Below are 57,671 nucleotides of genomic sequence, written 5' to 3'. Positions count from 1 at the left end.
TTTAAAACATCTGATATGAAAGGAAATTGGATCATTAAATTTCGTCCAATGGCAGTGTTAATGCTGTTGTTTGTGTCCCTTCAAGCTTGGGCACAGGACAAAGGGTTGGATATCAATGTGGATATCGACAAGGGAGATGAAGGTATGTTCTCAAAACCCTGGGTATGGGTAGTCGGTGGGGCGGTCTTTATTTTGCTATTGGTTGCCTTGTTGCGAGGTGGCGGAAAGAAATAAGCATATACGAAAAAAAACAAGGCTTCCAATTTTGGAGGCCTTGTTTATTATGAATTAACTTATAAACAGTTCGTGATTTCCCAACCGAATGATGGGTTGACAATGTCTTCCTTCTGATCGGTATTGCCCTCTTCTGGAATTTCCTGACGGGTTCCATGTGCTAGCTCACCTGAATTTTGAAAAAAGCCCATTGTTCGGGAACTTATGTTTTCCAAGGTGGAACGAAAGTCAAGAGACTTTGCTTTTGAGGCTGTCAAAAGGAATGAGGCCATCAAAATAAAAACATTCAATCCGTTCCCGTGGTTTATTCTTCTCATTGTATTTCTCCTCCATTTAACTCGCTAAACCAAAGATGAAGCAAAGTTCTTCGCCTTGCAAAAGAAGGGTTTGCGGATTTATATAAATGGAGGAGCGATGCCCTGGAATTGCTGTTTGAATTATATAAAATGAATAGAAAGTGGAGCTGGGAAGGCTATTGTTTGCTTTTCTATTTTAATGCCGCAATCGAAACGATCCTGACGCCGTTGAAAGGGAAGTCATCATGGGGTTTTAATCTGGTGCCTACCATCGAAATTATTCCATTGTTCTTGGTTTCAAAGATGGCCTCATCGCCTTTGCTTGGTACCAGCCAGGTGTCCTTTGCTTTTTTATAGATTTGATCGATGGTCATCGCGAGGTCCTGGGGACCATATTTTCCTAAATTATTTTGATCTTCTTCCCATTCCATACCGGCAATAAAATCGGCAGTGAGCATTTCCTCGATTCGCGCTTTGTCCATGTTTATAGAAGTCAGCGCTACTCTGATGTTTTCTTCTGTCCAGCCGGCCGCTGGCCTTGGAACCAAAAACAGATCCATTTTATGCCCGTTTCTTTTTGTCAAAATCCCGTTTTCCACCGTTAGGGTAATCCTAGAAGGCAAAGCTGAAAAGGAACGATCGGTCTCAATTACAAAGGTATATGTGTTGTTGTTTTCTGACCTGAACTCTTCCCATTTTTTTAAGCTCTTCTTATAGGCGGATTCATGTTCAATATTTAAGGACTCACCTTTGCTGCAGGAAAATAGCAGTATCAGTATGGAAAATATGCCGAATAGGTTTTTCATAATAAGGGTTCTGTTGGGGTGAAAATTAAATCTTTTTTATATAACGTTTTTTTTATTAACACTGCTACGCCTTGGCTTAGAATGTTTTGTATCTGGATTTTGGGATAATTTCATTATCTTAAATGGTCTAATGCTTATGAAAAGCTGGAGTGCCCTCCTAATACCTGTACGATGAGAAATCAAGCTAACTTTATGTTAAAAACATCCATTATTTCATTCTTGTTCATCTTTATTGCACAGTATCCTGTGCTTTCCGAAACATATCCAGCTGATTCTGCTAAAGTGAAGATCATATTTGACACGGATATGGGGCCGGACTATGATGATATAGGGGCCATTGCGCTACTCCATGCTTTTGCCAATCAAGGCAAGATAGAAATATTGGCCACGGTTTCTTCGGATGCCCATAAGGACATTCCGGGGACCATCGAAGTTTACAATAAGTATTTTAAACGTGGAGATATTCCCGTGGGACAGACTTATAGCCCCTTGGCTCCCAATTTTACAGCAGCGAACAATTGGAATGAGCAGATCATCAAAAAGTTTGAGCCAGCGCTATTAAATAAGAAATACGAGTCTTCGGTGTCGATTTATAGGAAAGTCTTGGCGGAGCAGCCGGATAATAGCGTCACGATCGTGACCGTGGGCTTCATGACTAACATCAGTGATCTATTGCAATCAAAAGCGGATAAGTATTCCAATCTAACTGGAATAGAGTTGCTGGAGAAAAAAGTAAAGAATTGGGTGGCGATGGCTGGCGGCTTCCCGCAGGGCAGGGAGTTTAATATCCATGAGGATGCAGAGTCGGGGGTATATGCCTTTGATCATTTCCCAAAACCAATATTGTTTACTGGATTTGAAATAGGGGATAAGATCAAAACTGGGGGTAAAATAGCCGAACAGAAGTTGGAGAGCAGTCCTGTTTCCGTTGGTTACCAGATCAATTTGGTGAGTTACGCCAAGGAAGCAGTTAAGGCCAGGAGCTCTTGGGATCAGACAGCTGTCTTGATTGCTGCGGAAAACCCGGAAAAGTACTTTTACCTAAGTGGGCCGGGGACGATGAAGACCGAAAAGGATGGTTCAAATTATTGGGAACCATCAGCCCAGGGGAAGCATAAATTTATTATCCATAAATATCCTTACAAGAAGCTGGAGGAGGTAATCGATAAATTGATGTTGGAACAACCAAAGTAAGCTTTGGCAAAAAGATGCCCAATCCCATTGATCTGGGTGTTTTGATGCTGTAAAGGTGAAATTGCAATCTTCAGCGATATGTACCCTAATGTATTGAACTAAGACAAATTTGATGATTCAACCTCGGGCGATGGATTAATCTGAATATTTGGTCTGACAATAAATAGAAAATTTAAATGTTGAGATTTAAGGAGCGCTAGTGCGACATCCCTTTAACCTTTTTCACGTAGTACATACGAGGATCTATGGCATTGATTGCAAGAATACCTCTTTACGGGCAAGAAAAACAAAAATGTCCTGACCCACCACGGTCTACGTACGCGAGAGTAGAGGTATGCTTCTCCACAATGAGGACATAAAGGGTGAGACTGACTCATAGAAGTCGATTTTAAACTAATAATCTTCATACAATAGTTTCAAATAGTTTTTGTGAATTAAAAAAATTAAACATCATCCCAGAAAAGAATGGTTTAGGGTTTAGTTATCAAATAAACGACCAAACTCTATATTTATTTTGTCTTTTATAGGGAGATAAATTACATGTAACAACATGTTTGGTTGAACCTGTTGGCTTGTAGCTGTTTAACCGGGCGAAAGTTAGCTGTTTGATATTAACGCCCTGTTAAGGAATGTGTAACGTTAAATTAATTGTTCGCTTTAAAATTGAGTATGGTAAGGGGTAAAGTGAGGTGGAAAAGCATGAAAAAACAATTGTTTAACCTTCTAATCCTTGTAATTGCAAATAGTTTTGTGTGATTTTGTTAATTCTTTTTAAAAATAACAAAAATCAATGAAATTTGTTCTGTTAACAATAAAATAATAGATCTGATCAATATGAGAAAGACCCTAATAATCCTAGGATTGTCGTTAATGATGCTGAACATGGGCTTTTCGCAGGAAAAGGGACCTAAAGCTGATGGTTGGATATTTGGTCCTTCGATTGGCTACCAATTCCAAAGCGGCAATTTCTTGAAGGCATCGGCATGGGGATTATTTGCTCCGAACCAGTCCCAGTATATCAAGTTAGATGCTGGGGCAAACTTCACCTGGATGATGGATCAGTCTACCGTAATTCCGGAATTTGGGGTTACTTATTACCTCAACAACGTGGCGGTATGGCCTTTTATCAAGGGGGAAATTACGCCCTATACAGCTACGGCGAAAGCGGGGGTCAGTGTTTTTTCTATATTGGAGCTTTCTGCAGGATATGGGTTTGATATCGGTACCAAGGAAAACTTTAAGCCTATCGATGGTTTTACCTTCGGGGTCGGGCTTAATATTCCGCTCAAGTTCCATTTGTTCTAGGCAATTCTAAACGCTCTTTAATACCGTTTACCCTTTCTCGGTTTTACCTAGTTCCGCCACAGTATTCCTGCCGTCGTTAGGATATCCAATGGAGTCAGTACCGCGTCATTGGGGCTGCCGACGCTCAATTGGCCCGCTCTGACTTTCACGGCCACGATCTGATTGTCTCCAGGAGCCAAATCGATCCCCAAAAACAGACTGTCCTTGCAATCGATTTCGATTGACTTATTTCCATAAACAACCGAGGGAACCTCCAGCTCTTGGGTGGCCGCTGTTTCGGTCTTAAATTGAAATCTACCAGTTGAGTCAGTAGGGGCACCGCCCTAGCTGCCGGAAATAGTCACATCCACATTGGAAATCAGCTGCTTTTTACGGTTGATGACTTTTCCACTGACAATCTGTGCATTGGCGCTCGTACATAAAAAAGAAGAAAAACAATAAGGGGCTGAACTGTTTGGTTTAGAGGAAGGATCGCGAAAATGGGAGTTTGATAGGTTTTCGTACATTTGCTTTCTGATAACATTTGCCATGACCTCCTTTAGAAATCTTCAACAAACTACAGGAAGAATTATTAGCCTAGACGGTACAGACTACCATTTTTTTGGTGGCACTGCCTATCTCGGATTATTGGATAATCCAGGATACATCGAACTTTATAAAAAAGGGATAGACCTGCTTGGGCTCAATAATGGGACTTCCAGGACCAACAACGTCCAACTTGGAATCTACCGAGATGCCGAACTTAATTTGGCTGACCGTTTTGGTTTCGAAGCCGCAGCCCTACTGTCCAGCGGCTATCTTGCAGGTCAGGTTTCAGTGGGAAGTCTTAGCAGAGGGAAGCAGGTGATCTATGCACCGGGCAGCCATCCTGCCCTTTGGCTTGGTGAAACACCTTTGGTGGAAGGAGATTTCGATCAATGGGCGAAGGCTACGGTAGCATTTATCAACAATTCCGAGCAGCAGGATTTTGCAGTCATATCCAATTGTATTGACAATCTGACCCCTCAGCACTTTGATTTTTCCATCTTTAAGGAATTACAAACGGATAAAAACCTGCTCTTGATCCTAGATGATTCCCATGGAATAGGCGTATTGCACAAAAACAAAGTTTCAGCTGACCTGTCGGCCTTGGAAGCAGATAATATTGAAATCGTTGTGCTTGCATCATTGGCGAAAGGTCTTGGAACGGATGCTGGGGTTGTTTTGGGGACAAAGAGCACTGTTGATAAGATCAAAAAGCATCCTATTTTCAATGGAGCCTCACCGACCGCACCTGCGGCGCTCTATGCCCTGTTACATGGTCAGGATATTTATGAAGAGGCATTCGAGAGGATGCAGTCCAATACCAGTTTATTGGCATCGATTACTAGGGAGACCTCATTGAGTCATATTGAAAATTTTCCGGTATTTAGTTCGACCCAGCCGTTACTTTACAGACATTTGTTGCAAAAAAAGATTGTGATCTCCAGTTTTCCCTATCCATTAGCGACAAGTCCCCTGTTAAATCGGGTTGTTGTATCTGCTTTACACTCAGAAGCTGACATTCGTCATATAGGAGAAATAATGTGTTCAGAAAGTTCATTAATACTTTGATAGTCAATAAAATAATTGTAGCTTTGCAAGCCTTTTGAAATGTAAAATTGGGGAGTGTTGTACTAAATCATTGAATGATAGTGGTTTGGATTTTAAAAAATCACAAAAATATTTCCATTACTCATTTTAAAAAGATACTTTTGCATCCCCAAACGGGCTGATAGGCTTAGGGTATAGATTAATTAGAGTAAAAATAGATATGACTAAAGCAGAAATTATTGCAGAGATCTCTAACAAGACTGGTTTAGAGAAGGTTGATGTACAAGAAACCGTTGAAGCATTCTTCAAAGTAGTTAAAAGTGCTATGATTGGCGGTGAGAATGTGTACGTAAGAGGTTTTGGAAGTTTTGTGGTAAAAAAGAGAGCTGAAAAAACAGCACGTAACATTTCTAAAAACACAGCAATTATCATTCCTGAGCACTACGTGCCTAGCTTCAAACCTGCAAAAGTATTTGTAGAGAAAGTAAAGAACGGAAATAAGAAATAATTCATTTTCATGAAAAACACCAAGCAAATCCAGATCATCGTTGTAGCAGCAGTAGTCCTTGTTATCGGATTCCTATTGTTTAAACCTGTGAAGGGCTTGGTAGATGAAGAAGAAAAAAATGCAGCAGCTACAACTTCTCAAGCTGAAGCTGCTGCATCTCAGTTTAACCTGAGTTCTGTATCTGAAGCTGCTAAGCGTGGATTGAACCCAGCTATTGTCAACGAAATCACAGATCTAGAGGCAAAAGCCCATAAAGCAGAAGGTTCCGAAAGAGTGAAACTTTATCAACAACTTGCTGATAAATGGAACGATGTGGAAAAACCTGCTCCTCAAGCCTATATTTATGAGGAAATGGCTAATATTGACCCTAAATTTGAGTACTACTTGAAATCTGGCGACAATTACCGTAAAGGATATACCAATCTTCAAGATACTGTCTTAGCAAGTGCCTTAAACCAGAAAGCTATTGAAGTTTATCAAAAAGCTGTAGATTTAAACGGATCGAGCTTAGATGCAAAAACCGGATTAGGGGCAGCGATGGTTACTGGAACCAACAACCCGATGGCTGGTATTGCTATCTTGAGAGAAGTTGTTCAAGCTGATCCAAAAAACCTGGAGGCTAACAAAACCTTAGGTTTGTTCTCATTACAGTCACGTCAATTCGACCGAGCGATCGATCGTTTCAAAATTGTAATTGAACAAAAACCTGATGCCGAATCATACTTTTATTTGGCAACAGGCTATGAAAATATAGGGATGAAGAACGAAGCTATCGCTGCTTTCCAAAAAAGCAAAGAACTGGCTGCCGATCCTAGTCTCTCCCAGTTCATCGATCGCAGGATTGAAGAACTAAGTAAGTAATTAACAATTTTTTTTAAAATCATTTAAAAACATTAAAGCTATGCCAAGCGGAAAAAAAAGAAAAAGACACAAAATGGCTACTCACAAACGTAAAAAACGTTTAAGAAAAAATAGACACAAGAAAAAATAGTTTTGGGGCGTTAGCCCTATAAATCATGTGATACAATCTATGATCGATTATCCATCATCATAGATTGTTTTTTTTCATTAAACGGTTTTATGTTTAACCGGACAACATTCGTTGTGGAGCGAGTCCACAACTGTCCTTAATTAAGTAGCTGTTGGTAAAGGAATTAATTATCGATTCAGTCCCCGATAAGGGGGTGACTATTGCTTTACTACAGGACAAACAACTAGTTGAACTAAACAGGGAACAAGCTGGCAATCACTATGCCGTGGGTGATATTTACTTAGGGAGAGTAAAGAAAATCATGCCCGGACTGAATGCCGCATTCGTAGATGTAGGCTACGAAAAAGACGCTTTCCTGCATTACCTCGACTTAGGGCCTCAAGTACAGTCCTTGATCAAATTAACAAGGGTAGTAAAGAATGGCAGTTATCAAGAGAAACTGCTCAATAGTTTGAAGCTTGAAAAGGACATTGACAAGGCTGGAAAAATATCTGATGTTTTAAGCCGTAACATGTTATTGCCAGTACAGATAGCCAAAGAACCTATCTCGACTAAAGGACCAAGGTTAAGTTCCGACTTATCCATCGCTGGTCGATTCGTCGTCCTGGTGCCATTTTCAAGTTCGGTTTCCATTTCCAAAAAGATCAAAGGCAGCGCCGAAAGAAATAGACTCAAGAAAATTGTAGAAAGCATTAAACCTACAAATTTCGGTGTCATTATCCGTACGGTATCTGAAGGTAAGGGAGTCGATGAACTCCAAAAGGACCTTCTAGACCTGATCTCTAAATGGGAATTGTTTACCAAACGCCTTAAAACGGCTGAACCCCCTCAGAAAGTACTGGGTGAGTTGGACAGAGCGTCCACCATCCTGCGTGATATCCTCACCGATGAATTTACTCATATCTATGTCAATGATAATGAAATCTACGAGGAAGTAAAATCATATATTCAAGAGATCTCTCCTGACCTGGAAAAAATAGTCAAATTCTATAAAGGAAAAGAACCTATTTTCGACCACTTTGGAGTTGAAAAGCAAATTAAGGCGTCGTTCGGCAAAACTGTAAACCTGCAAGGCGGTGCTTACCTGGTGATTGAACACACCGAAGCCCTCCACGTCATCGACGTCAATAGCGGAAACAGAATTGCCAACAAAGAAAATCAAGAAGATAATGCGCTCCTTGTAAACAAGGAAGCAGCAAAAGAAATTGCCCGTCAGCTTAGGCTGAGGGATATGGGCGGCATCGTGGTAATCGATTTTATCGATATGCACAAAGCCACCAACCGGAAAGAGCTGTATGGTTTCTTGAAGGAATGTATGGCTAGCGACAGAGCCCGTCATACCATTCTCCCTCCTAGTAAATTCGGATTAGTCCAGATCACTAGGCAAAGAGTTAGGCCTGAAATGAGCATTGTGACCAATGAAAAGTGTCCTGCTTGTGACGGAACCGGCGAAATTAGATCCAGTATCGTTTTATTGGATGATATTGAAAACAATTTGAGTTTTATTCTTCAGGAACAGAACGAAGTAGGGGTTACCCTTTGTGTACATCCTTATATCGCTGCCTACATCAAATCTGGTTTTATCTCCAGAAGAATGAATTGGTTTCTAAAATATTGGAAATGGATTAAAGTGAAGGAAATGAGTTCATATCATTTGACCGAATTCCACTTCTTTAACTCCAAAGACGAAGAAATAAAGTTGTAAAAAAAGCTGGTTGCGTAATGCAACCAGCTTTTTTTCTTTATAGCACATTGATCCAATGGATCTTTAAGCCATCTTTTTCCATTTTCCTGAAATAGGTCATCTGCCGCTTGGCAAATCTATGGATCTCCGTCCGTAGCCTTTCCGTGAATTCTTCCAAGGTCAGTTCATCCAATAAATGCAGTGAAGCATACTTATATTCCAATCCAAACCATTGCAACTGCTCATGGCTGATTCCTTGTTCCAACAAACCTTCAACCTCCGCTAACAAACCTTCCTCCATTCTATATTCCAGGCGTTGGTCAATCCGAGCTCTCCTTATTTCCCGATCAGGAGCAAGGCCGAGGATCATAAAATCCTTGACAAGCTGACCTTTCCTTTCTGGTACCGGATGATGTTCCAAGTACAGCAAGATTTCCAATGCACGAACCAATCGTTTATGGCTGTTCCAATCGATGTTGAACTCTTGAGGAATGTTAAATTGGTTGATCCGCTCAATAAGAGCCTCTTTGGAGAGAAGGGAAAGCTCCACTTGCAACTCCTTATCCTTAGGAACCTGGCTGTAGGTCTGTTCTTGTAAGATACTTTGTATATAAGAACCAGTTCCACCGCAAAGAATCGGCAGTTTTCCACGATGTTTTATTTCTAAAAATGCTTTTTGGAAACCTTGCCTGAACAATTCCACATTAAAGTTCTCGTTCGGCTCAACGATATCAATAAGATGGTAGGGGATATCTTGGTATTCGATCAGGTCCTTGCCCGTTCCGATGTCCAATTGCTTATAAACTTGCCTAGAATCGGCAGATATAATCTCAGCACCCATGGCTTGGGCCAGTTTGACCGCGAGTTTGGTCTTTCCGGATGCCGTGGGACCCAAAATGATCAGAAGAAAATCAGGCGAAAGAAACTCTTCCGCCTGATGTATAGATTCAATAAGTTCTTGAATATTGCTTATATCACGAACTTGGTCCATTTTTCGTTACTTGCGTTGCTATCTACAACGGTATCAATAAATGCCATGCCGCGTACCCCATCGTTTACATTTGGAAAATCCAATTGCTCTGGAGTAGGAGTTTTTCCGTCTTTCTTGGCAGCTACAGTAGCCGCAAAATTACGGTAGATATTTGCAAACGATTCCAATAGTCCCTCTGGGTGACCTGCTGGGATCCTGGTGTTATGTGTTGCAAAAGAACTCAAGGTATATGGTGCTGCATAGGCGTTTCCAGTACGGTAATACTGTCTAGGCTGATCCAACATCTTTACGATCAAATTGTTAGGGTCCTCATTTGCCCATTCAAAACCACCTTTTTCACCATAGATACGCATTCTGACTGCATTTTCCTCGCCAGCGCAGATCTGTGAAGCGGTCAACACGCCTTTTGCACCTTCGGTGAAGTGCAACAATACCGAACCATCATCATCCAATTGGCGTCCTTCAACAAATGAAGTCAAATCAGCACAGACCTCCGTGATCCTAAGTCCAGTAACATATTCCGCCAAATGCGCTACGTGCGTACCGATATCGCCCATTGCCAATGATTTACCCGAACGTTTTGGATCTGTACGCCATGCTGCGCCAGCATTTCCTTCACGCTCGGTCAGGCGGCTTAACCAGCCCTGTGGATATTCTACCAATACTTTGCGGATCTTGCCAAAGTGACCATCTTTCACCATTGCCTTAGCCTGTTTTACCATTGGGTATCCAGAATAAGTGTGTGTCAAACATAGCGTACGGCCAGTGCGCTCCACAATAGCCTGCAATTCCAATGCTTCTTCTAGGTTTAAGGTCATCGGTTTTTCAACCACGACATCAAATCCACTTTCCAAAGCTAGTTTAGCTGGCTCAAAGTGCAGGAAGTTCGGTGTTACGATCGTCACGAAGTCCATGCGCTCTCCTTCTGGCAATTGCGACTCCTTCTCGATCATTTCTTGGTACGTCAGGTATACTCTTTCTTCAGGAACAAATAAGTCCTCGCCCGATTGTAAAGAAATCTCTCTATTTATACTGAAAGTACCACATACTAATTCTATTTTGCCATCCATAAAGGCAGCAATTCGGTGTACAGCTCCTATAAAGGCATCGTTTCCACCACCGACCATGCCCATGCGAAGTTTTCGTTTCATAAGGAATAAATTTCGATTGATTAAGCAATAAATATAATAAAATAAAGCTGTTTTTAAACAGCCAATACTAATTTAATGCTTCCTGAATTCTGCGATAGGTAACCATTTGGATGGTTCTCAGTCATTTCCAGCAACTGCTCTTGGCTTTCGATAAGGTATTGCTGCTGGTCCGCAATCCAGAAATTTGCGCCTTCCCGAGATCCCATTTCCTGAAAGCCTATGGTCTTGAGCGAGGAGTCCTGTGACCAGTCCTGATCTACATAGGTCATGATATCACCGGGATGGAAATCTTTGATAAATGCTCGGATCAGTTTTGAAAGTCCCCCGATAATGAGATGGTCAGATTTATGGCAAAAACGTAAAAGTTCGAAAGAGCGATAATCCTCTGATCTGTCTTTCATCCTTCTCCCGCCGCTAAATACGGCGATGGAAACCAATTCGCCCTCATAGAACAGGCCATACCTATATTTCCCAGGCAGGGGCACCTGCAGATGATTTTCTTGTAGGAAAGATAGGCTTTGATTCTTATCCAATCGGGCAGCCACAGTTGCTCGGGCATGCAGTTTTTTTGCCTTTCCTGCCAGTACCTTCAGTCTGTTCTTTATTTTGGTGCCCTCTTGCTCGAGTTGCCCCAAGGAAATCAGGATGTACCTTTTATCAGATACTTCGGGCCTTGCTGTAAACTTTTTATAGATAAAGATGTCAAAAGGAAGGGTGGGACAGATGATATGGGAATAACCGTCCAGCTCTTCTCCATGCACATCAGTATCTAGGTCCTGTTGAATAAAGCTTAATAGGTTGCGGATCGCTGGATTTTCCATCCTGTAAAAATAAGCCAAATCATTCAATATGCGAGCTGTGCTAAATTATTAATACCTTTGTACCGTAAACAATAACAGATGAAATTACCAATAGTAGCGTATGGAGATCCAGTTTTGCGTCAGAGAACGGAAGAGATCGATGAGGATTATCCAGAATTAAAAAAATTGATAGAGAATATGTTTGAGACCATGTATGCCGCAAATGGTGTAGGCATTGCAGCTCCGCAAATTGGTTTACCGATCCGCTTGTTCGTCATTGATGCCAGCCCGTTTGGCGAAGATGATGAAGATGGACCGGGTGATCCAACGGCAAAGGATTTCAAGCGTGTTTTCATCAACCCTATCCTTGTAGAAGAAAGTGGTGATAAATGGGCATTCTCTGAAGGCTGTTTGAGTATTCCACATATCAATGAAGAAGTCTTGAGAAAGAAAGATGTGGTCATCAATTATTTAGATGAAAACTTTGAAGAACAGGAAGAAGAGTTGACAGGTTTGGCTGCGCGTGTGGTTCAACATGAATACGATCATATCGAAGGAAAACTATTTATCGACAAACTTGGTCCATTGAAAAAGGCCATGTTAAAAGGTAAACTAGATTCGATTTCAAAAGGGCAGGTCAAGGTTTCTTACAAGATGTCCTTCCCCCAGATGAAAAAGAAAAGATAAATAGAAAAGCCAGGTTCAAATCTGGCTTTTCTATTTATCGGTTATTTCAAGTCTTCAAAATGATTGAATGCATCGAAGATATCTAGATTAGCCCCCATCAAACACCGCATCAAATATTTTTTTCAAAGAGCTCTTCTCATTACCAAATATAATGGACTGCCCTTCCTTGTCCCAATATTTCACTTTAAAATTGCCATTCCAATCGGGGTTTTCTGCTATAATCCAACTCGGTCTGTTCTGTAGCCAAGACGCATTCCAATAAGGCCTGTAGTCTTCGGCTTCGCCAATAGGCATATGAGAAATCAGTAACCTGCTTCCCGCGTTTGCCTTTTTGCTCAATTGTGAAAGCTCCTGACTGTTGGATGCCTGTCCATCCAAAAGTACAGGTCCATGATCCGTATATCGTAATTCGTGGCTGCTAAAGCTTGGATAAAAGCCTGTTTGGAAGAAAATCCACTGTTGTTGATCAGATAGAGGAAATTCTTCGCCTCCGAAATTTTCTGGATGTTCAGTTTATTTTCATGCTGTACAGGTACTTTGGGAATAATATTTAATTCACTTTCAGTTGCAGCAAAGGATATAAAGCCTCTTTCTTGGTTCCAAGTATAGGAATTGCTAATGTTTTTGGCGGTAGAACAATAATCGCTGACCAAGATCGTATTCCCTGCCTGTTTAGAGATATTCAGGTACTTTACTAATCGGTTGGTCTCGGCCGGATCAGTTGCCTTGTCATCTTCATCGTATCCAAAGAATAGGTCCTCTTGTCCATTGCCATCCATCGCGTTCAGGTAATCTTCAGCCGGCGGACCAGTAGGCTCCTCGTTCTGGGAGACCAACTCGATCCCATTCTGTGGAATAATAAGGAAATTAGCTTTTTCTTGTTTGGCATATTTGCTCAGTCCGATCACAAAATTCCGCATCTCTTGCCTATAGTCCTGATCAGGTTCGGGGCTAAAGCCTTCTTCTTTGGAACAAGCCGTTAACAGGCCTGTGCCCATCATCAATAAAAAAGGGAATTTCGTAAGCTCATAGCTGATCATTTAACCGTGTTTGAATAAAACGGAATAAAGAGACAATTAATGTACCTTAACAAAAATTTAGCTTAACTAAACTGCTTAATTTATCGGCCGCACCGTTGGCAGGGATAGATTGTAACGGACCGAAAGGAACCGGATGCCGAAAACCACAGCGGCGCTGATAAAAGCATTCAAGTTCGCATGTAGTGGAGTAAAGGTAAGCAGCACATAAGTTATGGCACCCGCCAAGCAGGCCGAGGCATAGATCTCCTTTCTCAATATCAATGGCGTGACGTTCATCAGTACATCACGGATCACACCGCCCATACATGCCGAAAACATACCAAACATAACCGCGGCAATCGCACTGCTCTCGTATGCCAAGGACTTTTCAACGCCTACCACGGTGAAGAAACCAATCCCTAAAGCGTCGAACAGGAACAGTGTACGGGCAAAACTGTCCAAGTGCCTATTGAATAGGATGGAAATAAAGACGCCAACAAAGATGGCGATCAAGTAGTTTCCATCTTCTACCCATACCGGCCGGATATTCAGGAATACATCACGCAATGAACCCCCACCAATTGCCGTAACAAAGCCCATGAACGTTGCCCCAAAAATATCGATCCCATATCGGTTTGCCGCCATCGCGCCAGAAATGGCAAATACCATGGTCCCCAATAAATCAATGTAATAAATCAATTCCATTCAATTCAGTTTACATGCTTTTGCAATAATACATAAAATATGAAATTCTCTGAATTAAATAAAAAAAGGCCTCGAGCGAGGCCTAATAAACTAAACAACGAAACAATGATCTGTATATTAAATTTTGGAAAGTCCTTTTTTGGCTTTTAGCTCATTCAATTCTTTCTGGTATTTTTTGTTGATCTCTTTAAATTCTTCTGAATCTTCCAATTCCTTCCACTGCTTGGTTTTCTCTTTCCACTCAGGACTGTTGAAATACTCTTGGATCTTCTTGCCGTCTTCTTGGATCTTTTGCATCTGTGCTTTCCATTCTGGCGATTCGAAATGCTCCTTTAGCTTGGAAGATTCCTTCTCTATATTGGCCATTTGTCTTTTCCAATCCTCGCTCTCAAAGTACTTCGAAACCTTGGCAGACTCTTTTCCTATATTTTCCATTTGCTTTTTCCATTCTGGTGAATTGAAATATTCGTTCACCTTACTGGATTCCTTTTCGATATTGGCCATTTGTTTCTTCCATTCAGGTGAGTTGAAGTGTTCTTTCAGCTTAGCAGATTCTTTCTCTATTTTAGCCATCTGCTGTTTCCACTCCGGACCCTCAAAATAGGCACTTACCTTTTTGCTTTGCTCTTCTATATTCTTTACCTGAGCTTTCCACTCGGGTGAATTATAATATTCTTGGATCTTTTTGCCCTGCGCCTGAACCGATCTGATCGTATTGCGGACATCTACTGGCAATTCATTGGTGTCCGTAATCACATTGCCTTTATAAACAAGCTCAGATTTGACCTTGGCAGGAGTAACCGGTTTTTGTGCCGGTTGCGGCGTCAATGGTTTCACGGTGTCAATGATCAGCTCATTCGAATGATCGGTCCAGTTCCAATCAACTTTTATTTCCTCTGCCTGTGCCTCATTCGTTGGGATAATCAACGCTAAGGTTAGTATCGCTAAACCGCTAAGCAATACTGCCAGTAACTGCGGTCTCACGTTTTTATAATTTGTTTCCATTTTGGTGATTCTTTTAATCCGGTTCAATAAATGATTTTTGTTTCCCGTAGCAGCCAAGGTTAGATGCGGATTCATGCTCATGCGCAATTCTTCCAGTTCAACCAATGCCTGCGCATAGGAAATAGGGGTGGATACATGTTGCACGACCATATCATCGCATGCATGTTCTCTTTCTCTTTCCACTACTTTTGAGAGTGCCCAGATAAAAGGGTTGAAGAAAAGCACGGTTTCAATACCTACCTTGAGCAGGTTGAATAAGTAATCTTGTCGTTTTACATGGGCCAGCTCATGCATGAGAATTGCTTCCACCTGTGCCAGCTCCATTTTGTTGGCGTAGGCAATCGGGAAGAGGATAAACGGTCTCAAATGACCCAGGGTGATCGGCACACTGATCTTATTGGAAAGATAGATCCCTACGGATTGTCTCACCTCCAGTTTTTTCTTGGCTTGGTAATAGAGGTTAGTCCATTTTTCCGGGACGGAATCCAGACCCTTGAATTTTAATCTTTTCAATTGGATCAAGCTATTGGTCAGGAGGACGATTTGGACAATAAATCCAAAAACATAGCCTGCTACTACATAGGGCAATAAGCTTTCTAATTTAAAACCGTCCTGTTGGATGTTGGCCATGATGTTTTTTAGGTCCTCAGGATTCAGGGTTCTTAAGTCGATGAATTGGGTCGCGTTCTGGTAGAAGTAGATAAATGTTGCTATAAAGCTCACAAAAATCGATACTTGTGTGCCTAAGGCAGCATTATGCTTCGCCTTTGCGCTGATGTTGGACTGTGAAAGTGTATATATACTATATATAATATACCAAATTGCAGCTTGCCATATAGAATGCAGAATGCTCCAGCCTAATGCATTGCCAATACTGATTGTTAGATTTTCCATGGCTAGTTTTGTTCAAGTTTCTTTAAAAATGCTTTGATTTCGTCAAGATCTTCTTTGCTGGCCCGTTCATTTCCCAGGGCCTGCATCACCAATCTTGCTGTCGAACCATTGTAAACGGAATCGATCATTCTATCCAACATCTTTTCCTGGATTTCCTCCTGCACCAATTCCGCGGTATACAGATGGGTCTTTGAACTGGTGTCTCGAGTCACCATCCCCTTGTCATGCATGATCTGCATCAATTTGAGGATTGTTGTATAGCCCACATCTTTTTTATCCAAGGTTTCAAATACCTCCCTTACACTGCTCTGTCCCTTTTTCCAAAGGACTTGCAATATTTCCATTTCGCTTTCTGTTGGTTTCATACGATGATTGTTAGTATCTACGAATGTTTTCGTATTCAAATGTACGAAGCGTTTCGTATAATCCAAATATTTTAAGAAATATTTAACATTTAAATATCATAATCCATTGAATATTAGGGTTTAAAATTCATTTTCGCCCGATTTATTCATTCAAAAATGTTAAATTGAAAACATTAATCGACATCCGATTATCTTATTTAATAAATATGAAAGCTATAGTATATCATGAATTTGGGAGCCTGTCTTCCGGCGAGTATAAGGAGCAGTCTGGTCCAGAAATCAAATCAGGCACATTGAAAATTAAAGTAGCCTATGCAGGGATAATCCCATTCGACATCAAGGTCCTTGACAAAACCATTCCTATGCCGCACTTGAAATTTCCATTTATTCCGGGGGCCGAGTTCTCTGGCGAAGTCTTGGAAGTTGCCGAGGATCTGAAGGGATGGAAGCGGGGAGACGTCGTCTGTGGTAACCCGAAGAAATATGGAGGCGCCTTTGCCGAGGAGTTTGTGGTCAAGGCTGATGAAGTCTGTAAAGTGCCGAAAGGAATGGCTATGTCCTTGGCGGCTGCCTGTCCGGTTTCTGCTCTTGCAGCCTGGCATGGATTGTTTGATGCCGGTAAATTGGAAGCCAATCAGAAGGTACTGATCGTAGGGGCCTCCGGAAATGTCGGTTCCTTTGCCGTACAGTTTGCCAAACAGAAAAAAGCCGAGGTCTATGCCGTTGGTTCTTCTCGATATGAATTTAATGTGCTCGATCTAGGAGCTGACCATTATCTTGACTATAAAGCGGATGATTACCTCAAAGGACTTCCTGCTTTTGATCTGGTCCTCGACATGGTGGGCGGTAAAGCCCAGGATCAATTGATACCCTTATTAAAGAAGGGAGGAAGGATCGTTAGCCTCGTGCAAGAACCAAATGAAGATCTGGTCAAGGAATATCAAGTCCAGGCGCACTTGCTCAATTCGGGACCAAACCCAAAAGAGCTTGAAAAGATCCTGGATCAAGTCACTAAGGGTATGATTAAAGTAAAGGGGGTCGAGGAGTATCCGCTCCAAGATGCCGTTCAGGCTTTTGCTGCCATGAGCGATAAGGATAAGAATTCTAAGTGCCTGCTGAAAAACTAAAGGGTATGGAATTTGTTTTTAGGATGATCATCTATTTATAATACATGGCATATAATGAAAGACTAGCCGATTCGGTGCGAGCATACCTGGCACAGCATACTGAACTGAAAGTAGAAGAAAAGGCAATGTTCGGCGGGATAGCCTTTTTGGTAGATGGCAAAATGTGCATCAATGTAGGTGAGGACCAGTTGATGTGCCGTTTTGACCCCAAAAAAACGGAAGAGTACAATAATAAGCGCGGAGTTCAGCCCATGATCATGCGCGGCAGATTGCTTGATGGTTATTGCTATGTGGATCCCGAAGGCTATAAAAGCAAAGAAGATTTCCAGTTTTGGATGAATACCTGCCTAGCTTATAATCCAGAAGCCAAAGTTTCCAAAAAGAAGAGGGCCAAGTAAAACTGCAAACATAATTTATAGGTGCCTCGGAAATGAGGTGTCTTTCTAGGTGGCTGGTTCGGGAAAGCTCCGGAGATGGCAGCTGGAATGCCCACAGCGTGCCCGAGGACGCATAGGAGATGGCATGGTTTGCTTTTCGAGATTTCGGAAGGCGGGTCGAATGGGGTCAGCTGGAAAGGGGGTGGGTGGACCAGGGGTCCGATCCACGATAGGCCCTACGCATTTGAACCAGTATGGAGAGGATCCGAGGATGGGCCAAGATCTGGGCAGGGACCAGGATCTTCGGGATGGGAGGATATTCCAGGACCGTGGTGTACCATTTCCGCCCCTTCTACCCTCCATTGCCCCTTTTTCCTCGCCTCCCTGAAAATTTATCTGGCAATGCTACAGCGAGTTATGCCGCCTGGCGAAAAATACTTTGCCTGCCCCCTTGGAAGTGAAGGTATTTTGTCCCTATCTTTGCACCACTCCGCAAGGGAGGGACGGCCGCAGGGCCACTGACATAAAGATAGGAAAACGGCCAAGGGAAGCGGGAAATCGCGGAACGGACGCCACCGAAAAAGGGCCTCAAAAAATATTTTAAAAAAGATTTTGCGGTTTCGAAAAAGGTTCCTACCTTTGCAGTCCCAACCAAGGGAAACAGCGACGGACGCGATGTCCGGAGCGGAAAAAAATGACAGATTGCGACCTTCCTTTATGGAGGGGACACAACATAGAAAAGCCGAAGCGAGATGCCCAGGCGCGATAAGTTCTTTAAATGATCATGTAGCGCAGCGACCCGTACGAGAGTACGGTAGCTGAACAAGATTTACAAAATCAATTCAGGTATCCCGGAGCGGGAGGAAAACATTTTATTAAGACAACGATTCTATTTATTATAAATAGTCTTGGTCTTACACTTCATTTTACAATGGAGAGTTTGATCCTGGCTCAGGATGAACGCTAGCGGCAGGCCTAATACATGCAAGTCGGACGGGATCCATCGGTAGCTTGCTACCGGTGGTGAGAGTGGCGCACGGGTGCGTAACGCGTGAGCAACCTGCCCATATCAGGGGGATAGCCCGGAGAAATCCGGATTAACACCGCATGACACTGCTTTCCGGCATCGGGAGGTAGTCAAATATTCATAGGATATGGATGGGCTCGCGTGACATTAGCTAGTTGGTGGGGTAACGGCCCACCAAGGCGACGATGTCTAGGGGCTCTGAGAGGAGAATCCCCCACACTGGTACTGAGACACGGACCAGACTCCTACGGGAGGCAGCAGTAAGGAATATTGGTCAATGGGGGCAACCCTGAACCAGCCATGCCGCGTGCAGGACGACTGCCCTATGGGTTGTAAACTGCTTTTGTTAGGGAATAAACCCCGCTACGTGTAGCGGGCTGAATGTACCTAAAGAATAAGGATCGGCTAACTCCGTGCCAGCAGCCGCGGTAATACGGAGGATCCGAGCGTTATCCGGATTTATTGGGTTTAAAGGGTGCGTAGGCGGCACTTTAAGTCAGGGGTGAAAGACGGCAGCTCAACTGTCGCAGTGCCCTTGATACTGAAGTGCTTGAATGCGGTTGAAGACGGCGGAATGAGACAAGTAGCGGTGAAATGCATAGATATGTCTCAGAACACCGATTGCGAAGGCAGCTGTCTAAGCCGTTATTGACGCTGATGCACGAAAGCGTGGGGATCGAACAGGATTAGATACCCTGGTAGTCCACGCCCTAAACGATGATGACTCGATGTTTGCGATATACCGTAAGCGTCCAAGCGAAAGCGTTAAGTCATCCACCTGGGGAGTACGCCCGCAAGGGTGAAACTCAAAGGAATTGACGGGGGCCCGCACAAGCGGAGGAGCATGTGGTTTAATTCGATGATACGCGAGGAACCTTACCCGGGCTTGAAAGTTACTGAAGGGCGCAGAGACGCGCCCGTCCTTCGGGACAGGAAACTAGGTGCTGCATGGCTGTCGTCAGCTCGTGCCGTGAGGTGTTGGGTTAAGTCCCGCAACGAGCGCAACCCCTATGTTTAGTTGCCAGCACGTCAAGGTGGGGACTCTAAACAGACTGCCTGCGCAAGCAGAGAGGAAGGCGGGGACGACGTCAAGTCATCATGGCCCTTACGTCCGGGGCTACACACGTGCTACAATGGATGGTACAGCGGGCAGCTACACAGCAATGTGGTGCCAATCTCGAAAAGCCATTCACAGTTCGGATCGGGGTCTGCAACTCGACCCCGTGAAGTTGGATTCGCTAGTAATCGCGTATCAGCAATGACGCGGTGAATACGTTCCCGGGCCTTGTACACACCGCCCGTCAAGCCATGAAAGCTGGGGGTACCTAAAGCATGTAACCGCAAGGAGCGTGTTAGGGTAAAACCGGTAATTGGGGCTAAGTCGTAACAAGGTAGCCGTACCGGAAGGTGCGGCTGGAATACCTCCTTTCTAGAGCCCGCTCCGGGGGAGCTGCGCCACATACATGATCTATACAGAAAAAAAAGACATTCAGAAGAAAGTGCCCACCCTGTGGGGGAGTATCCAGTATCTAGTATTTAGTATCTAGACACCGATGCTGCCCGACGAACGGTGACACCGAGAGATGAGAGAGATAAGCTAGTCCCGTAGCTCAGTTGGTTAGAGCACTACACTGATAATGTAGGGGTCAGCAGTTCAAATCTGCTCGGGACTACCACACACGGGGGATTAGCTCAGCTGGCTAGAGCACCTGCCTTGCACGCAGGGGGTCAACGGTTCGAATCCGTTATTCTCCACAGATCTGGGTCCAGATGGTATGGCGAACGTTAGCCCGCAAGGGTCTAATTACTAACTACTAAATACTATCTACTAGATACCCGGATAAAGAGTTCTTTGACATATTGGAAGAAAAGAGATTAACAAGAGAAGACAACAGAGGCTCCATACTTTATGTATGGGACCAAAAAGCAACCTACCACTTTGCAAAAGGGGTGGTAGCGTGAAGAAAGTAAACAAGGGCACACGGGGGATGCCTAGGCTCTCAGAGGCGATGAAGGACGTGATAAGCTGCGATAAGCCACGGGGATCGGCAAATGCGACTCGATCCGTGGATTTCCGAATGGGGCAACCCGGCATGTTGAAGACATGCCATCAAATGAAGCGAACGCGCTGAACTGAAACATCTAAGTAGGCGTAGGAGGAGAAAATAACAATGATTTCCCAAGTAGTGGCGAGCGAACGGGAAAGAGCCCAAACCGTCCATGTCAAGGCATGGGCGGGGTTGTAGGACCACGGCATTGTACTGTGCTATGAACTGGAAGCAGGTGGGAAACTGCGCGATAAGGGTGAGAGCCCCGTACAGGCAAAGAATACAGGCATAGTGGTATCCTGAGTACCGCGGGACCGGAGAAATCCTGTGGGAATCCGCCAGCACCATCTGGCAAGGCTAAATACTCCTGAGAGACCGATAGTGGACCAGTACCGTGAGGGAAAGGTGAAAAGAACCCCGAACAGGGGAGTGAAAAGAACCTGAAACCGTGTGCTTACAAGCGGTCGGAGCGGAGCGATTCCGTGACGGCGTGCCTTTTGCATAATGAGCCTACGAGTTACTCTTGTCCGGCAAGGTTAATGGCTTAAGGCCAGGAGCCGAAGCGAAAGCGAGTCTGAACAGGGCGCACAGTCGGACGAGGTAGACGCGAAACCTTGTGATCTACCCTTGGGCAGGTTGAAGGTGCGGTAACACGTACTGGAGGACCGAACCGATAAACGTTGAAAAGTTTCCGGATGACCTGAGGGTAGGGGTGAAAGGCCAATCAAACTGGGAAATAGCTCGTACTCCCCGAAATGTTTTTAGGAACAGCGTCGGCATGGAGTCTAGCAGAGGTAGAGCTACCGATTGGGTGCGGGGGAGTCAAATCCTACCAAATCCAGACGAACTCCGAATGCTGCTAGATATGGCCGGCAGTGAGGCTTTGGGTGCTAAGGTCCAAGGCCGAGAGGGAAAGAACCCAGACCATCAGCTAAGGTCCCCAAATCCGTTCTAAGTTGAACTAACGAGGTCCGGTTGCCCAGACAGCTAGGATGTTGGCTTGGAAGCAGCCATTCATTTAAAGAGTGCGTAACAGCTCACTAGTCGAGCGGCCGGGCGTGGATAATAAACGGGCATCAAGAACGGTACCGAAGCTATGGATTGCAATTTATTGCACTGGTAGGGGAGCATTCCATCGGGGGCGAATCCGCGGGGCGACCCGTGGTGGACCTGATGGAAAAGCAAATGTAGGCATAAGTAACGATAAGGCGGGTGAGAAACCCGCCCACCGAAAGACCAAGGTTTCCTGATCAACGCTAATCGGATCAGGGTCAGTCGGGACCTAAGGCGCATCCGAAAGGAGGCAGCCGATGGCCAACGGGTTAATATTCCCGTACTGTTGATGGCTGCGATGTGGTGACGGAGTAGTGACACTGCCGCGAACTGACGGAATAGTTCGTTGAAGGGCAAAGGTATTGGACCGGTAGGCAAATCCGCCGGTACAGCCGAAGCCCGATAGTACAGCAAACCCTCGGGGGCGCTGATAGCGCAGGTAAGCAGACTTCCAAGAAAACCCGCTAAGCTCCAGGCCATCAAGACCCGTACCGCAAACCGACACAGGTGGTCGAGGAGAGGATCCTAAGGTGCTCGAGTGAATCATGGCTAAGGAACTCGGCAAAATGGCCCTGTAACTTCGGGAGAAGGGGCGCTTCCTCCAGCGATGGAGAAGCCGCAGTGAAAAGGCCCAGGCGACTGTTTAGCAAAAACATATGGCTTTGCGAAATCGAAAGATGAGGTATAAGGCCTGACACCTGCCCGGTGCTGGAAGGTTAAGAGGGGATGTCATCCGCAAGGAGAAGCATTGAATCGAAGCCCCAGTAAACGGCGGCCGTAACTATAACGGTCCTAAGGTAGCGAAATTCCTTGTCGGGTAAGTTCCGACCTGCACGAATGGTGTAACGATCTGGGCGCTGTCTCAGCCATGAGCTCGGTGAAATTGTGGTATCGGTGAAGACGCCGGTTACCCGCAACGGGACGGAAAGACCCCATGAACCTTCACTATAGCTTAACATTGGAATTGGGTACAGGATGTGTAGGATAGGCGGGAGTAATTGAAGCGGTTTCGCCAGGAATCGCGGATACGACCTTGAAATACCGCCCTTTCTGTATCCGGTTTCTAATCCCGCACTGCGGGAGACATTGTTTGGTGGGTAGTTTGACTGGGGTGGTCGCCTCCAAAAAGGTAACGGAGGCTTTCAAAGGTAAGCTCAGTACGCTTGGTAACCGTACGTGGAGTGCAATGGCATAAGCTTGCTTGACTGTGAGACCTACAAGTCGACCAGGGTCGAAAGACGGACATAGTGATCCGGTGGTTCTGTATGGAAGGGCCATCGCTCAAAGGATAAAAGGTACTCTGGGGATAACAGGCTGATCTCCCCCAAGAGCTCATATCGACGGGGAGGTTTGGCACCTCGATGTCGGCTCGTCACATCCTGGGGCTGGAGAAGGTCCCAAGGGTTGGGCTGTTCGCCCATTAAAGTGGCACGCGAGCTGGGTTCAGAACGTCGCGAGACAGTTCGGTCCCTATCTGTTGTGGGCGCTGGAAGTTTGAGTGGATCTGACCTTAGTACGAGAGGACCGGGTTGGACGGACCGCTGGTGAACCTGTTATGCCGCCAGGTGTACGGCAGGGTAGCTACGTCCGGGATAGATAAGCGCTGAAAGCATCTAAGTGCGAAACTAGCCACGAGATGAGACTTCCTCACAAGGGTCGTCGGAGATTACGACGTCGATAGGCCACAGGTGTAAAGGTTGAGAGACCAAAGCCGAGTGGTACTAATAGCCCGAAGCTTTCCAATGCGGATAGACCTGTTGTCCTCTCTCTTTTTCTGATCTTTTCTTCCAATAACATGTCAATGTGCTGTCCCCTAACATGGGGCGTGTACAAAAAGGTATTCAGGTGCCTATATCGGCGGTGTCCACCTCTTCCCATTCCGAACAGAGAAGTTAAGCCCGCCAGAGCCGATGGTATTGCCGTAACAGGTGGGAGAGTAGGTCGGTGCCTAATTTTATACGGGAGCCCGCTGTCAACAGACAGCGGGCTTTCTGTTTTTAGGGGACATTGGGAAAGCGGTAAGGGAGCAGGCAGGTCCGGTGCACGGCAGCGGGCGGATGCGATCCGCCCCTACGGAATGGGGGACTTTCAGGCGGAACGGCGGTCCTGGTCCATCCTCCCATCCCGTCGGGTGAGCGGAGTCGAACTCCCATCCTGGTCCCTTCCCAGATCTTGGCTAATCCTCCCATCCCATCCATCCTGGTTCAAACACCAACCTTCCTTTCCCTCCAACCCCATTCCTAATAATATCAAATCACACATAGTTAAAATCGAATTAGTTCATTTGAAATTTTATTCGCATTTTTATTGTACTATAATTTTAACCAAGTGTGAATTGTGAAATAGGAATCATCTAATATATGCTCTAATACCAGTTAACTTTATTAAAATCTTACTTAAACCTGCGTATTAATATGATCTGGCTTCCATTTTTTGGAACTAATTTCGTTTTTCGCTATTACAATCAATCTATATTTATCATTGGTAATGAAAAGAACATTTAATTTATTTTTTCTCCTTCCATTAATGTTGGGCTTCCCCAATTTTAATGAGAACCCTAAACTACCTCAAACTCAAAACAATTTTTCTTATCAGTACCGTATCCAGAAAGGACAGGATACTTTAAAAACAATGTCTGGTGCGCCATCCGATTTGATCATGACCGAATTTACCGGTCCGGATTTAACGCCTTCGCCTGCTTGTCTTGCCGTAGCTCCTACGGGTGAGGTCTATGTTGGTGTGGATATGATCGGGTCTCTGGGCAAGGATATGGGCAAAGGCTTTATCCGTCGCTTTGTGGATTCAGATAATAACGGCAGCATGGACAAGCATACAGATTTTGCCCGCGTGGATAACCCAAGGGGAATCTTTGTCCTAGGTGACCAAGTATTTGTGCTGCACACAACCTTTGATTCTAAATCAGGGATTGCAACAGGTATGGACCTAGTGGTTTTTGAAGACAAGAATCATGATGGTGTGGCCGATGGTGATCCTAAAGTACTGATCAATGGCTTAAGTAATGCCAAATATATTCAAGAGCGTGGTACGGACCATGCTACCAATGGGATTAGGATGGGAATCGACGGCTGGATCTATATCGCAGTTGGAGATTTTGGATTCCATAATGCTACAGGTGCAGATGGCAAGAAATTGACCAACCTGGGTGGTGGTGTATTGAGGGTTCGCCCTGATGGTACCGAAATGGAACTCTATACCCATGGATTGCGTAATATCTATGATGTGGCAATCGATCCGTATATGAATATCTTCACCAGGGATAACACCAATGATGGTGGCGGATGGGATATCCGTTTTTCGCATCAGATTCAATCTGGTGAGTATGGATACCCTTTATTGTTCCAAAACTTTACCGAAGAGGTCATTCCTGCACTTGCCATGTTAGGTGGTGGATCGGGTACAGGTTCCTTGTACATGGACGAGGATACATGGCCTGAAAAATATAATAAGGTTCCGATGATGGCAGACTGGGGAAGAAACTTCCTATATATGCACCATGTAACGCCAGATGGACCAAGTTTCAAACAGAAAGAAGAAGAATTTATCAAATTGCCTCAAATCACCGATGTGGATGTGGATGGTTCGGGTAGATTATATTTATCAGCTTGGGATGGTGCTGGTTATTCCGGTAATCCCGATAAAGGCTATATCGTTCGCGTGGTACCTCAAGGCTGGTCTTATAAGGCATTTCCTGAAATCAAGAATGCCTCAGTAGCTGATTTAAAGGGGCTGTTGAAATCGGGTAGTTCTACGACTCGATTGTATGCTTCTCAGGAATTAGTTGCTAGAGCTTCAGATGAGGCTGCTGCAGCGGCATTGGAAACTGCTCAAGACAAGAATTTGCCATTGAGTACCCGAGTGGCTGGTATCTATACCTATGCGCAGATCGCTAAGGGCAAAGGGGTTTCGGCTCTATTGGATCTTGGTAAAGAACCAGCTGTACGTGAATTTGCCTACCGTGCCTTGACCGATCGTTTGGCTACAGTTGACCAAGTGCCTACCGATCCATTTGTGGAAGGTCTGAAAGATCCATCAGTGCGCGTTCAAGCGGTTTCGGCTGTTTCATTAGGTAGATTGGGTCGTCCGGAAGTAGCTAATTCATTGCTCCAAGTGGCTGTGCCAGCATCGTTTGTGGCGCCGGCTAAAGGTAAGGAAGGACCACATGATGTCCCTAATTCAGCCTTAATCGTTCCTCATTTGGCAGTAAAGGCATTGGTTCGCCTAAATGCTGTAAATCCTGCCGTTGGCTTTTTGAGTACCGAAAGTCCTGATCTAGCTTTATGGGCTTTGCGCTATATGCATGATCCAAGAGCTGTGGATGGATTGATCGCGGCATATGGAAAGACCAAGGATCAGAAATTGAAAGAAAAGATCTTGGTTACCCTTGCCCGTTTATATAAGAAAGAAGCTGATTATGATGCGTCTTGGTGGTGGGGAACTCGTCCAGATTCACATGGTCCATACTATAAGGCCATTGATTGGGCGTCTTCGCCTGTGATCGAGAAATTCTTGGTTGCTGAAGGAGCAAAAAGTGGTACTGCGAAGAAGCAATATTTTGCTGATCTGAACGAAAAATTCAGGATGGAGATTGCTGCATTTGATGTGGCGGAACCAAAAGCTTTAGCTGAGAAACAGCCAGCTGAGAAAAAAGTCGATTTAGAGAAAATCAAGAACCAAAAAGGACAAGTAGGTAAGACTTCTATTGAGGAAGTAATGATAGCATTGCGTAAAGTAAAAGGAGATCCTACAAAAGGAAAAGCTTTGTTTAATAAGCAAGGTTGCCATGCTTGCCACAGTATCAATAAAGGTGAGGCCATGAAAGGACCGTTTATGGGTCAGATTGGTGGTATCATGAACCGTGAGCAGATCGCAGAATCAATCTTGAGACCAAATGCTTCCATTTCCCAAGGATTCTCCACTGTCCTGGTAACGACTAAGGATAAAAAGAATTTCATGGGATTTGTAACGCAAGAAACGGCAAGCAAGCTGGTGTTGAGGGATATTGCAGGGAATGTAAATACGATCAACAAAAGCAATGTGGCTAGCAGAAAAGAAATGCCTACCTCAATGATGCCGGCAGGTTTGGCCAATTCATTGACAATGGAAGAATTTGCTTCATTGGTGTCATTCCTAGAAAGACAGAAATAGTGGTTTATCAATACTCAATATATAAAAGCTGCGCAAATGCGTGGCTTTTTTGTTGTGTGCCCAGCATGGGCAATTACTGTTGAAAGGAAGTCGAACACGACCTAGCATTGGAATTGTTAGAATATGGCAAGGGTATCATACTTTAGGGGGAACTGAAGGAATCCCTCGGCAAATCTACGGACTGATGAAAAGGAATTACATATAAGGCCGGACGTAGGTTGATTAGGTTACAACACAAACCGAAGGCCTCCATTGCATGAAAAGAGCAGGACCAGTAACCTGCGCAGAGCAAACTATTAGTTTTCAGCCACTACTAATCAAGGAATGTCTGGCAGATATAAAAAGTCAGTGGGAAACGCTTGATGCGCATACGCTCTGAAATATGTATGCTGACTACCAAACCAGCCCTATTCACAGCCAAGAATTCTTACCTGGATTGGTTTGGTCATTAAAGGTTTGGTTGACTACTTTACCATTTCCAAACAAAATCGGACATATAGGAGCTTGAACATAAAGCATCGATTACGTGTGATTCTGTGGAACCTTGGAAAACAACGGACAGCCGATTACGGCAGCTGTTAAGGTTAGGTACCAAAAACCAACTAGCATATCAGCATACCAACACCCGATAGTCCTATAGTCGGCCGGGACAAGCGCTAACCTTCAAATAACCCTAACCAACAGCTATTTTCTGAAGATCGATTATCTAGGTCTTTTGCGTACAATTACTATTGGAGAACCACTCATCAAAAAAAGTTATTTTGCAAACAGCTTTATAAAGAGAGGTACATAAAGTGGTTTGAGAGTCCAGTAAGGGAGTTAATCCCTTATGTCCTACTCTAGATTAATATTTCGCTTGTTGTTTTTTTTATTTTTTTATCAAATTTCCATTGTTTAGTTTGTTTTTTTGTTCCATTAGGCGTTTTTTTTTTAAAACTAATCTAACCGGAAGTTTTTTTTGTGATATTGATGGTTTGTTTTTGGTTTAAATTCTCTTTGGTCCTTATTTGTGATGAATGAATGCTTTTTTTTTGTTTTCACTGTAATATTTGTAATAAAATTTGACAATAACAACTGGTTTGCAATCTGTTGCGTATAAAAAGAAGGAAAATTTGAATTTCTGATTGACAATTATGTCCTAAAACCATGTTTTATTATTTTTTCGTTTAAAAAATTTTAAAATTTAAAATAAAATTTTGTAACATTGATAGATAAATCATTTGATAACAATTAAAATGATATGTTTTAATTGTTTTTGTTTTCAAGTTTTCAATATTAGCATATCTCTGGTCTTAATTTGTGTCATTTTGGTTGAGTATTAAAAGATTTTGTCCTAAAAAAAGACTTAACCCTTAATAAAAACAGATTATGACTAAAATATTTCTATCAATTGCAGCATTATTCACTATAAATTTGGTTTTTTGTCAAGATACCGACGCTCTACAGATAAGCGGATATGCTGATGCATATTGGAAATATGATTTTTCCAGACAAGAGAATATTAAAACCTATTTTGCTAACGATCAGAATTCCATTTCATTGGGGATGATCGGAATCGGACTGAAGAAAGCGCTTGGTAAAGCCTCTTTTGTTGGAGAGGTAGCATTTGGGCCGCGCGGACAATATCTAAGTATTGCAAATGGAGATGGGAACGAAGCGAATTCTTCGAATTCCTTTCATATCCAGAATTTATATGCAAGCTACAGTTTTACCGAGCAGTTCAGTATGACTGCTGGGTTTATGGGGACCTTCGTCGGTTACGAAGTGATTTCGCCGGCCTCCAATTTCCATTATTCGACTTCTTACCTTTTTGGAGCTGGTCCTTTTCAAAATGCGGGAATAAAGGCAAATTATGAGTTTTCTGAAAAGGTATCCGCTATGGTAGGTTTATTTAATGATTGGAATGTGTATAGGGATCTAAACGGGGTATCCCATTTCGGGGCGCAGTTGAATGTTAACCCCACAGAGGGATTATCAGCTTATGTCAACTTCCTTACAGGAAGTTCTGATGGAGGTAAAGAGAGTTACAGCTCAGGAACATTGATAGATCTTGTTGCCATCTATTCGGTCTCTGATAAATTTGACCTTGCATTAAATGCTGCCGATTATTCATTTAGGAAAGGTGGCGGTTATCAGGGAGTTGCCCTGTATCCTAAATATAATGTCACTGAAAATATCGCCGTAGGGATAAGGGGAGAATATTTTAAGGATAAGGATATTGAAGGTGTAACTCGAGGTTCTGTGACTTCGTTTACCTTATCCGGCCAGTTTAGGCATAAGGGATTCACTTTGATACCCGAGCTTCGATTGGATAATGACGATGCCTCAGGATTCTTGAAATCGGACGGAATTAGTCCCAGCAAACAAGCATCACAGGCATCGATTGCCTTTGTATATGCCTTTTAAACACGAATAGGATATAATAAATAATTGATTCCATAAACAAAGAGTCCCAGGCCTTGCGTGGAACTCTCTTGTTGTTTATTCTGTTTTTTCCTTTTGCGCCCTTAACTCCAGGAGTTCTTTTTGCAATGTTTCGATTTGGGCCTGTTGTTCTTGTATGGCTGCAACAAGAAGAGGTATTAGCGCGGTTTTATCAACCTCGGCCACCTTATTAACTTTGCTTGAATTCTTACCCGTACTAGTAATGTACGCGTCCGTTTTGATAATTACTTGGCTATTAGCGCTTAGTTTGGGAGTTAAGAAGCCAAGTTGATTGCCTGTCGGTAATCGATTTCCCAGTCCCCTTGCCTTATTACTGTCGTAATGAAAGCTGATAGGTTCAAGCTGTTTGATTGTGCTTAGACCGTGGGTAACCTTGCTGATATTGGTTTTTAACTCGTCGGGATTGATTTGTTGCGCTTTAACTATGTTTGCTGAAAACAGTGAAGTAAGTGCGAAACCTGATACAATGAATATGATTGATTTCATGATTGTTAAATAATAAAATTTATGGATAAAGACACCTTCAAATTGATGGGTGTCCTAGGGGGATCTGGGAACGGCGGATTTATGTAGGCTCGTTAGGAGGTGGATAGTGGCGAAAATGGGATATAATGGGCAGTCTCTCGGTAGGATTGGGAAACAGGACACTGAGAGCCTGAATTGGGATATGGAAATCCACTTCTTTTAAGGGGAAAAAATCATCCTCAATGTATTTTTTTAAGCATTCATCCTCTTCTGTCGGCTGATCCACAAGTTCAAAATGATCCAACTTTTGATTTTGTTCAAAATAAGAATGCACCCCCAAGAAAATCAAGGAGGTCAGCATTATAAAGCTAATAAATTGTACAAATAATCTATTTTTCATCAGAAGGTGAAAGCATGAGGATCTGATACAAAAATAAGTAAATATTATTAAGATTTGTTAAAAAAAATATGTTAAGTGCTGGTTTGTAGTTTGTTACATGTTCTTTTATTTATGTGTTTTGATTCAAACAAATGTGCTTTCTGATGAAAAAATTCCCAAAATCCGCCCCGGTTTTTGAAAATAGTCATGCAAGAAGTTGAATCCTAGATTTTCTGTACAATATGGGAAAACGTTCTGGATAAATTTCCAGTACTTTGATGGCAGAGGTATTCATGTTCATGCAGTTTACTCCTATTCAATCAAACTCCTGTCGGATGAGCCAAGATATTGGATAGTTATGTTTTGAATTTTTGAGAATTTTGGTGAGAAGGGTATGGATGTCTACATAAATCCATGAATTTCTTGAATTTAATCCTCTTCTTCGTAAAATTCAATCAATGATGAGATATACGTATCATCCCATCCGTCAACTATGTCATCAAATGCCTCGTCGGGAATGTTGCATTGCCTTACCTCTAATGAAGTTCCCCTTTTATGTTCATGGAGCTTAAGGGTCACGATTGAAGGTTCGTTCTGCTCACCGAAATACCATTCCTGGACTATTTTTCCGAACTCTTCCAGTTCCAAGAACTTTCCTTGTATGGCCCCGTCCCACATGGAAAACTCTCCATTAGGCACTGGATCGATTTCTACAAGGTCGCCGGTCCATAATCTGATGGTTATTTCAGTCGTCAATGCTCTGTAAAGTTCCTCAGGTGTAGCAGGTATGATATAATATTTTTTAAATTCTTTCATTCTAAATATTAAAGGAAAAAAATAATTCCTGTAAATTTACATAGATTTATTAGCAATATATGAGTAATATTCTCCCCAATTCCCTAATTAAAAGACTGGGTATAGATCCACTTTTTGACGAAGAAGCCTTTAAAGCAGCCCATGAAAGCGGAGAAAAACTCACCTCCATACGCCTAAATCCAAAAAAACCAACAGAATTAGACTTTGAACTTGCCGACCGGATCCACTGGTGTGAAAATGGGTATTATCTGAATGATCGTCCAAAATTTACCTTAGATCCCTTATTTCACGCGGGCTGTTATTATGTGCAGGAAGCATCATCTATGTTTGTCAGTTATATTTTGAAGGAACTAAAACTTAGGGAAAGGGATATCAAGGCCTTAGATCTATGTGCAGCTCCAGGAGGGAAATCTACCTTGATCAATGATCAGATAAGTCCAAATAGCTTATTGGTATCAAATGAAATCATTAAGAGCAGATCCATAATTCTTCAGGAAAACTTGATGCGCTGGGGATACCCAAATGTCGTGGTGACGAATAATGATCCCACTGCTTTCCGGAGATTGCCTGGGTTTTTTGACCTTTTGGTTGTAGATGCGCCATGTTCGGGTTCAGGGATGTTCCGTAAGGACGAAGATAGTATTGATGCGTGGTCTGAAGCGAACGTAAAGCTTTGCAGTGAAAGGCAACAACGCATCCTGTCGGAAGTAATATCCTGCTTGAGCAGCCATGGATACCTGCTGTATTCCACTTGCTCGTATTCTTCGGAGGAGAATGAGGATATTTTGGATTGGCTGATCGAAGAGTATAATCTAGATAGCATCGAAGTTCCGATTGATCAATCTTGGGGAATAGAAGTTACCAAATCTGAGAGGGCCAAAGCCACAGGTTACCGATTCTATCCGCATAAAACCAAAGGAGAAGGGTTTTTCATAGGGATCCTTCAAGTCAAGAATATTCAGCCTACTTTTTCGACCAAAAAAATGAAACTGGAGAAGTCTCCAATTGCTAAAGACTGCCTGCAAGGTTGGATAGAAAATAACAAGGGGCTTTCCACACTATTGCATAACGATAATGTCCACATATTCCCCCAGGATCTAGAAGCAAGCATAAAGGCCCTGCAGCAGGTATTATACCTGAAAAATGCTGGAACGATGGTCGGGAAATGGCTTGGAAAGGAACTTGTTCCATCCCATGATCTGGCTTTGAGTGTTTACAGAGATAAAAATCTATCTGCTGTGGAACTCACTTTAGCTGATGCCCAGGATTTTTTGAGAAAGGAGCAGTTGGATCTGGAATTATTCACTGGTATGGAAAAAGGCTGGTGTTTGGTCAATTATGAAGGTGTTTCTTTAGGTTGGGTGAAGGTTTTGGGAAACCGGATCAATAACTACTATCCAAGGGAGGTAAGGATAGCGAATCTATAATTTATCGATTCTGGTATTCCAGGATCAAAGTGCAAATGTCCTTTGCCACTTCTTCTTTACTCTTTATATCAAAGGACAAGATCTCTTCTTTTTTATTGATGACCGTTATCTTATTGGTGTCATGAGCAAAACCGGCTCCTTTGTCCTGCATGGAATTGAGCACGATAAAATCCAGATTTTTTCTCTTTAGCTTATCGATCGCATTTTCTAGCTCATTATTGGTTTCTAGGGCAAATCCAACCAGTGTTTGCTGTTCTCTCTTTTTTGCACCCAGAGTAGCTAGTATATCCGTGGTTTTCTGAAGTGAAATGCTGAAATCTTCCGTCTTTTTCTTGATCTTCTGAGCGGCAACTTCCGTTGGGGCATAATCAGCAACGGCAGCACTCATGACGGTAATGTCTGCTTGCTCAAAATAGTTGTTGCATTCATTAAGCATCTCAGCTGCAGACTGTACATTGATCCTTTTTACGCCTTCTGGCGTGCTTAATGCGGTTGGTCCGCTGATTAAGGTTACTTCAGCACCAAGTTTGCTGAGCTCCCTTGCAATGGCATAACCCATTTTTCCACTGGAATGATTGCCAATGAAACGAACAGGATCGATAGCCTCGTAGGTTGGACCTGCGGAGACTAGTGCTTTCTTCCCGGAAAGAGGTTTATTGGATTCGAAATGTTCCTGGATGAACTGGAAGATTTCTTCAGGTTCTGCCAACCGGCCCTCGCCAACAAGTCCGCTTGCCAATTCTCCTTTACCCGGAGGAATGATCACATTCCCGTAGGATTGTAGCAGCTGGATGTTGTTTTTGACAGAAGGGTGGACCCACATATCCAAATCCATTGCTGGAGCCAAGAAAACCTCACTCTTTGCAGAGAGATAGACTGCTTGTAAGAGGTTGTCACAGATCCCTTGGGCACATTTTGCCAAGGTATTGGCTGTGGCCGGAGCAATTAAGATCAGGTCTGCCGATTGGGAAATATGGACATGGTTATTCCATTCCCCTGTTTTTTTGTCGAAATAATCGACGAAAACGGGTTTGTTGGAAAGGGTAGAAAGAGTAAGCGGAGTAATGAATTGAGTCGCTTCCTGGGTCATGATAACCTGAACGGAGGCTTCTGCTTTTCTCAGTAATCTTACCAATGTTGCAATCTTATAAGCGGCGATGCTGCCGCTTATACCAATTACAATATGTTTGTCTCTTAAAGACATGGTAAATATCTTACTCTTGTTCTTTTGTAGGGTTTCTGAAGTATACTTTCTCGTGCAAGAACTCGTCTATAGCTACTAAAGTTGGTTTTGGCAATCTTTCGTAGTGCTTAGAGATTTCAATTTGCTCACGATTTTCGAACACTTCCTCTAAGTTGTCATTGCTGCTAGCAAATTCTGACAACTTTTGGTTTAACTCCTCTTTCATATCTACAGCGATCTGATTAGCACGCTTGCTGATGACAACGATAGATTCGTATAAGTTATCAGTAGTTTGGTCTAACTCTCTTAAATCGCGAGTTACTGTTGAATTTGGAACTGTATTTTTATTCTGGTTCATATATAAATAAAAATGGATGTACTAAAGATTATTGTTGATTGTTGTTCTCGTTTTCGATTGGAATACCATTCGGGGTGGAAATCCCTAGATCTTCCTCACGTTGTTTTCTTAGCTTTTCGTCATTAGCCATGATTTTCAAGGCAGAAGCAATCTTTCTGTCTGCACTTCCGCGAAGGCCATTCAACTCATTGCTGTATTTGCTTTCTGGGTAATGCTCAATAAAACTGTCGTAGTAATCAATCATCTGATTGAACCTTTCTTCTTGACGGTGTGGGTAAGAATTATCGGCGAATAAGTATTGCGATTTTACTAATAGATATTCGATGTCTTCCGCATGCTTCGTGTCTGGATATACTTTCAATACATTCTCCAAAGCGATTACTGCTGCACGGTAATCATCTGGCAAGCCCATGTTGTAGTACAACTTGGCGTTGTCAAATGCTTTTTTCTCTAATTTATCACGAAGGTTTTGGATCAGATCTCCTGCTTCTTTTGACCTTTCGGACTCCGGGTACAAATTCACGAACAATTGAAGTTGATCAATTGCCTTACGGGTATTGTCTTGGTCTAAATTTGAACGTGGAGAATCCAGGTAATAACAATAGGCAGACATAAACCTACACTCCTCAGCTCTAGGGCTGTTGGGATAATTATCTGCAAAGTTTTTAAAGTGAAATCTTGCTGAGATATAATCTTTCAATCGATAAGCAGCAAAGGCAGTATAATAGTTTAGATCCTCGGCATCTGCTGTACCGCGGTACTTTGCCAACAGATCTTGAAATAAGGTTAAGGCCTTGGAGTACTTCTCTTTTTCGTAGTACTTTACAGCCTCCTGATACTTCATTTGTACGTTATTGCTTGCGCGTAGTTTTTCGAATTTACTCTTACAACTACCCAAGCCCAATAAAAGAAACAAGCCGACAATTAGGCTAAATACATGATTCTTTAAAAACATCCCACAAAGATACGTGAATTAATACTAATTTTCAATTATTTAATGATACGCGAAAATACTTGATTTCAATTAGCTAATCCTTGGATAAACTTGGTTTTAACAAACTTTAACTTAAAGCCGCTGATTTTGCTGATATTGAACGTATTGAGGCTAATTTCGGGGTTTTTTCTTAAGTCAAATGAATGTTGAATTAGTATCAGCTATGTCACAAATGAATAAAATAATAACTATATTTACGTTTAATATATTTTATCAGGATTTAAAATGACCTTATTTGAGAGAGTAGAGCAAGCATTGGATTCCATCAGACCTTATTTACAGACTGATGGAGGTAACGTTTCTATTGAGGAAATTACGCCGGACAACGTTGTGAAGCTTAAACTGTTGGGGACTTGCGCAAATTGCTCGATGAGTATCATGACTTTTAAAGCAGGTTTAGAACAAGCGATTAAAAAGGCTGTTCCGGAGATTGTAGCCGTCGAAGCAATCAATATTACGGATATGGATGATCCCAATGCGATAAACCCCAACCAATTGTAATGAAAATATTAGATACTGTTAACACTATTTAACAGCATCTTACGTGTGATTTTCCCTAGTTTTGTTGCTAAATGAAATTCCTACAAAAATATATCTTGCTTGCTATACTATCGGCATTTGTTTTGAGCCTCCAAGCTCAGAACAAAAAAATAGTACAGGTTTCTGGGTATATTTTAGCCGAGGGGACTGATATCGCCGTTCCTTTTGTGACAATACGAAATGAAAGTTATGGTAATGATGGCTATTCGGCAAATCATGAAGGGTACTTCTCCTTTGTAGGGCATACCGGTGATGAGATCGTGTTTTCTTCCATCGGATATCGCTCTGTGCGAATTACCATTCCTGATGTGGATGGGGATAAATATACCGCCAAAATTGAATTGACCCCTACCGTAGAGGAACTGCCGATGGTAACCGTTGGTCCTCCATTGCCTTGGGCAAGTATCGAAGAATTTAATATGGAGTTTCTGGCCCTTGATATCAGTGGTGATGATGTAATGACCGCCAAAAGGAACCTTTCTCCTCAAGCTTTGGCTTCCCTTTCCAAGATTGTGCCAAGGAGTGCTGAAGAAATCCAGACCTATAATAACTTTCAAAGGCATATCAATATGTCCAATAAAGCCATTAACCAAAATATGGCTAATCCGCTGTTGAATCCATTCGCTTGGGGTCAATTGATCAACCAGATCAAGCGTGGAGATTATAGTAGACAGCGTCTGAAATACTAAATTCTAATTGGATTCTAAAGCGCCGCGCTTATTGATACCTCTAATGTTTAGCCGAGAAGCCATATAGGATACTAGGGTTGAAACCGCCATCACCGTAATAAAGATCAACACCAAATCCATATAACGGATGTCTACAGGGTAGGCGTCAAATAATGATCCCTCGCTGGTGCTTACAAATCCGAAATGGTCTTGTAGCAAACAAAACATTAATCCCAAGAATGCGCCCGTAACGCTCCCTATCAATGCAATGAGGATACCTTGGTAATAGAAGATGTTCTGGATGAGGTTATTGCTAGCGCCTAAGCTATTTAATACCACCATGTCCTGTTTCTTGTCGATCACCAACATGGTCAGGGATCCGATGATATTGAATATAGCGATTATGCCTATGATCGTGACGATAAAGAACACGATCCATTTTTCGGACCTTACGGTTTTGTAAAGGGTAGGGTTCTGCTGTTCCCTGTTTTTTACTTGAAAATCCTTTCCCAATAATGCCTGGATTTCTTTTTGTAAGCTCGTGGAGTTGTCGTTTTTGCCATATAGTTCGATCGCTGATATGCCTTCATGCTCATTCAAGAGATCTTTTGCAAAGTCTATGGGTACAATGATCAGATCCTCGAAACCTGGTTGGTACCCTAGGATTGCATTTGGTTTAATTGCCCTCGTTCTGATATCCTCTAGAGGGTTGATGTTATTCGGTGAAGCTTTTTTGTCGGGAATATTGAGAAAAATCTGGTTTTCACCACCTTGTAATGGAACTTGGAGGTTTGCCTGTACTGTAGTGCCCAAGATGGCATAGTTGGCACTGTCTTCCTTCACTTCTAGCTTTCCCTCCAAAAGCATGTCTTCATTGGCGATTTGATGGAGGCTATTAGGTTCAATGCCCTTTAAACGACCGATGAACTGTTGCTGGTTATATTCTGCGAGGACCTTGTCCTCTAATACTTCGCTATATGAGGATATTTCTGGCAATTCGCGAAGTTTTTTAAAGGCCTCGCTATTTGTGGAGAACACCTTTCCTGAAGCTGGTTCTATTCTGTATTCTGGTGAAAAAGTACTGTATTGTGAAAGGATAAAACGTTCCAATCCATTGTAAAAGGATAAAACTATCACCAAAGCAGCCGTGCTGACCAATACCCCGATCATGCTGATCGATGAAATAATGTTGATCGCATTTACCGACTTTTTCGAAAAAAGATACCGTTTTGCAAAGAATATTGGGAGCTTCATTTTTTTAGGCCCTGATAAATGGATTCGACTTTTTTTCTTCTCCTACAGTGGTGCTTGGTCCATGACCAGGATATACGACCGTTTCCTCCGGCAGTGTATATATTCTGCTGGCTATACTGTTCAAAAGTTGCTGATGGTTGCCTCCAGGAAGATCAGTGCGACCGATGCTGTTCTTGAAAAGGACATCTCCTCCGATCAAGAAGTTATGTTCTTTACTGTATAAACAAAGATGCGCCGGTGAATGACCGGGGGCTAAGATCAATGATAATTCCTCATCGCCAATTTTTATGGTATCATCCTCCTGTAAAAATGTTTCAGGGATGGGTGAGGGATCGTATCGGATCCCCATTTGCGGAGCATAGTTTTGAACCTGTATCACCAAGGGAAGCTCGCCTTCATGGAATTGGGGGATTAGGTCATAGGTCTCCGAAACAAACTTGTTCCCTAGCACATGATCGATATGGCCATGGGTGTTGATAAGGTGGAGGGGTTTTAGGCCATTGTTTTCAATATAATCTTTCAGATGGTTTTCTTCTTGATAATTGTGCATTCCGGGATCTATTATGATACAGTTTTTGGCCTCATCATAGATTAAATAGGTATTTTCCTGGTATGGATTGAATACAAAAGTCTTGATATGTAGCATGTCCAAAAATAGGAAATATTTCTAAGCAATTGGGCTTTTCCTATTGATTCCAGATTTCCCAGTTTTTTTCTGCTTGCAAGACCAGCATTTCATAACCATTTTTGATGGCGGCCCCTCTTTCTTTCCCTTTTTTTAAGAATAAAGTTTCTTCAGGATTGTAAATAAGGTCATACAATAAATGATCACTTGAAATTGCTCCGTATGGAAGTGCAGGACATTCACCCGTCTTGGGGAACGTCCCCAATGGGGTGCAATTAATTAATAGTGGAGAGTTTTGAACTAACTCTTCCGAAAGGTCATCGTAGGAAAGGTTGTATTGGGTCTTGGTCCTACTTACGATCCTATATTCGATGCCAAGTTTTTTCAAAGAATAAGCAACAGCTTTAGTAGCTCCTCCATTACCGAATATTAATGCTCTGTTATGGTTGGGTTTCAATAGAGGTTCTAATGATTTTTCAAATCCGTGGGCATCCGTGTTGAAGCCTGTTAGTTTTATGCCGTCACTTTCGTGACGGATTTGAATGCAATTCACGGCACCAATTTCTCTTGCCTCCACTGAAAGGTCTGTCAAATAACGCATCACCTCCTGTTTATAGGGAATGGTGACATTTACGCCGTAAAACTCCGGGTTATCTTGGTAAAGGCTTGGGAATTCCTGGATAGTTGATAGAGGGTATAGATCATAATCAATATTTTCTATACCCTCGATTCTGAATTTTTCTAAATAATATTTTTTGGAAAATGAATGGCCGAGTGGATAGCCTATTAACCCTAATTGCTTCATCGTCCTTCTGTATATTTTTTGATAATATCTACGATTACTTGGTTCCCCTGTAATTGTGGCAGGTATTCAAATAAAATGTAATGTTTCTCTGGATCAACGTTTAATGCGAGTTCCAAGAAACTTAATGCTTCTGTATATTTTCCTGCGGCGAACATATAAGCTACCATTCTGTAATATAATGTTGCCTCATCCGGGCTACATTTGATCGCTTCTGAAATGACCTCAATAGCCTCGTCGAGCCTGGTTTGCTCAAACAGTAAAGAGGAATAATCCAACCAAGCTTCTGCATCGGTTGGGTTTAACTCCACAACTTTTGAATAAGCCTCTATAGATTGATCAAATTGTTTCAATTTATAGCGAGCGTCAGCAATCGCAAACCAATAATCTGGATTCTCATCGTCGATCTCTAACGCTTTCTTATAAAAATGCAGTGATTCGAAATATCGTTCTTCAAAATCCAGTGTAACCCCAATACCAAACCAGGCATCACTTTGATTGCCGTCAAGTTTTACAGCCTTCTTGTAATATTGGCGTGCTTCATCCATCTGTTCTAACTTTTCATAGCATTCTCCAATTGCACAGTAAGTATCCGCATTTGGAGTTTCGTGCTCGAAGGTCTGTTTATAGACATCAATGGCTTCCGAATACCTGTCTAGGTTTACCAAGGCGTTACCTTTATTGAAATAAGCCGATGAAAAATTCTCATTGATCAAGATGGCATAATCATAAGCATCAATCGCAGCTCCAAAATCACCTAACTTGTGGTAAGCGTTACCTAGATTGTACCAAGCAGCATAGGAATATGGATCCGTATCGATATATTGGTTGTAGAACTGAATACTTTCTTGTTGTTGTTCCAATACATCATAGCAAAATGCTATTTCGTAGAGCGCATCCTGATTGTCTTTATTTGCTTGTAATGATTTTTTTAAATATGCAATGGCTTTTTCATAAGCCCCTTGAAGTTGGTATAGGCCCGCGATTTGATAATAGACCTCATCTTTAGCATCGCTAAGTTTCAAAGCCTTGAAGAAGTTTTCTTCGGCCAGGTGATGTTCCTGAAGGGCAGATAGGATTGTCCCTTTTATCAAATAGATGTCACCTTCGGACGGTTCCAGTAATTCCGCTTTACTTAATGCCTCCAATGCAGGTTCATACTGTAGAGTGGAAGCGAGAAGCTGAGCTTTCTTGATTATGAACGAGGTTTCGAAAGGGTGTTGGGCAGATGCAAATTCTATTACTTGTAAAGCTTTTATTGGATCATTGTTGGTGATGTAATAGTCGATAATGCTTTCAAAGGCTTTTGCGTCAAAAAAGTACTGGTCTTCATTTCGAAGCATTTCCTCATAACGATCCACTGAAAATTTTTGTTCTTCCGGGGTTCCAAATTCAAAATCTTCTTCCATTATTCTCCTCCTTAAAATTTATTCGTACTCTCCAATTCCTAAATGAAAATACTATTTTTTGAACATTAGAATATGTAATTGTTTTCAACATATTCACATTTTAGACTGGGTTGGTCTGCAAATGTAAAGTTAATTAAGTAATTATATTGTAAATACTGTGTATAACAACAAAAAAGCCAGCTAAACAGCTGGCTTTTGTTATTTCAAATTGTTATTTCTAACAATTATTTTTTGATCTCAACACGACGGTTTTGAACACGACCTTCTTCAGTATCGTTTGAAGCAACTGGGTTAGCTTCACCGTATCCTGTAGCGTTGATGCTTGATGCAGATACTCCAGCGTTAACTAAGTATTGTTTTACTGCATTAGCACGGTCTTTTGATAAGTTCATGTTGTAAGCTTCTGTACCTTCAGCAGATGCATAACCATCTAATGAAACAGAACCGTTACTGTCTTTCAATTCTTTAGCTAATTTATCTAAAGTAGAGTAAGATTCAGTTTTCAATACTGAGCTATCAAATTCGAATTGAATTGGAGCAAAGTATCCTGAAGTAGTTCCGTCAGTTAATTGCTGAGGCTCAGGGAATTTGATTGGACATCCAGAACCATCAACTACTGTACCAGCAGGAGTTCCTGGACATTTGTCAAATTTGTCAGATACGCCGTCACCATCAGAGTCTTTGCTTAATTGATCAACTGTACCTTCTAAAGTAGATACGCGTTGTTTCAATGCTTCAACTTCGTTACGTAATGAAGGGTCTTTCAACTCATCATATAATGTAGCAACAGGGTTAGTGAACGTTAAGCTTTCTTTATCACGAGAACCTAAAGTGAACTCTAAGCCACCATATACGTTAGAGAATTTTTGTTTTCCGTCGTAACGAACCGGTCCGTATAATAAGTTATCATCAGTGAAGTTCATTGTGTAACCTAAGTTCAAGGCAACAACTTCAGATAACTTGAATTTAACACCAACACCAACTGGGATATATCCAGTTAAACGGTTGTCACGGTCTCCAGTAGCCTCACGGTCACCGAAAATTTCCTGACCCCATTTACCTTCGTTGTTGTAAACTTCAGTACCAGTGAAATCGTTGTTAGCGAATTGAACTGGGTTATGAGCCATAACACCTAAACCAACTTTAGCGTAGAAGTTAACAGCGTTTTCTCTTCTCATGAAGTCGATAGTACCTAATTGGAATACACCATTTAAGCTAGCTGCCCAGTTAACTGAAGTCTCAGCAGATCTTGCGCCGTTAGAAGTTTCTGGAGCTGTTACTAAATCATGGTTGTAAGTTTTGATACGACCACGGTTACCTTCTAATTCTAAACCGAATAGGTGAGAGAATTGCTTACGGATAGTCAAACCATAGTATTCACCAACTTTGTTTTGGAAATATCCAACGCGTTGTCCGAAACCGTTTTGGCCACCTAAAATAGTGTTTGGAGTAGTGATACCACCTTGAACACCAATTGACCAAGTTCTGTATTGTGATCTACCACCAAATACAGTTGGGGTTTGTGCTTGTGCAGTTTCAGCGAAACCTAAAGCGGCTACTAAAGAAGCTGCAACAGCTGTTTTTTTAATTGTAGAATAGTTCATACTCTTTTTTTTAAGGTTATTAAAATTTTTAATTGTTTCTAATTGTAAAAATCAATTTAACATAACTTAACAATAACGGTGCCAAAAAATGTTAAATTGCAAAAAGCCCTTTTTCCATGAAATCCATAGGTCCTTTTGCCGCGTAAAAATACTTATTAACATTAAATAACACAAATTTTTTATCAAAACTTTATTAATTGTCAATAAATATGAGCACAATACCTTTGGTCTGTATGATTTTTACTACAAGATATAATGAATTATAGCAAGGGTTAACCCGCCTAACAGTGCACTGACAGGGATAGTTAATATCCAGGCCCATAATAAACTGATGGTTACTCCCCAACGAACGGCTGAAACTCTTTTTACTATACCCACCCCGATTATCGAACCAGTGATTGTATGGGTCGTTGAAACCGGAATACCAAAATGTTCTGTAATACCTAAGGTTATTGCACCTGCTGTTTCAGCACTTACACCTTCTAAAGGAGTCACTTTTGTAATTTTTGTACCCATTGTCTTTACGATTTTCCATCCTCCACTCATCGTTCCTGCTGCGATCGCAAAATAACAGGCTAATGGAACCCACTCAGGCATTTCTTCAAAACTTCCGATTACACCCTGAGCGATTAGGGCGGTTGCAATAATGCCCATGACCTTTTGCGCATCGTTACCACCATGAGCAAAACTCAATCCTGCCGATGAGACCAATTGCAGGATTTTGAACCATTTCTCGGCAACTGCAGGTCTAGCTTTTTTACAGACATTGATAATGATCAAAGTAATGATGATCGATATTGTCATACCTACCAATGGTGCCAATACAATAAAGGAAACAATTTTCAATGTTGCACTTAAATTGATAGCTTCCATTGGGTTTGCTCCTAAAAACAAAGCATAGGCCATCCCCGATCCAGCAAAACCTCCAATTAATGTATGGCTGGAACTAGACGGGATACCATAATACCAGGTAAAAAGGTTCCAGGCAATAGCTGCCACCAAGCCCGCAAATATTACCTCGAGGGTGATATATTCTTCAATGACCGTTTTGGCGATCGTATTGGCCACTTTATGATCGGTGAAAACAAAATAAGCAACAAAGTTGAACAAGGCTGCCCATAGTACTGCCATGAACGGGGTCAATACTTTGGTCGATACGATAGTCGCTATGGAGTTGGCTGCATCATGGAATCCATTGATGTAGTCAAACGCAATAGCTAAAACAATTACGACAATTAATAATGTGGTTATACCCATAATTTAATATTGTTGTGAGTTCTTATTTAATAAATTAAGCGTTCTTCACAAGAATACTTTCCAATACATTGGCAACATCCTCACATTTATCTGTCGCATCTTCCATTGCAGATAAAACTTCTTTGTTCTTGATCAGGTTGATTGCATCTTTTTCATACTCAAATAATTCGGCGACAGCTTTGTCAAAAATATAGTCAGCTTTATTTTCCACACTGTTGATGCGTACACATGAATCAGTAATGTTCCTGATGTTCTTAAGGTCTTTTAGCTCAAATAGTGCTTTTGCAACATGTTCCGTTGCTTCAAGGATCAAGCTTGAAATCTCTTTCATGGCTTCACTAGGTTCAGTGACCTTATAGAGCTCCATTCTATTGGAAGCACCATGGATAAAGTCCGCCACATCGTCTAATGAACTGGCCAATGCGTGGATATCCTCCCTGTCAAATGGTGTGATAAAGTTCTTTCCTAATTCCAAATGAATCTGATGGGTTAGATTGTCCCCTTTGTGCTCTAGATCCTCCAGCAATTTAGAGTTATCTTTTCTAAGCTGAAAATCTGTCGTATGAACGCTTTCTTTTAAAAGCTTGGCCATGTCAATTAAATTTGATCCGGCTTGTTCAAACAATGGGAAAAATTTCTTGTCCTTTGGGACAAAATATTGAAAAATGCTATTTAGAGACATAACTCGTATTTTTAGTAGCGCAAAATTATGCACTTAATGTTAAGTTAATGTTAAGTTTTAATAAATCGCTTAAATTAGGCCTTCTCGAGGGTAAAAGAAAAGGTGGTACCAATGCCTTCCGTGCTTCTGACGTGCACATTTTGCTGATGCGCCTCTATGATATGTTTAACGATTGCAAGACCTAATCCTGATCCTCCGATATCCCGAGATCTACTTTTATCCGTCCTGAAAAATCGCTCAAATACTCTCGGTAGATTTTTCTCCTCAATACCTTGGCCGTTATCTGTAATTTCAATCAGGACCTGATCTATTAATAAGTGAACCTTGATATTTGTTTTACCTCCTTTAGACCCATATTTGATTGAATTGTCAATGAGATTGATTAAAACCTGTTGAATTTTCTTTCTATCAGCCTTTACCTGTATGGGATTATTGCCTTTAGGATTAAAAACAAGCGTAATATTATTTTCTTTGGCTTTATATTCCAAATCATCGATCGTCTCCTTAATTAATGCAAGGAGGTCAAATTTTTCTATCAAAATGGATATTTCGCCAGATTCCAGCTTAGCTATTTCATCTAGATCATGAATTAAATAGCTCAACCGATCCAGGTTTCGAGAAGCTTTATTTAAAAAATTAACAGCCATTTCAGGATTGTCATCGATCATGCCATCCTGCAAGGTTTCAATATACCCTTGGATGGCAAACAGAGGGGTTTTGAATTCGTGCGAAATATTAGAAAGAAATTCTTTTCGGAACTTTTCCTGAGCTTTTAATTGGTTAATTTCTATTGTCTTTTGTTTTGCCCAGTCTCTCACTTCCTTTTCGGCATCACCAATTGGGTCTTCGGATTTATGGTCGCCCAAAGCATCCTTCAGCTCTTTGCCCAGCTTTAGGTTATGGATCAATTTGTATACAGATTTGATCCTTTCATACACGAATTTTTGGAAAACGTAGTTCAGTAAGCTAAAGGAGAGGACAAAGCTCAGTATGAGAATAAAGGTGAAAGTAGGCAGATCCCTCTCATAATAATAGTTCATTCCCGATAATGTAAAGGAAAAAACAAAACTAATTACAAGTATTAGGGTGCGAAAATTCATGTCTTACCTAATTAAAGGTGGTCTCAGCAATTGAGATTAAAATCGAGCAATAATAGATTTACCGCCAGTAACCTTATCTCCAATATTTACATTGATTTTTGTATCTAGCGGCAAGAATAAATCCACTCTGGATCCAAATTTAATAAATCCAAACTCTTCACCTTGTTTCACCTCTTGGCCTTCTTTCACATACCAAACAATCCTTCTGGCCATTGCACCAGCGATTTGGCGGAACAAAACTTCAACTCCAGATTGGGTTTTCACAACAACAGTTGTCCTTTCGTTGTCAGTGGACGATTTCGGATGCCAAGCCACCAAGAATTTCCCAGGATGGTATTTGAAAAAGGAAACAATTCCAGACACTGGGTTTCTATTGACATGTACATTGACAGGAGACATAAAAATCGAAACCTGAATTCTACGGTCTTTCAAGTACTCAGTTTCTTCCGTTTCTTCAATAACTACCACTTTTCCATCAGCAGGGCATAATACAACCCCCTCGTCGATTGTTATGGTTTTGTTAGGGCTTCTGAAAAATTGAATAATGGTTATCAGCAAAAATGCTGAAACAATATAAATGATCCATTTCACAGCACTGCCGGCATCATAATAATGTGCAATGGCGTTTATTATAAAAATAAATAATACTACTAATGCTAAACTGGTATAGCCTTCCTTGTGAAATTTCATAAATAAATATTTGTGCAAATATAATTATTCTGTATAAATGTCCTATGGTTCATTCTTCCTACCGATATTCAAGCTATGGAATTGTATCTTTCCGGACTCATCAGACGATACTTTTCCCTTTACAGTGATCTCATCTTCAATATATTCGCCATTTGCAAATGAAGGGATATATCTGTCTACAGAATTCAAGACCATTCTGAAGGGTCTACTTATTTCCTTCGGAACATCATCAATAATCTCCAATTTTGAGGGATTCCCATCCTTGCTCACCTGAATCTTATATTCAAAATTATCTTCAATGGGACTCCTTAATTCAAAAGAATTGAAAGGTTGGGTCAGAAAATCAGATAAATAGCTGTTATAGCCAGCAATCTCATCATAATTACAAGCTTTCGATATGAATTTTTCTGCCCTAAAGAAATTCTCAACGGGGAGCAAACTGAAAATTGGCGAAGAATACTCGGTTTCATTGATTATATCATAGCCAGATTTGAATACCCCTCTATAATAAGCCTCTTCCGCAACCAAATCCGATAGTTTGTCTGCCGTATAATAAATCTGCCATATTCCATCGGGAACGCCATCCCTTAATTTCCCTTTATGTTTCACAAAAGGATAGCCATAAGGATTATAGCCTTGGAAAGGAACATTGAATTCAAACCTTCCATTTCCTTCATCAACAACTTTTCTGCCGCGAGTATCAATGAATTCCTTGATTTTTACATAATCGGAAGCAAATTCAACTACCATCATCAATTCCCCATCGGGATAATAATAGTTCCAATTACCTTGAGGCCTGTCATCTACAAAAGTGGTTTCCCATTTAATGGAGCGATTGGGATGATAAGCCTTGAAATAGCCCGATTTTTTCCCATCCACATAAGATCCTTCAAGAATGGGTCTGCCATCAAGATCAAAATCTGTAAACGAACCGATATACCTACTGCTTGCCGGGTCAAAACTTGCTACCCTTTCAATGCTCTTGAATTCACAGTCCCTATCAACCAGATAATAATTGCTGTCAAAATAAAAGCGCACCAGGTTCTCTCCCGATTTTTCAAAAAAAACAGGGTTCCGGTCCTGACCAAACGTGTTCAGGAAAAATACCATCAAGAAAAAAATACCGCTCAGTACTTTCATTGCGTCTAATGTGCTTCCAACCAATTTTTCCCTTCACCAATCTCTATTTCAATCGGAACCTGCATTTCAATGGCGTTTTTCATCCTGTTTTCGATGATCGCTTTAAATTCATCAATTTCATGGTTAGGGACATCGAACACAAGTTCATCATGCACCTGCATGATCATTTTGCCTTCCAATCCTTTTTCTGCGATATCCTTTTGGATATTGATCATCGCGATTTTGATCAAATCTGCAGCCGATCCTTGGATAGGGGCATTAATGGCATTTCGTTCCGCAAAACCTCTCACGGTCATGTTCGCAGAATTGATGTCTCTTAAATAACGCCTTCTTTTCAATATAGTTTCCACATACCCGTTTTCCTTGGCAAATTCAATCACCTCGCCCATATATTTGCGGATACCGGTATATTGGGTAAAGTACTGATCAATGATTTCCGCAGCTTCTTTACGGCTAATCCCCAAGTTTTGTGACAGTCCAAATGCAGATTGTCCATAGATAATCCCAAAGTTGACCGCCTTTGCATTCCTTCTCATGTCAGAATTAACTTCATCCAACGATACAGAGTACACCCTGGCAGCAGTAGCCTTGTGAATATCGAGTCCTTGTTTAAAGGCCTCCAACATATTTACATCTTGACTTAATTCAGCCATAATCCTGAGCTCAATCTGAGAATAATCGGCAGAAAGCAAGGTCCAGTTCTCATTTCGACTGATAAATGCTTTTCTTACCCCTCTTCCTCTTTCCGTACGGATTGGGATATTCTGCAAATTAGGATTGGTTGAACTTAACCTACCTGTTGCCGCTACAGCCTGATTATAGGAGGTGTGGATTAAACCTGTATTCGGATTGATCAAATTAGGAAGGGCATCGACATATGTAGATTTTAGCTTTTGAAGCTGTCTGAAATCTAAGATATCTTGAACGATATCGGATTTATTTGCCAATGCCAATAATACATCTTCTCCAGTTTTATATTGACCAGTTTTTGTTTTTTTCGCTTTCGGATCCAATTGAAGTTTATCAAATAATACTTCACCTAATTGCTTTGGAGAGGCAATATTAAAGGTAACTCCAGCTTTTTCATAAATCTGTTGTTCCAATACCTTAACATCCCTTTCAATTTCTGTAGAGAACTGATGCAAAGTATCTACATCGATCTTTACCCCATTCCTTTCTACTTCTGCCAATACCTTTAATAAAGGGAATTCAACTTTTTGTGCTAAATCCAGGGTAGAGGTTTCTTCAAGTAATGGAGCAAGCTTATTTTTTAATTGCAAAGTGATGTCTGCATCTTCAGAAGCGTATTCTTTGACCAATTCCACATCCACATCACGCATATTACCTTGGTTTTTACCTTTAGTACCAATCAATTCAGTAATAGAAACCGGCGTATAGTTTAAGTAGGTCTCCGATAGGTAATCCATGTTATGTCTTGTATCGGGATCAATTAGGTAATGAGCGAGCATGGTATCAAAAAACTCACCTTTCACATCCACTCCATACCTAGATAGAAGCAGAATGTCATACTTCAGGTTTTGGCCAATTTTTTTAATGTTTTCATTTTCAAATAAGCCTTTGAATATATCAACGGTTTTCTGAGCCTCTGCTTGATCAGCACTAACCGGAATATAATACCCTTCAAATGCCTTTGTGCTAAATGATATCCCAACCAATTCTGCTTGAAGAGCATCTAAACCAGTTGTTTCTGTGTCAAAACAGAAAGATTCCTCCTTTGATAATTGCAGAGCCAGTTCTCTTTGTTTTTCTTCGCTATCCAGCAATGTATACTGATGTGCAGTATTTTGAAGATTAGTGAAAACAGGAGCTTCAGCAGTATCCGATGGGAGATTATTCTTTGAGCCCGCTAAGTTGGCATCATCATGAACTGTAAATAGGTCCATCTGTCCGGCTTTCGAATTTGGATTTTCAATCATGCTGAAATCATCTCCAAAAACTCTTTTCCCAAGAGTCCTGAATTCCAACTCCACAAATAAAGGTTCTAAAACTTCTTTATTAGGTTTCTCCAATTCCAATGCTTTTTCATCAAACTCAACCGGAACATCCAGCAATATCGTAGCAAGTTTTTTAGAGATCAAGCCCTGTTCAGCGTGGTTTTCTACATTTTCTTTCAGTTTACCCTTCAGCTTATCCGTATTCTGAATCAGGTTTTCGATGGATCCGAATTCCTGGATTAGCTTTTTCGCGGTTTTCTCACCGATACCCGGAATACCAGGGATATTATCCACGGCATCCCCCCAAAGACCAAGAATATCGATCACCTCATGGACATTGTTGATTTCCCATTTCTCCAAGATCTCCGCAACGCCTAATGTTTCAGCGCCATTGCCCATCCGGGCAGGTTTATAGATGAAAATGTTTTCAGATACCAATTGACCGAAATCTTTGTCCGGAGTCATACAGTAGACCGTATAGTCCATCTGTTCACCTTTTTTTGCCAAGGTTCCAATTATGTCATCTGCCTCAAAACCATCCATGGTAATGATTGGGATGTTAAACCCCTCGATTAAGCGGAAAATATAAGGGATAGAAGCAGCCAGATCCTCAGGCATTTTCTCACGTTGAGCCTTATAAGCCTCAAATTCCAAATGTCTGTTGGTAGGTGCTGCTGTATCGAATACAACAGCGATATGACTAGGTTTCTGATTATTTAAAACATCGAGCAAGGTATTGGTAAAACCCATGATAGCTCCTGTATTTAGTCCGTATGATGTAATGCGGGGTGTTTTACTGAGTGCGAAGTATGCACGGTAAATCAATGCCATCCCGTCTAAAAGAAATAACTTTTTCAAATTCTTCGTTTTTTTACCTGTATAACAAAGTTAACAAATTCAAATAGACGCAAAGATTAATTATTTTTTTCCATTTTTGCGGGGATTGCTTGTATTTTTAATAAATATGGAAAATTGATATGCGCGGACTTGTAACAAAATCTACCGGTAGTTGGTACCAAGTTTTGGGTGATGATGGAAATAGATATGAATGTCGGATAAAGGGAATATTCAGAACTCAGGGCATAAAGACAACTAATCCCATTGCTGTGGGGGATAGGGTGGAGTTTGAAATTGAACAAGGCCAACAAAGCGCTGTTATTACTAAGCTTGAACCTAGGAAGAATTATATTATCCGTAGGTCTGTCAACCTTTCCAAGCAAACCCAGATTATTGGTGCAAACCTAGATCTAGCACTTTTAGTTGTTACATTGGCCTCCCCGCCGACGTCGACCGGTTTTATTGATCGATTCCTGGTTACTGCGGAAGCCTATGGTATTCCAGCAGCACTTGTCTTCAATAAATTAGACCTTTTTTCTGAGGAAGGGTTGGAGATCCTTGCAGAATACATCGCCATATATGAAAACCTTGGCTACCCTTGTTTCACTGTTTCAGCCCTAGAAAGGGAGAACATCGAAACCCTGAATGAAGTCCTAAAGGATAAGATTACCCTGATTTCAGGACACTCAGGGGTGGGTAAATCAACTTTGATCAATGCCATTATCCCCGGATCTGACCTCAAAACAGGAAATATCTCGGATTGGTCTGACAAAGGAAAACATACCACAACCTTTGCAGAAATGATCGACCTTCCTTTCGGTGGTAAACTGATCGATACTCCCGGTATTCGTGAGCTGGGAATTGTAGATATCGAACCCCAAGAACTATCCCATTATTTCCCTGAAATGAGGAACCTGCTCAATCAATGTAAATTCCATAATTGTAGACATATCAATGAACCGGGATGCGCCGTTTTGGATGCTCTGGAAAATGGGGAGATTGAACCCTCACGGTACGATAGCTACTTGAGTATCTACAATAATGAAAACAATAGAAATTAATTCCTTCAAATTATTTCAAAAGAATTGTAGTTATTTTGTTCTTTTTCAGTTAGTTGTTTTAATTCTCTTTAAATATTTTGTCCAGTAAATAAACATATTGGCTATATTGTTGTTAGGAATTAACACAAGCTGGGGATAAACCGTTTTTTTGAATTTTATGAAACCTATTTGGAAATGGATTATTGGGATTTTAGCCTTCTTGATTTTGGCTATTTTGGGGATTGGCTGGTATTATAGCCGAAACTGGAAACCTATTGTTGAAACGAAACTGAAAGAAACCGTTTCTAAGGCTACTGACGGTCTGTATTCATTAAAATACGATGATTTAGATCTTAACGTTGCCCTAGGGAATGTCACCCTTAAAAATGCAGAATTGATTCCTGATTCTGCTGTCTATCGTCAAATGGTCCTCTCAAAAGAGGCCCCCAATAGCCGCTATCATATTAAACTGGCTGCCTTGAAAGTCCGTAGGTTCAATATCTGGGATGTCATCAAGAACAGAAAACTATACATCAAGGAAATCAATTTTGATTCACCTGATATCCATATGATATCCGAACGCCACGCCTATAATGATACCATTCAGCCAAAACAGTCGAAGACGCTTTATGATAATATCAAAGATGTCTTTAGTTCCATCAATGTTCGTGACATCAACATAGATAACGTAAAATTTAAGTTCTCGAAAATCGAAGAGGGCAAGTCAAGCGATATCCTTCTAGATAGTATCGGGATTAAGGTGCATGATATTTTGGTGGATCAAGCTTCAATCCATGATACCACCCGCCTGTTCTACACCAAGATGGTTGAAGTAGAGGTGCCAAAGTTCGAGTACGAACTTTCAAACGGTATTTACAAAGCCAAGTTTGACCACCTGATCATGAATACCCGTGACCAAAACGTCTTGTTGACCAAGGTAGAGTATGCTCCAAAAATGAGTAAAGCGGCGTATTTCAAAGCTCGAAATGAGAACATTACCATGGCTGTTATGAAATTTGATACTTTGCGGTTTGAGAAATTAGACTTCAAGGAGCTGATTGATAACCAACAAACCATTTCCCAGCACGTACAGATAAAAAATGGTTCCGTTTCATTATATAATGATAAGAGATATCCCAAGAAAAGCAGTTCAAAGATAGGGAAGTCTCCCCAACAGCAACTGATGAAAGTGAAACAGCTTATCCGGATCGATACCGTTTTCGTGGATAATGTAGATGTGCTGTACGGTGAGCATTCTGCGAAATACAATAAAGAGGGGATAATTACCTTTAACCATGCGAAAGGAACATTGACGAATGTCACCAATGACAGTACATTGTTGGCAAAGGATAAGTTCATGCGTGCGGATTTACAGGCCAGGATCATGAATGCAGGGCTGCTTAAGATCCAGTTTGGATTCGATATGCTTAGCAAGGAAGGCTTCCACACCTATAAAGGCTCTTTAGGCAGGATGCAAGCCCCTGCTTTCAATAAAATTTTGACACCATTGCTAAATGCTGAAATAGCATCAGGAAATATCAGAAGCATCAGTTTTAATTTTCAGGCGAACGACTATAGAAACTGGGGAGATTTTAGATTCGATTACGACCATCTAAAATTAAACCTGATGAATGCCATAGATCCAGGAATGAGCAAAACAAAAAAAGGAGTCCTATCCTTTGTTGTCAATAATATCCTGATCAATGATAGTAACCCGGATGCCAATGAAAAATACCATATTGGCAAGGTAAATTATAAACGTGTTCCAGAACACACCTTCTTCAAAACCCTTTGGCAAAGTCTCTTGGATGGTATCAAGCAATGTGCGGGTATCAGCAAAGAAAGAGAGGCAAAACTGCTTGGTGCAGCTGAAAAGGGAAAAGATGTCGTAGATGAAACTAAAGGTGTAATCAAGCGTACAGGTAATTTCTTCAAAGGAATTTTCAAAAAGAAAGACAAAGAAAAAGAAGAAGAGAAAAATTAGTTTCACGTGAAAGCTTTTTTTAATCAGGCGCTCATTAATGAATGATATTGCTATGTTTGTAACTTGATGGATTCGATATTTAGCTTCCTAAAATATATATTTCGTTATAAAAAGAAGACCGTAGATCAGATCGTTTTCTATGTCAGTTTGATCAGTGCCGCAACGATGGTTGTTCATGTGGGTTATATTACCGACCCTGAAGTTGCAAAGTTGACCGATAATGCAGTTGTGGCGTTATACTATGGACTTTTCCTCTTTGAAATCATTCGAACGGCCTCATCCATATTAGTTGCTCGACGGATCAATGTCTCTCATTACACGGGGGTCATGGTCAGCGCCTACTTTCTTCTGATCACCATTTCCCGATTAACAGGAGGGATCTTGTCCACGTTCGCAAAAGATGAATGGCTATATCTCGGAATTGCCATTATCTTCCTCTCAGAACTATCCAAGAACAGTCTTTTCTTTGATAATTTCTATTTCAATCCTACCATATTGTTTGTCATCAGTTTCTTGGGATTGATTATTCTAGGTGCATTTCTACTGATGCTGCCAAGAACTACTTTGGAAGCTCCATTAAGCTTTGTCGATGCCTTTTTTATGGCAACCAGTGCCGTTTGTATCACTGGACTTTCCACCACCGATATTTCTACCAACTTTTCCCTTTTTGGACAATCCGTTATCATGGCATTGATCCAAGTCGGCGGTCTGGGGATTATGACCTTTACGGGGTTCTTTGGTTATTTCTTTTCAGGGGGGTTTTCCTTTAAGAATCAATTGATGTTTGGGGAGATTTTGGGAGAAAACAAACTGAATTCCGTAATCTCCACTTTACTGACCATCATCTTTATAACACTGCTTTTTGAATTGATAGGCGCGGTCATGATTTTTGCGTCCCTAGAGGCTAAATACTTTGATTCCGTGGGAGAGATGATCTTCTTTTCCTGTTTCCATGCTATCTCAGGATTCTGTAATGCCGGTTTTACCATTATTAAAGATGGAGTGACCAGCGATGAATACCGTTTCAATTATAACTTCCAGTTAGCGGTTGCATCCATGTTTATTTTGGGAGGGTTCGGCTTTGGTACCATATTTAATCTATATACCTGGGTCCAAGAGAAAGTAAAATCCATGGTTCGTAGGCTGATACTAAAGAAAAACTATCGATATAAACCACAGGTTTTTTCGTTCAATTCCAGGTTTATTGTAGTCTGTAATGTTACTGTTATCATCCTTGCTACAATATCATTCTTTGTTCTGGAACAAAATCACAGCCTGATGGCTGACAAATCCTCATTTGGAAGATGGGTGACCTCAATTTTCATGGCCAATTCCACCCGGTCTGCAGGATTTAATAGTGTGGACCTGAACTTTATCAATATTCCCACTTTGATCATGTTCGTGACCTTAATGTGGATAGGGGTTTCTCCAGGATCAACAGGAGGTGGGGTAAAAGTAACCACTATTGCAATCGCATTGATGAATATTGTTGCTCTTGCCAAGGGTAAGGAATCTATTGAAATATATAAACGGAAAATCGCATCAGAATCTGTCAATAAGGCATTCGCCATTATCTTGCTATCGGTTCTGACCATCACATTGAGTTTTATTCTTTTGAACTTTTCGGATCCAAACCAACAGATGATTCCTCTGTTGTTTGAATCTGTATCTGCATATACCACTTGTGGACTATCATTGGGGATTACCTCATCATTAACTGCAACTAGTAAAATCATTTTAATGTTTACCATGTTTGTAGGTAGGGTAGGGATGCTGACCCTATTGGTGGCATTCATCAAGAACACAAGGAACAAAAGCTATATTTATCCAACTGAAAAAGTATTGTTTTAAGAGTATGAAATATATAGTATTAGGATTAGGGCACTTTGGGAGATCTTTAGCCATCCACCTTACCGAGCTAGGTCATGAAGTCATTGCGGCTGATAAAAACATAAGCATTGTTGAACAGACCAAGGACCGAATTACGCATACTGTGTGTCTGGACAGTACCGACCGCGATGCGGTAAGTTCATTGCCTTTGCGGGAAAGTAATGCCGTGATCGTGGCGATAGGTGAAGAAGAGGGGGCAAGTCTGATGACAGTAGCCTTGTTAAAACAATTGAAAGTAAAAAGAATCATCGGGCGAGTTGTTTCAGACCTTCAGAAAACGGTATTGGAAGCCATGAACATTGATGAATATATCATGCCTGAGGAAGAAGCTGCGGAGCGATTGGCGATGCGCTTGGATAATATTGATATTGTAGACTCCTTCAAGATATCTGAAAAATACAGCATAATCGAAACTAAAGTGCCCAGTAAATATGTAGGAATGACCCTAAAAGAAGCTGATCTGACCAATAAATACAAGGTCATTGTCCTTACGACGGTCCATGTAGAAAATGAAACCACAAAAGATGGTTCAACCCGGGTAAATAAGGAGGCTTCGGGAATTGCAAAATCCGACACCTTATTAATGGAAAACGATCTTCTCGTCCTGTTCGGAGAGCTTGCAAATATTAAAGATTTGATTCAGAAAGGCTAAATTAAACTTTAGCCTAGATCCTTCCCCTAGACAAAATTAATCAATCTAAGAAGCTGTCCAATCCGATCAGCTTCTCTTGTTTTATTTCAACTTTCTCATTTCTCTTATCTCAAATCTCACTTCTATTCTATATTTTTGGAGCTATATCATTAATAATCCTATTAATTACTAGATGAAAACTTGGTTTAAGGAAAATCAGAATCACTTAATCATTATAGGCATCTTCTTGCTTCTAGTGGTGTTTTATTTTACGCCCGTATGGCAAGGCAAAACCTTATTGCAAAGTGACGTGATGCAAGCTCGTGGTAGTCAGAAAGAAATTTTCGATTATAGAGAAAAAGACGGTACAACTCCATTATGGACGAATTCCATGTTCGGAGGAATGCCAACCTATCAGATTTGGTATGATCATGCCAATAATATCACGACCCATATCGGACCGGCTATCAGGACAATATTCCCTCCGCCAGCAGATGTCTTGTTGATGTTCCTTTTGGGCGGTTATTTCCTGTTCACCGTATTGCGAATGAAACCTTGGGTCGCCGCCATTGGTGCCGTCGCCCTTGCGTTTTCATCCTATAATATGATATATGTCGAAGCTGGGCACATCAATAAAGCCTATGCTATCGCCTATTTCGCACCGATCATCGGTTCGGTTATCCTCTGTTACCGCGGCAGTAAGTTTTGGGGCCCCAGTTTACTGGCCCTGTTCTTAGCGCTGGAACTAAGGGCAAACCACATTCAAATGACCTATTACCTCTTCCTTGCCTTATTGGTATTGGTAGGATTTGAATTATATTATGCTATCCGCGACAAAAAACTGAACAATTTCTTAAAAGCTACAGGTTTGCAGCTCGTTGGGGTGGTTGTCGCCATTTTGGTAAACGCCTCGGTGTTGTTCCCGACTTATGAATATAGCAAAGAGACCATCCGTGGCAAGGCCAATATCAGCAAAACAGATGATTCTGGTAAATCTGCTGCAGGTCTGGATAAGGAATATGCCTATGCATGGAGCCAAGGTATTGGTGAAAATATTACCTTCTTGATTCCAAATGCCTATGGCGGCCGTTCTGGAGGTACATTAACAGCAGAGTCAAATACCATAAAAAGCTTGGAGAAATTTGGTGCTACCAAAGAAGAAGCTCTTCAATATGCAAACAGACTATTCCCTACCTATTGGGGTGAGAAGCAATTTACTTCTGGACCTTGGTATTTTGGTGCAGGAGTGATTTTCTTGTTTGTCCTAGCCCTATTTGTGGTAAGAGACCGATTAAAATGGTGGATTCTGGCAGCAACTGCCCTGACTCTTCTACTTTCTTTTGGTCGTCACTTACCATTTATTTCTGACCTGTTCTTTGACTACTTCCCAATGTACAACAAATTCAGGGCGGTAGAATCAATATTGGTAATTCCATCTGTTTTGATCCCGTTACTTGCAATCATGGGATTGAACGAGATTATTACCCGCGGAAATGAAATCAAAGACCTAGATAAAAAAGTATTGTATTCTGGTTGTGCCGTAGCCTTAATCTGTCTACTTATTGCTTTGATGCCAAGTCTGCTTTCTCTACGTACGTCAAACCATCAGGAATACATTGCTTCTCTGCAACAATTTATTCAGGATCCAAGTTTAGCGAGTGAATTAGCAAATTCATTGCTGAAAGATCGTGCAGATATGGCTTCAAATGATGCTTGGCGTTCTTTCTTTATAGTAGTGTTGACCTTAGCTTTCGTTTGGTTTTTCGTCAAGAAAAAACTTAATGCAGGGATCTTGATCGCTGCAGTAGCTGTTATTACGCTAGTGGATCTTTGGTCAGTTGATAAGAGATACTTAAACACAGAATCTTTTGTAGATAAGGGCATCTATGAAAAACCAATTCCTGAAAGAGAAGTCGATCAATTGATCCATTTGGACAAAGACCTTTCTTATAGGGTATTTGATTTGACAACCAGTCCTTTCAATGATGCTAGTGCATCGTACTTCCATAAAAGTATCGGTGGTTATCATGCCGCTAAATTGATGCGTTTCCAAGAATTATTGGAACATCAGTTCAATGGGAACCTAAATGAAGATGTATTGGATATGTTGAATGTCCGTTATATCATTACAAAAGATCAGAGCAACAATTCGGATAGGATCCAACGCAGAAGTTCTGCTTTAGGAAATGCATGGTTTGTGAACAACATTAAATTTGTGAATAGCAACCAAGCGGAGATGGATGCTCTGGGAACCTTCGATCCTAAAAAAGAAGCAATTGTCAATGAAGGATTGAAAGGTCAATTAGGTGATAAATCTATTGGTCAGCCGAATAACGCTGAAATCAAATTGACATCTTACCATCCAGATACATTGAAATATGAGTACTCAGCAGGAAACAATGTTTTTGCGGTATTCTCGGAGATTTACTATGACAAAGGATGGAAAGCTTACGTTGATGGCGAAGAAGTGCCAATCATCAGAACAGATTAC

48 protein-coding genes, 2 tRNA genes and 3 rRNA genes (1 of these 53 only partly in view) are annotated in these 57,671 nt (G+C 41.5%); 25 read left to right on the top strand and 28 right to left on the bottom strand.

All coding sequences use genetic code 11. The features are described from left to right. The first annotated feature begins 48 nt into the window (after positions 1 to 48). Positions 49 to 234: a hypothetical protein gene (locus tag CKW03_RS19500; RefSeq protein ID WP_139185505.1), complete on the top strand. Its 186-nt coding sequence runs from the start codon at positions 49 to 51 to the stop codon at positions 232 to 234. A gap of 59 nt (positions 235 to 293) precedes the next feature. On the opposite strand, the gene CKW03_RS19495 is transcribed toward CKW03_RS19500, so the two are convergent. Together CKW03_RS19495 and CKW03_RS19490 are read right to left on the bottom strand one after the other, a co-directional pair. After that, positions 294 to 551, bottom strand: a complete 258-nt coding sequence (locus tag CKW03_RS19495) for a hypothetical protein (protein ID WP_093099743.1) — start codon at positions 549 to 551, stop codon at positions 294 to 296. A gap of 170 nt (positions 552 to 721) precedes the next feature. Continuing rightward, on the bottom strand, positions 722 to 1,336 hold the full coding sequence (locus CKW03_RS19490; RefSeq protein WP_093099741.1) for a hypothetical protein: 615 nt from the start codon (positions 1,334 to 1,336) through the stop codon (positions 722 to 724). Positions 1,337 to 1,507: 171 nt separating this feature from the next. On the opposite strand from CKW03_RS19490, the gene CKW03_RS19485 reads away from it, so the two are divergent. Together CKW03_RS19485 and CKW03_RS19480 are read left to right on the top strand one after the other, a co-directional pair. Continuing rightward, positions 1,508 to 2,530, top strand: coding sequence for a nucleoside hydrolase (locus tag CKW03_RS19485; protein WP_093099739.1), 1,023 nt, complete (start codon positions 1,508 to 1,510; stop codon positions 2,528 to 2,530). Between the two features lie 834 nt (positions 2,531 to 3,364). Then, a complete protein-coding gene (locus tag CKW03_RS19480) occupies positions 3,365 to 3,835 on the top strand; it encodes a hypothetical protein (RefSeq protein WP_093099737.1) in 471 nt (156 codons plus the stop codon). A gap of 323 nt (positions 3,836 to 4,158) precedes the next feature. Here the strand turns inward: CKW03_RS19480 and CKW03_RS19475 are convergent, their stop codons facing one another. Next, positions 4,159 to 4,365 carry a hypothetical protein gene (locus CKW03_RS19475; protein ID WP_093099735.1) on the bottom strand — a complete coding sequence of 69 codons (207 nt, stop codon included), beginning with the start codon at positions 4,363 to 4,365 and terminating at the stop codon, positions 4,159 to 4,161. Between CKW03_RS19475 and CKW03_RS19470 the strand changes: the two genes are divergently transcribed. The 4 genes from CKW03_RS19470 (at position 4,364) to CKW03_RS19455 (ending at position 8,611) form a co-directional block, all read left to right on the top strand. After that, the gene (locus tag CKW03_RS19470) at positions 4,364 to 5,428 is read left to right on the top strand and encodes an aminotransferase class I/II-fold pyridoxal phosphate-dependent enzyme (protein ID WP_093099734.1); all 1,065 of its coding nucleotides are present in this window, start codon (positions 4,364 to 4,366) and stop codon (positions 5,426 to 5,428) included. The genes CKW03_RS19475 and CKW03_RS19470 overlap by 2 nt on opposite strands. A gap of 199 nt (positions 5,429 to 5,627) precedes the next feature. Next, positions 5,628 to 5,915: an HU family DNA-binding protein gene (locus CKW03_RS19465; protein ID WP_093099732.1), complete on the top strand. Its 288-nt coding sequence runs from the start codon at positions 5,628 to 5,630 to the stop codon at positions 5,913 to 5,915. A gap of 9 nt (positions 5,916 to 5,924) precedes the next feature. Continuing rightward, on the top strand, positions 5,925 to 6,776 hold the full coding sequence (locus CKW03_RS19460; protein WP_093099730.1) for a tetratricopeptide repeat protein: 852 nt from the start codon (positions 5,925 to 5,927) through the stop codon (positions 6,774 to 6,776). Positions 6,777 to 7,057: 281 nt separating this feature from the next. After that, positions 7,058 to 8,611, top strand: a complete 1,554-nt coding sequence (locus CKW03_RS19455; RefSeq protein WP_093099728.1) for an Rne/Rng family ribonuclease — start codon at positions 7,058 to 7,060, stop codon at positions 8,609 to 8,611. 37 nt (positions 8,612 to 8,648) lie between these two features. Here the strand turns inward: CKW03_RS19455 and miaA are convergent, their stop codons facing one another. The 3 genes from miaA to CKW03_RS19440 are packed head-to-tail and all read right to left on the bottom strand — an operon-like array spanning position 8,649 to position 11,553. Then, positions 8,649 to 9,581 (bottom strand): tRNA (adenosine(37)-N6)-dimethylallyltransferase MiaA, encoded by a 933-nt coding sequence (gene miaA, locus CKW03_RS19450; protein WP_093099726.1) that lies wholly within the window; start codon positions 9,579 to 9,581, stop codon positions 8,649 to 8,651. After that, a complete protein-coding gene (locus tag CKW03_RS19445) occupies positions 9,560 to 10,732 on the bottom strand; it encodes a Gfo/Idh/MocA family protein (protein WP_093099725.1) in 1,173 nt (390 codons plus the stop codon). Before CKW03_RS19445 ends, miaA begins: the two co-directional genes overlap by 22 nt. Before the next feature lie 53 nt (positions 10,733 to 10,785). Further along, complete coding sequence (locus CKW03_RS19440; RefSeq protein WP_093099723.1) at positions 10,786 to 11,553, bottom strand: hypothetical protein; 768 nt, start codon at positions 11,551 to 11,553, stop codon at positions 10,786 to 10,788. A gap of 78 nt (positions 11,554 to 11,631) precedes the next feature. Here CKW03_RS19440 and def point away from each other — a divergent pair, with 78 nt between their 5' ends. Continuing rightward, on the top strand, positions 11,632 to 12,219 hold the full coding sequence (gene def / locus CKW03_RS19435; RefSeq protein WP_093099721.1) for a peptide deformylase: 588 nt from the start codon (positions 11,632 to 11,634) through the stop codon (positions 12,217 to 12,219). An 87-nt stretch (positions 12,220 to 12,306) separates the two neighbouring features. On the opposite strand, the gene CKW03_RS19430 is transcribed toward def, so the two are convergent. From CKW03_RS19430 to CKW03_RS19410, 5 genes are all read right to left on the bottom strand, one after another. After that, positions 12,307 to 12,558 (bottom strand): hypothetical protein, encoded by a 252-nt coding sequence (locus tag CKW03_RS19430; RefSeq protein WP_095067936.1) that lies wholly within the window; start codon positions 12,556 to 12,558, stop codon positions 12,307 to 12,309. Next, on the bottom strand, positions 12,555 to 13,259 hold the full coding sequence (locus CKW03_RS19425; protein ID WP_093099717.1) for a putative glycoside hydrolase: 705 nt from the start codon (positions 13,257 to 13,259) through the stop codon (positions 12,555 to 12,557). Before CKW03_RS19425 ends, CKW03_RS19430 begins: the two co-directional genes overlap by 4 nt. 75 nt (positions 13,260 to 13,334) lie before the next feature. Then, positions 13,335 to 13,943, bottom strand: a complete 609-nt coding sequence (locus CKW03_RS19420) for a trimeric intracellular cation channel family protein (RefSeq protein WP_093099715.1) — start codon at positions 13,941 to 13,943, stop codon at positions 13,335 to 13,337. A 117-nt stretch (positions 13,944 to 14,060) separates the two neighbouring features. Beyond that, positions 14,061 to 15,842, bottom strand: coding sequence for a M56 family metallopeptidase (locus CKW03_RS19415; RefSeq protein ID WP_093099713.1), 1,782 nt, complete (start codon positions 15,840 to 15,842; stop codon positions 14,061 to 14,063). A 2-nt stretch (positions 15,843 to 15,844) separates the two neighbouring features. Then, the gene (locus CKW03_RS19410) at positions 15,845 to 16,207 is read right to left on the bottom strand and encodes a BlaI/MecI/CopY family transcriptional regulator (protein ID WP_093100175.1); all 363 of its coding nucleotides are present in this window, start codon (positions 16,205 to 16,207) and stop codon (positions 15,845 to 15,847) included. Between the two features lie 206 nt (positions 16,208 to 16,413). Here CKW03_RS19410 and CKW03_RS19405 point away from each other — a divergent pair, with 206 nt between their 5' ends. The 9 genes from CKW03_RS19405 to CKW03_RS19360 all read left to right on the top strand — a co-directional run bounded on the left by CKW03_RS19405 (position 16,414) and on the right by CKW03_RS19360 (position 29,411). Further along, positions 16,414 to 17,334 (top strand): NADP-dependent oxidoreductase, encoded by a 921-nt coding sequence (locus CKW03_RS19405; protein WP_093099711.1) that lies wholly within the window; start codon positions 16,414 to 16,416, stop codon positions 17,332 to 17,334. Positions 17,335 to 17,378: 44 nt separating this feature from the next. Then, a complete protein-coding gene (locus tag CKW03_RS19400) occupies positions 17,379 to 17,732 on the top strand; it encodes a TfoX/Sxy family protein (protein WP_093099709.1) in 354 nt (117 codons plus the stop codon). 907 nt (positions 17,733 to 18,639) lie between these two features. Next, positions 18,640 to 20,167, top strand: a 16S ribosomal RNA gene (locus CKW03_RS19390). A gap of 170 nt (positions 20,168 to 20,337) precedes the next feature. Further along, positions 20,338 to 20,414: transfer RNA gene (locus CKW03_RS19385), tRNA-Ile, on the top strand. Positions 20,415 to 20,419: 5 nt separating this feature from the next. Next, positions 20,420 to 20,493, top strand: a tRNA-Ala gene (locus CKW03_RS19380). A gap of 206 nt (positions 20,494 to 20,699) precedes the next feature. Then, positions 20,700 to 23,583: ribosomal RNA gene (locus tag CKW03_RS19375) — 23S ribosomal RNA — on the top strand. A 97-nt stretch (positions 23,584 to 23,680) separates the two neighbouring features. Beyond that, a 5S ribosomal RNA gene (gene rrf / locus CKW03_RS19370) occupies positions 23,681 to 23,792 on the top strand. Together the 16S, 23S and 5S rRNA genes with 2 tRNA genes alongside form the textbook arrangement of a ribosomal RNA operon. 534 nt (positions 23,793 to 24,326) lie before the next feature. Beyond that, positions 24,327 to 27,005, top strand: coding sequence for a DUF7133 domain-containing protein (locus CKW03_RS19365; RefSeq protein ID WP_093099664.1), 2,679 nt, complete (start codon positions 24,327 to 24,329; stop codon positions 27,003 to 27,005). Between the two features lie 1,368 nt (positions 27,006 to 28,373). Then, positions 28,374 to 29,411: an outer membrane beta-barrel protein gene (locus tag CKW03_RS19360; protein ID WP_093099660.1), complete on the top strand. Its 1,038-nt coding sequence runs from the start codon at positions 28,374 to 28,376 to the stop codon at positions 29,409 to 29,411. Between the two features lie 75 nt (positions 29,412 to 29,486). Here the strand turns inward: CKW03_RS19360 and CKW03_RS19355 are convergent, their stop codons facing one another. The 3 genes from CKW03_RS19355 to CKW03_RS19345 form a co-directional block, all read right to left on the bottom strand. Continuing rightward, positions 29,487 to 29,936 (bottom strand): tail fiber domain-containing protein, encoded by a 450-nt coding sequence (locus tag CKW03_RS19355; protein WP_093099658.1) that lies wholly within the window; start codon positions 29,934 to 29,936, stop codon positions 29,487 to 29,489. Positions 29,937 to 30,015: 79 nt separating this feature from the next. Next, on the bottom strand, positions 30,016 to 30,315 hold the full coding sequence (locus CKW03_RS19350) for a hypothetical protein (protein ID WP_139185501.1): 300 nt from the start codon (positions 30,313 to 30,315) through the stop codon (positions 30,016 to 30,018). Positions 30,316 to 30,723: 408 nt separating this feature from the next. Beyond that, positions 30,724 to 31,110 (bottom strand): SRPBCC domain-containing protein, encoded by a 387-nt coding sequence (locus CKW03_RS19345; RefSeq protein WP_093099655.1) that lies wholly within the window; start codon positions 31,108 to 31,110, stop codon positions 30,724 to 30,726. A gap of 59 nt (positions 31,111 to 31,169) precedes the next feature. On the opposite strand from CKW03_RS19345, the gene CKW03_RS19340 reads away from it, so the two are divergent. Further along, the gene (locus tag CKW03_RS19340; protein WP_093099653.1) at positions 31,170 to 32,537 is read left to right on the top strand and encodes a methyltransferase RsmF C-terminal domain-like protein; all 1,368 of its coding nucleotides are present in this window, start codon (positions 31,170 to 31,172) and stop codon (positions 32,535 to 32,537) included. A gap of 1 nt (position 32,538) precedes the next feature. Here CKW03_RS19340 and coaBC read toward each other — a convergent pair whose 3' ends face one another. Genes coaBC through CKW03_RS19325 form a run of 3 tightly spaced genes read right to left on the bottom strand, consistent with a single transcriptional unit; the run spans position 32,539 to position 35,033 of the window. After that, complete coding sequence (coaBC, locus tag CKW03_RS19335) at positions 32,539 to 33,741, bottom strand: bifunctional phosphopantothenoylcysteine decarboxylase/phosphopantothenate--cysteine ligase CoaBC (protein ID WP_093099652.1); 1,203 nt, start codon at positions 33,739 to 33,741, stop codon at positions 32,539 to 32,541. A 10-nt stretch (positions 33,742 to 33,751) separates the two neighbouring features. Beyond that, complete coding sequence (locus tag CKW03_RS19330; RefSeq protein WP_093099651.1) at positions 33,752 to 34,078, bottom strand: DNA-directed RNA polymerase subunit omega; 327 nt, start codon at positions 34,076 to 34,078, stop codon at positions 33,752 to 33,754. Positions 34,079 to 34,106: 28 nt separating this feature from the next. Continuing rightward, complete coding sequence (locus CKW03_RS19325) at positions 34,107 to 35,033, bottom strand: outer membrane protein assembly factor BamD (protein ID WP_093099649.1); 927 nt, start codon at positions 35,031 to 35,033, stop codon at positions 34,107 to 34,109. Between the two features lie 264 nt (positions 35,034 to 35,297). On the opposite strand from CKW03_RS19325, the gene CKW03_RS19320 reads away from it, so the two are divergent. Further along, positions 35,298 to 35,573, top strand: coding sequence for a NifU family protein (locus tag CKW03_RS19320; RefSeq protein WP_093099647.1), 276 nt, complete (start codon positions 35,298 to 35,300; stop codon positions 35,571 to 35,573). A 71-nt stretch (positions 35,574 to 35,644) separates the two neighbouring features. Then, a complete protein-coding gene (locus tag CKW03_RS19315; protein WP_093099645.1) occupies positions 35,645 to 36,301 on the top strand; it encodes a peptidase associated/transthyretin-like domain-containing protein in 657 nt (218 codons plus the stop codon). Between the two features lie 3 nt (positions 36,302 to 36,304). On the opposite strand, the gene CKW03_RS19310 is transcribed toward CKW03_RS19315, so the two are convergent. The 11 genes from CKW03_RS19310 to polA form a co-directional block, all read right to left on the bottom strand. Continuing rightward, positions 36,305 to 37,534: an ABC transporter permease gene (locus CKW03_RS19310; RefSeq protein WP_093099643.1), complete on the bottom strand. Its 1,230-nt coding sequence runs from the start codon at positions 37,532 to 37,534 to the stop codon at positions 36,305 to 36,307. A 4-nt stretch (positions 37,535 to 37,538) separates the two neighbouring features. Beyond that, complete coding sequence (locus CKW03_RS19305; RefSeq protein WP_093099641.1) at positions 37,539 to 38,180, bottom strand: MBL fold metallo-hydrolase; 642 nt, start codon at positions 38,178 to 38,180, stop codon at positions 37,539 to 37,541. Between the two features lie 40 nt (positions 38,181 to 38,220). Further along, positions 38,221 to 38,964, bottom strand: coding sequence for a shikimate dehydrogenase family protein (locus CKW03_RS19300; RefSeq protein ID WP_093099639.1), 744 nt, complete (start codon positions 38,962 to 38,964; stop codon positions 38,221 to 38,223). Further along, positions 38,961 to 40,370, bottom strand: a complete 1,410-nt coding sequence (locus tag CKW03_RS19295) for a tetratricopeptide repeat protein (protein WP_093099637.1) — start codon at positions 40,368 to 40,370, stop codon at positions 38,961 to 38,963. The genes CKW03_RS19300 and CKW03_RS19295 overlap by 4 nt, the downstream gene beginning before the upstream one ends. A 224-nt stretch (positions 40,371 to 40,594) precedes the next feature. Next, a complete protein-coding gene (locus CKW03_RS19290; protein ID WP_093099635.1) occupies positions 40,595 to 41,974 on the bottom strand; it encodes an OmpA family protein in 1,380 nt (459 codons plus the stop codon). 243 nt (positions 41,975 to 42,217) lie between these two features. Further along, positions 42,218 to 43,231, bottom strand: coding sequence for an inorganic phosphate transporter (locus CKW03_RS19285; protein ID WP_093099633.1), 1,014 nt, complete (start codon positions 43,229 to 43,231; stop codon positions 42,218 to 42,220). A gap of 34 nt (positions 43,232 to 43,265) precedes the next feature. Then, the gene (locus CKW03_RS19280; RefSeq protein ID WP_093099631.1) at positions 43,266 to 43,913 is read right to left on the bottom strand and encodes a DUF47 domain-containing protein; all 648 of its coding nucleotides are present in this window, start codon (positions 43,911 to 43,913) and stop codon (positions 43,266 to 43,268) included. 74 nt (positions 43,914 to 43,987) lie between these two features. Continuing rightward, positions 43,988 to 45,013, bottom strand: a complete 1,026-nt coding sequence (locus CKW03_RS19275; RefSeq protein ID WP_093099630.1) for a sensor histidine kinase — start codon at positions 45,011 to 45,013, stop codon at positions 43,988 to 43,990. 36 nt (positions 45,014 to 45,049) lie between these two features. Beyond that, positions 45,050 to 45,703 (bottom strand): phosphatidylserine decarboxylase family protein, encoded by a 654-nt coding sequence (locus CKW03_RS19270; RefSeq protein ID WP_093099628.1) that lies wholly within the window; start codon positions 45,701 to 45,703, stop codon positions 45,050 to 45,052. A gap of 42 nt (positions 45,704 to 45,745) precedes the next feature. Continuing rightward, a complete protein-coding gene (locus CKW03_RS19265; protein ID WP_093099627.1) occupies positions 45,746 to 46,843 on the bottom strand; it encodes a toxin-antitoxin system YwqK family antitoxin in 1,098 nt (365 codons plus the stop codon). 5 nt (positions 46,844 to 46,848) lie between these two features. Continuing rightward, positions 46,849 to 49,656, bottom strand: a complete 2,808-nt coding sequence (polA, locus tag CKW03_RS19260; protein WP_093099625.1) for a DNA polymerase I — start codon at positions 49,654 to 49,656, stop codon at positions 46,849 to 46,851. 119 nt (positions 49,657 to 49,775) lie between these two features. Between polA and rsgA the strand changes: the two genes are divergently transcribed. The 5 genes from rsgA to CKW03_RS19235 form a co-directional block, all read left to right on the top strand. Further along, a complete protein-coding gene (gene rsgA, locus CKW03_RS19255; RefSeq protein WP_093099623.1) occupies positions 49,776 to 50,696 on the top strand; it encodes a ribosome small subunit-dependent GTPase A in 921 nt (306 codons plus the stop codon). Between the two features lie 157 nt (positions 50,697 to 50,853). Beyond that, positions 50,854 to 52,659, top strand: coding sequence for an AsmA family protein (locus tag CKW03_RS19250; RefSeq protein ID WP_093099621.1), 1,806 nt, complete (start codon positions 50,854 to 50,856; stop codon positions 52,657 to 52,659). 66 nt (positions 52,660 to 52,725) lie between these two features. Then, entirely contained in the window at positions 52,726 to 54,510 is a 1,785-nt protein-coding gene (locus tag CKW03_RS19245; RefSeq protein WP_236736538.1) for a TrkH family potassium uptake protein, read from the top strand. Between the two features lie 4 nt (positions 54,511 to 54,514). After that, positions 54,515 to 55,201, top strand: a complete 687-nt coding sequence (locus tag CKW03_RS19240) for a potassium channel family protein (RefSeq protein WP_093099619.1) — start codon at positions 54,515 to 54,517, stop codon at positions 55,199 to 55,201. A gap of 172 nt (positions 55,202 to 55,373) precedes the next feature. Continuing rightward, on the top strand, positions 55,374 to 57,671 hold the 5' portion of the coding sequence (locus tag CKW03_RS19235) for a YfhO family protein (RefSeq protein WP_093099617.1). It continues 174 nt past the right edge of the window; 2,298 of the gene's 2,472 nt are visible here — the first part of the coding sequence; it begins with the start codon at positions 55,374 to 55,376; its stop codon lies off the right edge, out of view.

It is taken from the genome of Sphingobacterium mizutaii, from assembly GCF_900187125.1.
Taxonomy (GTDB): Bacteria; Bacteroidota; Bacteroidia; order Sphingobacteriales; family Sphingobacteriaceae; genus Sphingobacterium; species Sphingobacterium mizutaii.
The sequence above is the reverse complement of the archived record's forward strand: the minus strand, read 5'-3'. Positions and strand labels throughout refer to the sequence as shown.

What these genes read in the sequence shown, in the direction of transcription:
- CKW03_RS19500 (WP_139185505.1), top strand. Translation starts at nt 49, where the DNA reads ATGGCAGTGTTAATGCTGTTGTTTGTGTCCCTTCAAGCTTGGGCACAG.
- CKW03_RS19495 (WP_093099743.1), bottom strand. Translation starts at nt 551, where the DNA reads ATGAGAAGAATAAACCACGGGAACGGATTGAATGTTTTTATTTTGATG.
- CKW03_RS19490 (WP_093099741.1), bottom strand. Translation starts at nt 1,336, where the DNA reads ATGAAAAACCTATTCGGCATATTTTCCATACTGATACTGCTATTTTCC.
- CKW03_RS19485 (WP_093099739.1), top strand. Translation starts at nt 1,508, where the DNA reads ATGAGAAATCAAGCTAACTTTATGTTAAAAACATCCATTATTTCATTC.
- CKW03_RS19480 (WP_093099737.1), top strand. Translation starts at nt 3,365, where the DNA reads ATGAGAAAGACCCTAATAATCCTAGGATTGTCGTTAATGATGCTGAAC.
- CKW03_RS19470 (WP_093099734.1), top strand. Translation starts at nt 4,364, where the DNA reads ATGACCTCCTTTAGAAATCTTCAACAAACTACAGGAAGAATTATTAGC.
- CKW03_RS19475 (WP_093099735.1), bottom strand. Translation starts at nt 4,365, where the DNA reads ATGGCAAATGTTATCAGAAAGCAAATGTACGAAAACCTATCAAACTCC.
- CKW03_RS19465 (WP_093099732.1), top strand. Translation starts at nt 5,628, where the DNA reads ATGACTAAAGCAGAAATTATTGCAGAGATCTCTAACAAGACTGGTTTA.
- CKW03_RS19460 (WP_093099730.1), top strand. Translation starts at nt 5,925, where the DNA reads ATGAAAAACACCAAGCAAATCCAGATCATCGTTGTAGCAGCAGTAGTC.
- miaA (WP_093099726.1), bottom strand. Translation starts at nt 9,581, where the DNA reads ATGGACCAAGTTCGTGATATAAGCAATATTCAAGAACTTATTGAATCT.
- CKW03_RS19445 (WP_093099725.1), bottom strand. Translation starts at nt 10,732, where the DNA reads ATGAAACGAAAACTTCGCATGGGCATGGTCGGTGGTGGAAACGATGCC.
- CKW03_RS19440 (WP_093099723.1), bottom strand. Translation starts at nt 11,553, where the DNA reads ATGGAAAATCCAGCGATCCGCAACCTATTAAGCTTTATTCAACAGGAC.
- def (WP_093099721.1), top strand. Translation starts at nt 11,632, where the DNA reads ATGAAATTACCAATAGTAGCGTATGGAGATCCAGTTTTGCGTCAGAGA.
- CKW03_RS19425 (WP_093099717.1), bottom strand. Translation starts at nt 13,259, where the DNA reads ATGATCAGCTATGAGCTTACGAAATTCCCTTTTTTATTGATGATGGGC.
- CKW03_RS19420 (WP_093099715.1), bottom strand. Translation starts at nt 13,943, where the DNA reads ATGGAATTGATTTATTACATTGATTTATTGGGGACCATGGTATTTGCC.
- CKW03_RS19415 (WP_093099713.1), bottom strand. Translation starts at nt 15,842, where the DNA reads ATGGAAAATCTAACAATCAGTATTGGCAATGCATTAGGCTGGAGCATT.
- CKW03_RS19410 (WP_093100175.1), bottom strand. Translation starts at nt 16,207, where the DNA reads ATGAAACCAACAGAAAGCGAAATGGAAATATTGCAAGTCCTTTGGAAA.
- CKW03_RS19405 (WP_093099711.1), top strand. Translation starts at nt 16,414, where the DNA reads ATGAAAGCTATAGTATATCATGAATTTGGGAGCCTGTCTTCCGGCGAG.
- CKW03_RS19400 (WP_093099709.1), top strand. Translation starts at nt 17,379, where the DNA reads ATGGCATATAATGAAAGACTAGCCGATTCGGTGCGAGCATACCTGGCA.
- CKW03_RS19365 (WP_093099664.1), top strand. Translation starts at nt 24,327, where the DNA reads ATGAAAAGAACATTTAATTTATTTTTTCTCCTTCCATTAATGTTGGGC.
- CKW03_RS19360 (WP_093099660.1), top strand. Translation starts at nt 28,374, where the DNA reads ATGACTAAAATATTTCTATCAATTGCAGCATTATTCACTATAAATTTG.
- CKW03_RS19355 (WP_093099658.1), bottom strand. Translation starts at nt 29,936, where the DNA reads ATGAAATCAATCATATTCATTGTATCAGGTTTCGCACTTACTTCACTG.
- CKW03_RS19350 (WP_139185501.1), bottom strand. Translation starts at nt 30,315, where the DNA reads ATGAAAAATAGATTATTTGTACAATTTATTAGCTTTATAATGCTGACC.
- CKW03_RS19345 (WP_093099655.1), bottom strand. Translation starts at nt 31,110, where the DNA reads ATGAAAGAATTTAAAAAATATTATATCATACCTGCTACACCTGAGGAA.
- CKW03_RS19340 (WP_093099653.1), top strand. Translation starts at nt 31,170, where the DNA reads ATGAGTAATATTCTCCCCAATTCCCTAATTAAAAGACTGGGTATAGAT.
- coaBC (WP_093099652.1), bottom strand. Translation starts at nt 33,741, where the DNA reads ATGTCTTTAAGAGACAAACATATTGTAATTGGTATAAGCGGCAGCATC.
- CKW03_RS19330 (WP_093099651.1), bottom strand. Translation starts at nt 34,078, where the DNA reads ATGAACCAGAATAAAAATACAGTTCCAAATTCAACAGTAACTCGCGAT.
- CKW03_RS19325 (WP_093099649.1), bottom strand. Translation starts at nt 35,033, where the DNA reads ATGTTTTTAAAGAATCATGTATTTAGCCTAATTGTCGGCTTGTTTCTT.
- CKW03_RS19320 (WP_093099647.1), top strand. Translation starts at nt 35,298, where the DNA reads ATGACCTTATTTGAGAGAGTAGAGCAAGCATTGGATTCCATCAGACCT.
- CKW03_RS19315 (WP_093099645.1), top strand. Translation starts at nt 35,645, where the DNA reads ATGAAATTCCTACAAAAATATATCTTGCTTGCTATACTATCGGCATTT.
- CKW03_RS19310 (WP_093099643.1), bottom strand. Translation starts at nt 37,534, where the DNA reads ATGAAGCTCCCAATATTCTTTGCAAAACGGTATCTTTTTTCGAAAAAG.
- CKW03_RS19305 (WP_093099641.1), bottom strand. Translation starts at nt 38,180, where the DNA reads ATGCTACATATCAAGACTTTTGTATTCAATCCATACCAGGAAAATACC.
- CKW03_RS19300 (WP_093099639.1), bottom strand. Translation starts at nt 38,964, where the DNA reads ATGAAGCAATTAGGGTTAATAGGCTATCCACTCGGCCATTCATTTTCC.
- CKW03_RS19295 (WP_093099637.1), bottom strand. Translation starts at nt 40,370, where the DNA reads ATGGAAGAAGATTTTGAATTTGGAACCCCGGAAGAACAAAAATTTTCA.
- CKW03_RS19290 (WP_093099635.1), bottom strand. Translation starts at nt 41,974, where the DNA reads ATGAACTATTCTACAATTAAAAAAACAGCTGTTGCAGCTTCTTTAGTA.
- CKW03_RS19285 (WP_093099633.1), bottom strand. Translation starts at nt 43,231, where the DNA reads ATGGGTATAACCACATTATTAATTGTCGTAATTGTTTTAGCTATTGCG.
- CKW03_RS19280 (WP_093099631.1), bottom strand. Translation starts at nt 43,913, where the DNA reads ATGTCTCTAAATAGCATTTTTCAATATTTTGTCCCAAAGGACAAGAAA.
- CKW03_RS19275 (WP_093099630.1), bottom strand. Translation starts at nt 45,013, where the DNA reads ATGAATTTTCGCACCCTAATACTTGTAATTAGTTTTGTTTTTTCCTTT.
- CKW03_RS19270 (WP_093099628.1), bottom strand. Translation starts at nt 45,703, where the DNA reads ATGAAATTTCACAAGGAAGGCTATACCAGTTTAGCATTAGTAGTATTA.
- CKW03_RS19265 (WP_093099627.1), bottom strand. Translation starts at nt 46,843, where the DNA reads ATGAAAGTACTGAGCGGTATTTTTTTCTTGATGGTATTTTTCCTGAAC.
- rsgA (WP_093099623.1), top strand. Translation starts at nt 49,776, where the DNA reads ATGCGCGGACTTGTAACAAAATCTACCGGTAGTTGGTACCAAGTTTTG.
- CKW03_RS19250 (WP_093099621.1), top strand. Translation starts at nt 50,854, where the DNA reads ATGAAACCTATTTGGAAATGGATTATTGGGATTTTAGCCTTCTTGATT.
- CKW03_RS19245 (WP_236736538.1), top strand. Translation starts at nt 52,726, where the DNA reads ATGGATTCGATATTTAGCTTCCTAAAATATATATTTCGTTATAAAAAG.
- CKW03_RS19240 (WP_093099619.1), top strand. Translation starts at nt 54,515, where the DNA reads ATGAAATATATAGTATTAGGATTAGGGCACTTTGGGAGATCTTTAGCC.